This is a genomic window from Lacticaseibacillus porcinae (genome assembly GCF_003946305.1).
GTDB classification, from domain to species: Bacteria; Bacillota; Bacilli; order Lactobacillales; family Lactobacillaceae; genus Lacticaseibacillus; species Lacticaseibacillus porcinae.
The window spans coordinates 57,672-113,354 of sequence record NZ_RHNS01000005.1 but is presented as its reverse complement, the minus strand read 5'-3'; the positions used below and the strand labels follow the sequence as shown (position 1 = coordinate 113,354).

The window sequence follows — 55,683 nt, the reverse complement described above, 5'->3', positions numbered from 1 at the left end:
AACTTCCGCAAAGTTGAGTATGATCGCCAAGCAGAAATTCAACTTGCGCAACAGCGTCATGTGCCATACGCCTCACAATATGCCTTTTTACGTGAGTCAGGATCGACGATCACCCATGATCGTGACTTACTGGCGCAAGTCAACGCCGCGCATGATTATGTCGATCGGGTCGCGAAGTATTATCATAAACAACACTAAGTTCAGAAGCTAAGACAGATTTTTGTCTTAGCTTTTTTGTGGTCAGATGTCAGAGGCCTAGCATGATGGCAGTGGGTTGAAATTGGGACGGAAGCTGGCCGGTGATACGTGGTGAGCTTCTCGTTAGCGGTTTACCGCTTACGAGAAGCCGCAGAGAAAGATCCGACTGGTGACGAGCGTAGCGAGGCATCCAGGCTAGCTTTTTCGAGGACCCTCACCACGTAGCGCCGAGCCAGCTGGAGTCCCAATTTCAACTCACCACCTCCGAAAGATAGTTACAAACAATTAAATGATGTGAATTGCATTAATTTCTGAAAACTTGTTGACAGAATTATGAGAGGAGATTAAGATAATCTCATACTTAATTCATAGGAGGTTGTCAGGATGACAAACGCAATGCAAAATCACAAACAAAATCAAATTCTGGCAACCTTGTTGTTGAGCATCGACGTGTTGATTTAGTCGGTGCCCAGTTTGCATGCTGGCCACCGACGTATCCGGTGGCTAGTTGATGAATTCGACTAGCTGAGGTCTTTTCTAAGACCCTCACTAGTCGAATTTTTTTATTCAAAAATCAGGAGGAATCACATTGGCACATCAAATTGCGATTTTAGCAGGCGATTATATCGGACCAGAGATCATGGCAGCTGCAGAAAAAGTGTTGGCACACACCGCGGAAAAATTTGATTTTGATTATGAAACCAAAGCTTATCCATTTGGCGGTGAAGCCATCGACAAATGCGGTGAACCGTTGCCGCAAAGCACGATCGACGGCGCCAAAAAAGCTGATGCGATTTTACTGGCTGCGATCGGCGGACCGAAGTGGGATGCTGCGCCTAAGCGTCCAGAAGCAGGACTACTTGCGATTCGCCAAGCGTTAGGGTTATATGCCAATATTCGCCCAACGAAGATCAGCCCTAGCCAAGTCGATGATTCACCGATCAAAGCAGACATTGTTCGCGGCACTGATTTTGTCATCGCCCGGGAATTGACGTCAGGCGCCTACTTCGGCGAACCGCGAGAACTGGCTGAAGATCATGCAATCGATACGATGTATTACTCACAAGCAGAAGTCGAACGCATCATGATCACCGGCTTTGACATGGCGATGCAGCGCAAACAACATGTCACCATCGTCGATAAATCCAATGTGTTAGCCACTTCGAAATTCTGGCGAGCAACCGCTGAGCGCATCGCCAAGCGCTACCCAAAAGTGACGGTTGACTACCGGTATATCGATGCCACCACCATGGCGATCATGACGCACCCAAGAGATTTTGATGTGATCATCACCGCCAACTTGTTCGGCGACATTTTATCAGATGAAGCTGCCCAAATCACTGGCTCCATCGGCACGATCCCGTCAATGTCTGCAGGTGCGACTGGTCCGAACTTATATGAACCCATTCACGGATCAGCTCCTGACATTGCCGGCAAAGGCATCGCCGATCCGATCGCGATGGTGAAAAGTGTCGCGATGATGATGCAATATTCCTTTGATCGTGCAGACATCGCTGAAGCCATCGAAAAGGCCTGTGATCAAGTGATCGCAGCTGGCATCACGACCCCAGATCTTGGTGGCACGGCAACCACAGATGAAGTGACTGACGCGATCATCGCGCGTATTTAATAGAAAGAAGACGACTAAAATGACGACCATGTTTGACAAACTTTGGCAAGATCATGTAGTAGCAGGCAAACCAGGCGAACCACAATTGCTTTATATCGACTTACAGTTGATCCATGAAGTGACCTCGCCGCAAGCATTTGAAGGTTTGCGGATGAATCATCGCAAAGTCCGCCGCCCAGATCTCACCTTTGGGACCATGGACCATGATGTCCCCACGGAAAACATTTTTAACATTCAAGATACCATTGCCAAAGCGCAAATCGACACCCTTGAGAAAAACTGCAAAGAATTTGGCATCACGCTTGCTAAAATTGGAGATTCTCGCCAAGGTATCGTTCATGTTGTCGGCCCAGAACGTGGATTGACCCAACCTGGTAAAACCATTGTTTGCGGCGACTCACACACGTCAACGCATGGGGCATTTGGAGCGTTGGCCTTTGGGATCGGCACCAGTGAAGTAGAACATGTGATGGCGACACAAACCATTTGGCAAACCAAACCAAAAGCCATGGGCGTGCATGTCACTGGCAAACTCCCGCACAATGTTTTTCCAAAAGACATCATCATGGGGCTGATCGGGAAATATGGCGTTGCCTTTGGTCAAGGTTACGCGATGGAATTCTTCGGTGACACCATTGATGACATGTCGATGGAAGGGCGCATGACCATTTGCAACATGTGTATCGAAGGTGGTTCTAAAACTGGGATGGTTGCCCCAGATGCCAAAACTTATGATTATGTCGCTGGCCGCGAATATGCACCAAAAGACATGGCCAAGGCGATCGCTTACTGGAAGAAATATAAAACTGATGATATTTCCGACTTTGACAAAGTAATCGAATTTGATGTTTCTGAACTTGCGCCAATGATCACTTGGGGGACTAATCCTGGGATGGCAACCTCTGTGCGTGAACCACTGCCTGCAGTGGAAGATGCTGACGATCAAAAAGCTTACGACTACATCGGCTTACATCCTGGTATGACTGCAAGCGAGATCCCGCTAGATTATATTTTCATCGGGTCATGTACTAACGGCCGTTATGAAGATCTCAAAGTGGCCGCTGAATTCATGAAAGGCAAACACATCGCGCCAAACATCACTGCTTGGGTGGTACCAGGCTCTCGCGCTGTCCGCAATCGTTGTATGGATGAAGGCATCGCTCAAACCTTTATCGACGCAGGATGTGAATGGCGGGAACCAGGATGTTCAGCATGTTTAGCCATGAATCCAGACAAAGTCCCAGCAGGCAAACATTGTGCCTCAACGTCTAACCGTAACTTTGAAGGTCGCCAAGGCGCAGGTGCTCGTACCCACTTAGCGAGCCCGGCGATGGTTGCAGCGGCTGCAGTGGCCGGGCACTTCGTTGATATTTCACAAGCCGTAACGGCATAGGAGGCAAACATGGAAGCATTTACCACAGAAACTAGCAAAGCCATTGTGATCCCCAATGACGACATCGACACAGATATTTTGATCCCCAAACAATTTTTGAAAAATATTTTGCGCACCGGCTTTGGCATCAACGCCTTTTATCCATGGCGTTACCACGAAGACGGCTCACAAGTCGAAGATTTTCCTTTGAACCAAAAAGCCCACCAAGGGGCCACGATTTTGATCACTGGCAACAACTTCGGCTGTGGCTCTAGTCGCGAACACGCGGTATGGGCACTGACAGATTACGGTTTTCGCGCGGTGATCGCCGGTGGGTTCTCAGATATTTTCTTTATGAACGCCACCAAAAATGGCTTGCTGCCGATTATTTTGCCAGAAGCTGATCGGGCGATTTTACGGGAATGCCAAGCCGACGAGGAAGTCACCATTGATTTGGAACAACAAGTGGTGAAATTCCGCGATCATGCGTTTCACTTTGATATCAACGCCACGTGGAAAGAAAAGTTTCTCAAAGGTCAAGATGATATCAGCTTGACGGAACAATATGAAGCTCAAATCAAAGCCTATGAGGCCAAGCGCCCAGTATTTGATTAATTAAAAAGGAGACCGCCTATGCAAGCCACTACTAATCTTGAGCAACAACTCAACTATGCCAAAGAATCCCCATTATTTTATAAAGTGTTTACCTTAGCTGGCATTGGCATTTTCTTAGATGCAGCGGATGTTTATATGGCCAGTGCCATCAACACCGCAATGATGAATGACAAATTTGCCACTGTGCAACAAGGGTCTTATTTCTTATCTGCTGGTTTCTTAGGCTTATTCATCGGCTCACTGCTGGCCGGATATATCGGGGACTTTTATGGTCGCCGTCGCTCTTATCAATTTAACTTGTTACTGTTTGGGGCCTTTACCTTGGTTTCCGCGTTTATGCCGTCGATTCAATGGATGATCGCCTGTCGCTTCATGGCTGCCATTGGCTTAGGGGCAGAGATCGTCACCGGTTATGCGGTGGTTAATGAATTTGCCCCAGTCAATCGCCGCGGCTTTTGGTCAGGGATGATCGCCATTGTCGCCAACGCCGGGGCCCCGATCACCTTATTGGTGGCGACTTTCGCAGTGCCAAACTTAGGTTTTCGTTCAATGTTCATCATTATGGGTGTGGCAGCGATCATTTTATGGTTTGCCCGTCACAACTTCCCAGAATCTCCTCGTTGGTTGATCGCTAAAGGTCGCAACGAAGAAGCGCAAGCAATTATCAACGAATTAAACGTTCGCGGTTCTTATCCGGTCACTGCTAAAAACGAAGATGAACGCCGCGTGAAAGTGTCATTTGGTCGTGGGGTATTCGTTGCTTCTGTTGCTGTTGGTGCGGCACTGCTTTGCCAATATACCTTCACCTCATGGGTGCCAACGCTGCTTGTGCAAAAAGGCATCAGCATTTTCTCTTCCATCGGTTTTTCTGCCGTGATGATGTTAGGCGCGCCAATTGGTGCAACCATTGGGACGGTGTTAGTTGAACGCACTGGTCGCAAGAAGTTGATCGTCACCACCTTCATTTGCACTGCGATCTTAGGCATTGCCTATGCTTATGAAACCACGACTGTTGGCACCATCATCAACGGCTTACTGTTAACGACGACTTTCTATGTTTTGATGGCTTCTGTCATTTCGGTTTACACCAACGAATTGTTTGAAACCAAGTACCGCTTCCGTGGTGCTGGGATCGCTAACGCTGTGGCGAAGTTGTTAAACGTCTTAATGCCAACTGCAGTGGCTTATGCGATCACACAAGTTGCACCAAGCGCGATCTTCTATGGAATTGCTGTAATGGCGTTGATCGCCGCGGCAGTTGTCGGCTTCTTTGGCCCTGAAACCACCGCCAAAGAAATTAAATAGGGTTCCCTTTTTTACAACTTCGATGCGACTAGTGGGCATCGAAGTTTTTTTGTGTGGGAACAATGGCATTGCATCGTTGTCTGTGCGGAGAAAAATAAAATCACTTATCTAATCATAACAATAACCTAACACTTTTAAACGACCATAGGATCATGTTATAATCGCCGTGACGCACGCATTGGTTTGCAAGGCCTGATGTCTTGCGAAAGGATGATTTCCATGAAGATTATTGTGATCGGTGCCACCCATGCCGGGACGTTTGCCGCCCAACAAATTTTGACCAACCACCCGCAAGATCAAGTCGTCGTTTATGAACGCAATGACAATTTATCTTTTTTGTCATGCGGGATCGCACTGTGGGTCGGTGACCATGTGTCAGACCCTAAGAAAATGTTTTATGCCGACCCTGCCACATTGACCAAGCTCGGCGCCGATATGCGCATGCAGCACAATGTGTTAGCCGTGGATGCCGATAGCAAAACTATCACCGTTGAGAACTTACAAACTGGCGAACACTTCACCGATACCTATGATAAATTGGTGTTTACCCCAGGTTCTGCGCCGATCGTGCCACCGATTCCTGGAATCGATGACCCGCGGCTTTACTATTGTAAAGATTATGCAGATGCGCAACGGTTGAAGCAAGTCACACCGACCATCAACTCCGCCGTGGTGATCGGGGCCGGTTACATCGGTGCTGAAATTTCGGAGCAGTTTGCAATAGCCGGCAAGCAAGTGACCTTGATCGATGCACTAGACCGCGCCTTAGCGAAGAACTTCGATCCTGAGATCACCGATCAAATCGAAGCGGCTTATCGTGAGCACGGCACGACTTTGGCATTAGGTCAAAAGGTCCAACAGTTTGAAGGCGGCGATCAAATTACCGTCACCACCGACAAGGGAAAATATACGGCTGACATTGCCGTACTTGCCATTGGGTTTCGCCCGCATACTGAATTATTGCAAGGACAAGTGGACATGTTACCCAATGGTGCGGTGATCACTGATGCCTACATGCAAGCGTCGCGACCAGAGATTTTAGTGGCAGGGGATGCGGCAGCAGTGCATTACAACCCCACCGGCAAACCTGACTATATTCCGTTGGCGACCAATGCGGTGCGCCAAGGCATTTTAGTCGGGGAAAATAGTCATGGACCTAAAACACAATATGCCGGCACCCAAGCGACGAGTGCAGTGGCGCTGTTTGATTACACCATGGCGACCACTGGTTTGACAGTAGCAGGAGGTACGGCGCGCGGTATGCATTTAGTCAGCACCACCATCACTGAAGCTTATCGCCCAGAGTTCATGTTGTCGACCACACCAGTGACGGCGACGTTAGTGTGGGATCCAGTGACGCACAAAATCAAAGGGGCAGCCTTTTTCTCCAAACATGATGTGTCGATGTCTGCGAACTTGGTGTCATTAGCGATTCAAACGCAACAAACCATCGAACAACTCGCCATGCTTGATACCTTCTTCCAACCAAACTTTGATCAACCGATCAACTGGGTGAATAAAGTGGCGATGCAAGCTGTTGAACAAACCAAATAATTCGTGTTTCTTCTATATTAATATCACGCCAAAATAAAAAAGCCCGCGGGCTTTTTTATTTGGTATCACGATCAGGATCACGCATCCACGCTAAGGCGATGGCTTTTTCCCCAATGTGTGTGGTGATGGCAGGACCGAAGAACGACCGACCGATGTTTGCCTGTGGGAACTTGGCTTGGAGTTCAGTTTGCCAAGTATTTGCAAGTTCGGCATTGCCAGCATCGATCACCCAAGCTTTGATCGGGTAATCTGCTTGTTCAAGGGCTTCAGCAAATAGTGTTTCAACACGTGCAGAAGCACGGTTTAACGTGCGGATCTTTTCAAAGACGACGATTTTGTGTTCGTCATCAAACGTTAACAACGGTTTGATGTGCAACATGCTGCCAAGCATTCCGGCAGTATTGGATAAACGGCCGCCGCGCACCAAATGCATCAAATCGTTGACGATGAAATATTCATCAGTCGAAGCGCGCAATTGATCTAAGCGGGCGATGATCTCATCTAAACTGGCCCCAGCTTTTGCCATTTGACCGGCGGTGAGCACCATTTGTCCCATTAGGATCACCGTGATCTGCGAATCATACACCACCACCTGCTGACCTTCAATTTCAGGAGCAGCAGCGGTGATGGTGGCATTAATGCCGGAAATGGTTTTAGACAAGTAAATATTGATCACGGTGTCATAGCCTTCAGCCAGTAAGTCTTTATGAATGGCTAAAACATCAGCAAGTCTCGGCTGTGAGGTATGCGGGAAGTCTGAAGCCGCACGCATTTTAGCAAAGAACTCGTCTGGGGTGATGTCCACGCCTTCTTCAAACGTTTCACCACCAACGATCAATGGGGTGGTAACGATGCGGATCGGCAAGTCTTTGATTTGGTCAGGCGTCAAATAAGCGGTACTGTCGGTAACAATTGCGATCTTACTCATAGCGGACCAACTTTCCATAGAATAACTATAATGGTAAACAAGTCACGCTAGATTTACAATGTACACCGTGAATTAAATCACTTTCGCATTCAAGACGGTTTTAAAATGATTCAACGCCCACGCTTGCCCGCCAGGAGTGAAAGTGGCGATGGCATCTTGATGGATCACCAAAGGGTAGTTTAAGTTGTATGCGTCCACTGCAGTGTGCAGCACACAAATATCTGAGCAGACCCCAGTTAAATGCAGTTCGTCAATGTGGCGCTCGCGCAACCACAGATCCAGTGGTGTCCCAGCAAAACTGGAATAGCGGGTTTTATCAAACAGTTGCACATGGTCGTTGTCAGCGTTTTGCGCGTACCAGTCAGCCACAGCGCCAAATAATTCCCGGCCCCAAGTGTTGCGAACGTTATGCGGTGGGAATAACTTCGCTTCAGGGTGATAAGGGTCATGTGGGGTGTGCACATCAGTCGGCAAGTAAACAAAGTCGCCATTTAATAGGAAGTCTTGCGCTAAGTCTGCGATCGGCTGTTGCAGCACTTGCCCGACAGCACCGCAAGTAAGGGCGCCAAGGTCTGCTACAAAGTCATTGGTGTAATCGATGATCAATAATGCTTTTGTCATAAGAGCCTCCGTGATCGTTGCGAGTTGAGTTGCCTTGAGAATACGCCGTGACAGGGCAAAAGTCAAGACAAGGGTCGTTCATGTGAAGAACGCCACGAAGCCCGTCGTACCGCGGTCACAAGAAAATAAATATTCAGAAAACACTTGCGTCGGTGGGGAGATTTTTGTATACTAGTCAAGTGCTGTGTAATCTAGTTGGGTTACTATGCACTTTTGGTTCACAGTGAATCAAAAAGCGAGGATGTGAGAGGTTGCGACACGCCCGGCCGCTTTGCCACGGCAGCGCGTCGGGAATTCCCACGGAGCTAGTCTACTAAATGATAATGGACGAAGGAGGTAACACAATGGCAAAACAAAAAATTCGTATTCGCCTTAAGGCCTACGAACACCGGATTCTTGATCAATCCGCAGACAAGATCGTTGATACTGCAAAGCGCACTGGCGCACAAATTTCAGGTCCGATCCCGCTGCCAACTGAACGCACCCTTTACACGGTATTGCGTTCCCCACATAAGTACAAGGATTCGCGTGAACAATTCGAAATGCGCACTCATAAGCGTTTGATCGACATTGTTAACCCAACCCCTAAGACAGTTGATGCTTTAATGAAGCTCGACTTGCCAAGCGGCGTTGATATCGAAATCAAGTTATAATTTTAAAGAATTGGAGGTGTACCATGACTCGTAAAGGAATCTTAGGTAAGAAAATTGGCATGACGCAAGTCTTCACTGACAACGGCGAACTTGTTCCCGTAACAGTTGTTGACGTAACCCCAAACGTTGTATTGCAAGTTAAGACTGTTGAATCTGACGGTTACGAAGCAGTGCAATTAGGCTATGGCGACAAACGTGAAGTGCTTAGCAACAAGCCAAGCGTTGGTCATGCCAAAAAAGCTGACACAACCCCTAAGCGCTTCATTAAGGAACTCCGTGATGTAGCGCTTAGCGAATATGAAGTAGGCAAAACCGTCTCCGCAGACGCATTTGCAGCTGGCGACATCGTGGATGTCACTGGTACTTCCAAAGGTCACGGTTATCAAGGTAACATTAAAAAAGATGGTCAGTCTCGCGGCCCTATGGCTCACGGTTCTCGCTACCATCGTCGTCCTGGTTCTCTTGGCGCGATCATCAACAAGGTGTTCAAAGGCAAGAAGTTACCTGGCCGCATGGGTAACCACACCCGTACCATGCAAAATCTGACGGTTGTTTCCGCAGACTTAGAACACAACGTCATCCTCATCAAGGGTAACGTCCCAGGTGCTAACAAGTCTAACGTCATCATCCGTACCGCTGTTAAATCAGCAAAGTAATCCAAGAAGGGAGGAAAATAACTAATGGCTAACGTTACTTTATACAAACAAGACGGCTCAGAAAACGGCACTGTTGATTTAAACGATGCGATCTGGGCAATCGAACCCAACGAAAACGCCGTCTTTGACGCAGTGATCATGCAACGTGCTTCCCTTCGTCAAGGTACTTCTAAGGTTAAGAACCGTCACGAAGTTTCTGGTGGTGGTCGCAAACCATGGCGTCAAAAGGGTACTGGTCGTGCGCGTCAAGGTTCCATCCGTAGCCCACAATGGCGTGGCGGTGGTATCGTCTTTGGCCCACACCCACGTTCATATTCCTACACCATCAACAAGAAGGTTCGTCGCTTGGCGATCAAGTCCGTTCTTTCTCAAAAGGTGTTAGATAACGCATTGGTTGTCGTTGATGCTTTTGCATTCGACGCACCAAAGACTAAGGCATTTGCTCAAAGCTTGGCCGCATTGAAAGTTTCCGAAAAAGCCCTTGTGGTTTTAGATGGTGACGACAACGCCGCTCTTGCAGCTCGCAACTTGCCAAACGTTAAAGTTGTTGCCGCAGACGGGATCAACGTATTAGATGTTGTGAAATACAACAAACTGATCTTGACCCAATCTGCGCTCCAAAAGATTGAGGAGGCGCTCGCATAATGGAAGCACGCGATATTATTTTACGCCCGATCGTGACTGAACAATCCATGGCCGGCATGGACAACAAGAAGTATACCTTCGAAGTTGCCTTGCACACAGAAAAAACTGCTGTGCGCCGTGCCGTTGAAGAAATCTTCGACGTCAAGGTTGCTAGTGTCAACATTGCCAACGTTCGCGGCAAAAAGAAGCGCCAAGGCAACTTCGTGGGTTACACCCGCAAGCGTCGTAAGGCGATCGTTACTTTGACAGCTGATTCTAAAGAAATCAAGTTGTTCGAAGACTAGTTCCAGAAATTCATTTATAGGAGGAAATACTCGTGGCGATTATCAAGTACAAGCCAACGACGAACGGCCGCCGGAACATGTCCGGCTCCGACTTCGCCGAAATCACCAAGAAGCGCCCTGAAAAGACTCTTCTGGAAGATCAAAGTCACACTGCTGGCCGTAACAGCTACGGTCACATCACCGTCCGTCATCGTGGCGGCGGTCACAAACAACATTACCGTGTCATCGACTTCAAGCGTCAAAAAGACGGTATCGTTGCTAAGGTAGTAGCAATCGAATACGATCCAAACCGGACCGCTAACATTGCATTGTTACATTACGAAGATGGGGTCAAGTCCTACATCCTCGCACCTAAAGGCTTAAACGTTGGCGACAAGATCGTTTCTGGTGAAGAAACTGATATCAAAGTCGGTAACGCCTTACCATTAAAGAACATCCCTGATGGGACTACCATTCATAACATTGAATTAAAGCCTGGTAAAGGCGGCCAAATTGCCCGCTCTGCTGGTGCTTCCGCTCAATTGTTAGGTAAGAACGATGATGGCAAATATGTCACTGTGCGTTTGGCTTCTGGCGAAGTGCGCATGATCCTTGCTGTTAACCGTGCTACCATCGGTGCTGTTGGTAACGAACAACACGAATTGATCAACATCGGTAAAGCCGGTCGCAAACGCTGGTTAGGCTTCCGTCCAACAGTTCGTGGTTCTGTCATGAACCCTAACGATCACCCACATGGTGGTGGTGAAGGTAAAGCCCCAATCGGTCGTCCATCTCCATTATCTCCATGGGGTAAGAAGACCTTGGGTAAGAAGACTCGTAACCATAAGGCTAAGTCTGAGAAGTTCATCGTTCGTCATCGTAAGACGAAGTAGTCTGAAACACACCGAATAAAGGAGGTCACATAATGGGTCGCAGTCTTAAAAAAGGACCTTTTGCCGATGCTCATCTGATGAAGAAGATCGAAGCACAGGCAGATAGCGAAAAGAAGCAAGTCATCAAGACTTGGTCTCGCCGTTCCACCATTTTCCCAAGTTTCATCGGTTACACCATCGCCGTATACGATGGTCGTAAACACGTCCCAGTTTTCATTTCTGAAGACATGGTTGGTCACAAGTTAGGCGAATTCGTGCCAACTCGTACTTTCCGTGGGCACGCCGCCGACGATAAGAAAACCAAGGCTCGCTAGAAAGGAGCGCATCATACATGGCTGAAACAATTACTTCTGCTAAAGCTACGGCTAAAACCGTGCGGATCGCTGCTCGCAAGGCTCGCCTGGTCATTGACTTGATCCGCGGTCGCGACGTTGCTGAAGCATTGGCAATTCTTGAATTCACCCCAAACGGTGCGGCTGAAGTCGTTACCAAGGTGCTCAAGTCTGCTATTGCAAACGCAGAACACAACTTTGACTTAGATGCACAAAACTTGTATGTTTCCGAAGCATACGTTAACGAAGGCCCAACCCTCAAGCGGTTCCGTCCTCGTGCCAAAGGTAGTGCATCACCAATCAACAAGCGGACGAGCCACGTTACAGTGGTCGTCTCCGAAAAAGAAGCATAAGGAGGGATAAAGCGTGGGACAAAAGATTAATCCTAAGGGTTTCCGTGTTGGCGTCATTCATGACTGGGAATCTAAGTGGTATGCTGAAAAAGATTTTGCCACATTCTTACACGAAGACATCAAGATCCGGGCTTTTATCAACAAGAAGCTCGCTGATGCCTCCGTTTCTACTATCGAAATCGAACGTGCTGCAAACCGCGTCAACATCTCTATCCACACTGCCAAGCCTGGTATGGTGATCGGTAAGGGTGGCGCTGAAGTTGAAGCTTTGCGCACTGAACTCAACAACTTGACTGGCCGCAAGGTTCACATCAACATTGTTGAAATCAAGAAACCTGACTTGGATGCCCACTTGGTTGGCTTGAGCATTGCTGCTCAACTCGAACAACGTGTTGCATTCCGTCGCGCGATGAAACAAGCAATGCAACGTACGATGCGTTCTGGCGCCAAGGGTATTAAGACCCAAGCTGCTGGCCGTTTGAACGGTGCTGATATTGCTCGTCGCGAACATTACACTGAAGGCACTGTGCCATTGCACACATTGCGTGCCGATATCGACTATGCTTGGGAAGAAGCAACCACGACTTACGGCCAGATCGGCATCAAGACCTGGATCAACCGTGGTGAAATCCTTCCAGACAAGCCAAACCATTCTGCGAAGGGAGGCAAATAATCCATGTTAGTTCCTAAGCGTGTTAAGCATCGTCGCGAATTCCGTGGGAAGATGCGTGGTGCTGCTAAAGGCGGCAAGTATGTTGCCTTCGGCGAATTCGGTTTACAAGCATTGGAATCCTCTTGGATCTCTAACCGCCAAATTGAAGCTGCCCGTGTTGCCATGACCCGTTACATGAAACGTGGTGGGAAGACCTGGATCCGTATTTTCCCACAAAAGTCCTACACTTCTAAAGGTGTCGGCGTACGTATGGGTAATGGTAAAGGGACACCTGATGGCTGGGTTGCAGTCGTAAAACGCGAAAAGGTCATGTTTGAAGTTGCCGGCGTGCCGGAAGAAGTTGCAAGGGAAGCTTTGCGCTTAGCTTCGAACAAACTCCCTGTTCGTACTAAGATCATCACTCGTGAGGAAGCAGGTGCGCAAACTAATGAAGGCTAAAGACATTACCGCATTGTCCACTGCTGAAATGCTCGACAAAGAAAAGCAGTACAAAGAAGAGCTGTTCAACCTGCGCTTCCAACAAGCGACTGGTCAGCTTGAAAACACCGCCCGCTTGAAGCAAGTTCGTAAGAACATTGCGCGTATCAAGACGGTCCTTCGTCAGGCTCAAGACAACAAATAACGGAAAGGAGACATACCATTGGCTGAACGCAATTCTCGTAAAGTCTATCAAGGTACTGTGGTTTCCGACAAGATGGACAAAACTATCACTGTCGAAGTTTCCACGACCAAGACACACCCTGTCTACGGCAAGCGTGTTAAGTATTCGAAGCGTTACTACGCACATGATGAAGATAACGCCGCTCACACTGGCGACGTGGTTCGCATCATGGAAACTCGTCCTTTGTCACGCAACAAGCGTTTCCGTTTATTGAACGTTGTCGAAAAGGCTGTTCGTATTTAATAATCGTATAGTGACGAAAGGAGGACCTACCCCGTGATTCAACAAGAAAGTCGCCTTAAAGTGGCGGATAACTCTGGCGCCCGCGAATTGCTCGTGATCAAGGTACTTGGCGGTTCATTCCGCAAGACCGGTAACATTGGCGATATCGTTGTGGCTACTGTAAAACAAGCTACACCAGGTGGCGTTGTCAAAAAAGCTGATGTTGTGAAGGCTGTTATCGTCCGTACCAAGTCTGGTGCGCGTCGTGCAGACGGTTCTTACATCAAGTTCGATGAAAATGCTGCTGTGATCATCAACGCCGACAAGAGCCCTAAAGGCACTCGTATCTTTGGCCCCGTTGCACGTGAACTGCGTGACGGTGACTTCATGAAGATCGTGTCCTTGGCTCCTGAAGTTCTGTAAGAGGAGGTGCAAGCATGAAAATCAAGACTGGTGATAAGGTACGTGTCATGCGTGGTAAAGACGCTGGCAAAGAAGGTACCGTAACCAAAGTGCTTCTCAAAGCGGACAAAGTGATCGTCGAAGGCGTGAACATTGTCAAGAAGCACCAAAAGCCAAGCAATGCCAACCCTCAAGGCGGCATCGTGGACGTTGAAGCAGCTATCCACGTTTCTAACGTGATGTTGCTGGATCCTGAATCCAACAAGCCAAGCCGTACCGGCGTAGAAATCAAGGACGGCAAAAAAGTGCGCATCGCCAAGAAGTCCGGCGCCGCACTCGAAAAATAACGAAGGGAGGACAATACTGCAATGACGAACCGTTTACAAGAACGCTACAACAAGGAAATCGCCCCTAGCTTGATCGAAAAGTTCAGCTACAAGTCTTCCATGCAAGCACCTAAGATCGAAAAGATCGTGCTGAACATGGGTGTCGGCGATGCGACTCAAAACGCCAAAAACCTTGACGAAGCTGTTGAAGAACTGAAGTTGATCTCCGGTCAACAACCTTTGATCACTAAGGCTAAGAAGTCCATCGCGAACTTCCGCTTGCGTGAAGGCATGCCAATTGGCGCCAAAGTCACTTTGCGTGGCGAACGCATGTATGATTTCTTGGACAAGTTGATCAACGTCTCCTTGCCTCGTGTCCGCGACTTCCATGGTATCTCCGCAAAGTCCTTCGACGGCCGCGGTAACTATACCTTGGGTGTTAAGGAACAACTGATCTTCCCTGAAGTGGATTACGATAAAGTAAACCACGTACGTGGGTTGGATGTTGTCATCGTAACGACCGCGAACACTGATGAAGAAGCTCTCGAATTGCTGACGCAAGTCGGGATGCCATTCGCTAAATAAAGGAGGGTTACACTTGGCTAAGAAGTCAATGATCGTCAAGAACAACCGGCCTGCAAAGTTCGCAGTGCAAGAATACACTCGCTGCCAACGTTGTGGCCGTCCACATTCCGTATATCGTAAATTCAAGCTCTGCCGGATTTGCCTTCGTGAATTAGCCCATGCCGGCCAAATTCCTGGTATGCGCAAGGCTAGCTGGTAAACACTACCAAGTTAAAAGGAGGTTAAATCAATGGTCCTGACCGATCCAATCGCAGATTACTTGACCCGGATCCGTAACGCCAACATGGTGCGTCACGAATCTCTGGTGGTTCCTGCATCTAAGATGAAAAAAGACATTAGCGAGATCCTTAAAGCTGAAGGCTTCATCCGTGACTACGAAGTCATTGAAGACGACAAGCAAGGTATCATTCGCATCTTCCTCAAGTATGGGAAGAACAACGAACGCGTTATCTCTGGTTTGAAGCGTATCTCCAAGCCAGGCTTGCGTTCATACGTTAAAGCTGATGCAGTGCCGAAGGTCTTAAATGGTCTTGGTATTGCCATCATCTCTACATCCGAAGGTGTTATCACCGATAAGGATGCTCGTGCCAAGAACGTCGGCGGCGAAGTGCTCGCTTACGTCTGGTAATACACATTTACAGGAGGTACTACCTTGAGTCGTATTGGTAATAAAGTTATCACTGTTCCTGCTGGCGTTGAAGTCAAGCAAGACGGCGACAACATCACCGTTAAGGGGCCTAAGGGCGAATTAACTCGTACTTTTGTCCCAGAAATCAAGATGAGTCAAGAAGGCAATGAAATTTCTTTCACTCGCCCAGATGACTCTTACAAGGCTTTGCATGGTACCATGCGTGCCAACTTGAACAACATGATCCTCGGTGTGTCCGAAGGGTTCACCAAGAAGTTGAAGTTGGTCGGTGTTGGTTACCGTGCTCAAAAGCAAGGCGCTAAGCTGGTCTTAAACGTCGGTTACTCCCATCCAGTTGAGATGGAAGCACCTAAAGGCGTCGAATTCGATGTTCCTAGCAACACCGAAATCAACATCAGCGGGATCTCCAAGCAAGTTGTTGGTCAATTTGCTGCGGTAGTCCGTGCCGTACGTGCCCCTGAACCTTATAAAGGTAAAGGTATTCGTTACGTCGATGAAGTTGTTCGTCGTAAGGAAGGTAAGACTGGTAAGTAGTTTCTAAGTCAACATTAAGAGGTGAATATTGTGATTTCCAAGCCAGATAAAAACAAAACTCGGCAACGGCGTCACGCACGTGTCCGGGGTAAGATTTCTGGTACGAGCGAACGCCCACGCTTGAACATTTTCCGTTCTAATACAAACATCTACGCGCAATTAATTGATGACGTAGCGGGTGTGACGTTAGCAAGTGCCTCCTCTCTTGATTCAGAAGTAACAGGTACTAAGACTGAACAAGCTGCCAAAGTTGGCGCCTTGGTTGCTCAACGTGCCGTTGCTGCCGGTCATAAAGTCGTCGTCTTTGATCGTGGTGGTTATCTCTACCATGGTCGCGTGCAAGCTTTAGCTGAAGCAGCACGTGAAAACGGCCTCGAATTCTAATACAAAGGAGGATAAACACCACATGGCATCATATATTGATCCATCCCAATTGGACTTAGAAGATCGCGTTGTTGCGATCAACCGGGTCACCAAAGTTGTTAAAGGTGGTCGTCGTCTGCGTTTTGCAGCCATTGCGATCGTCGGTGACAAGCATGGTCACGTTGGCTTCGGTACTGGTAAAGCTCAAGAAGTTCCAGAAGCTATCCGCAAAGCGGTTGATGACGCGCAAAAGAACTTGATCGAAGTGCCTATCGTTGGCACCACGATCCCGCATGAAGTGATCGGTCACTTCGGCGCCGGCAAGGTTTTGCTTAAGCCTGCTGTTGAAGGTTCTGGGGTCGCAGCCGGCGGCGCCGTCCGTGCCGTTATGGAACTTGCAGGTATCAGCGATGTTACCTCCAAGTCCCTTGGCCGCAACACGCCAATCAACATGATCCGCGCCACTGTCGAAGGTCTCAAGCAATTGAAGACTGTCGAAATGGTCGCTGACTTGCGCGGCGTCTCTGCATCTCACTTGAAAGACTAGGAGGACACATTATGGCTCAATTGAAAATTACGTTGACTCGTAGTGCCGTACACCGCCTGCCTAAGCAACGCAAAATCGTCAAGGAACTCGGCCTTGGCCGCATCTCCAGCTCTGTTATCAAACCTGATAACGCCGCTACTCGTGGTGCGATCTTCCAGATCTCTCATCTGGTATCCGTAGAAGAAATCAAAGACTAAAAATCATCACAAGGAGGTGCCAAGCATGAAGTTGCATGAATTACAAGCCCCTGCAGGTTCCCGCCAACACGGTAAGCGTCTTGGCCGTGGGACTTCTAGCGGCCAAGGTAAAACCGCTGGTAAAGGTCAAAAGGGCCAATTGGCGCGTCAAGGCGGCAAGACTCGTTTGGGTTTTGAAGGTGGCCAAATGCCATTGTTCCGTCGTATGCCAAAACGCGGTTTCAACAACATCAACCGCAAAGTTTATGCTGTAGTCAACATCAACGACTTGAACCGTTTTGAAGACGGCCAAGAAATCACCAACACCGTGTTGGTTGAAGCCGGCTTAGTTAAAAACGAAAAAGACGGTATCAAGTTGCTGGCTAACGGCAAGTTGGAGAAGAAGTTAAACGTCAAAGTTGACAAATTCTCCGCAGCTGCTCAAGCAGCAATCGAAGCAGCAGGCGGTTCTATTGAGGTGATCTAATGCTGAAAACCCTCAAAAACGCGCTCAAGGTCAAAGAGATCCGTAACAAGATCTTGTTCACCTTAGGCGTTTTGCTGGTTTATCGGTTAGGCGCGCAGATCTCGGTTCCTGGCGTTGATGCGAAGGCTTTGACCACCATCAGCGCAACCGGCCTGATTCCACTGCTGGATACAGTCAGTGGGGGCGGGTTGTCGAACTACTCGATTTTCTCGATGGGGGTTTCACCATACATCACGGCTCAAATCGTTATCCAATTGCTCCAAATGGATATCGTGCCGAAGTTTGTTGAATGGAGCAAACAAGGGGAAGTCGGGCGGCGCAAGCTGAACCAAGTGACGCGTTACTTGACCATTTTCCTCGGGTTCTTCCAAGCCATTGGGATTACTGCTGGCTTCCAGCAGTTAAGCTCACTTGGCTTAGTCAAGAATCCGACGATTCAGACTTATGTCACTATCGGTATCATCCTGACTGGCGGTACGATGCTGCTGACTTGGATGGGTGAACAGATCACAGACAAAGGCGTCGGCAACGGCGTGTCCATGATCATTTTTGCCGGGATCATTGCGCGGTTACCTAGCGGGATCCAAGAACTTTGGCAAGACAACATCACCAATAACAATGACAAATTAACTGGGGCTTTGTTCTTAGTTGCGTTACTTGTGATCGTGTTGATCGTTGTCGCCTTCGTCACTTGGGTACAACAAGCTAACCGTAAGATCCCGATCCAATACACGCGCCGGGTGACGGCAGCGGGGAGTAATTCTTACTTGCCGTTGAAAGTCAACGTTGCTGGGGTTATCCCAGTGATCTTTGCCAGTTCCTTCATTGTGACGCCACAAACCATTTTAATGGCTTTTCAGGCAAACCACTCTGAAGATACCTGGTATCAGGTCATGACCAACATCTTCAGCATGCAAAAGCCTGCTGGGATCGCGGTGTACACCGTCTTGATCGTCTTGTTCACGTTCTTCTATGCTTTTGTTCAGGTCAACCCTGAAAAAGTAGCGGAGAACTTGACCAAGCAAGGAAGTTACATTCCTGGCGTTTGGCCAGGTAAAGAGACTGAAAAGTATTTGTCTGGTCTCTTGATGCGACTGTCCACAGTCGGTGCATTGTTCTTAGGGGTCATCGCCTTGTTGCCACAATTGGCATCAATGCTTTGGAACCTGCCACAATCCATCGGGCTGGGCGGGACTAGCTTGTTGATCGTCGTCATGACGGCCATTGAATTAGTTCGACAGTTGAATGGGTTGCTGATGAAGCGCGAATATGTCGGCTTCATCCAAGGCGACCTGATCAAAGACTAACCAGAGCAACACTGCGCGCACTTAGGCGCAACTAGAAGGCGGGTTGGTGGTTGACGGTCTTCGTCAGCCGCCGACACGACTTCTAGGCAGCGCCGTTTCGCAGTTTTGCTCGACGATAGACGATAATGGTAGCGGGAATATGGCCATCCGGCTAACTTCCCTCTGCCGATCAACGGAGGCAAATCCAATGAATCTCATTTTAATGGGACTTCCTGGTGCTGGTAAAGGCACTCAAGCAGAGCGCATCGTGCAAGCTTATCCGATCGCTCACATTTCCACAGGTGACATGTTCCGCGCAGCTATGGCTGCTGGTACCGAACTTGGCCAAAAAGCCAAAGCCTTTATGGATGCTGGTTCCCTCGTCCCAGACGAAGTAACTGTTGGTATCGTGAAGGAACGCTTAGCTGAGCCCGATACTGATGCTGGTTACATGCTCGACGGTTTCCCACGTACGATCGCGCAAGCAGAAGCGTTGGAAACTTTGACAGCAGACATCAACAAACCTGTTGATGCTGTGATCAATATCGATGTTGCCCCTGAGAAGTTGGTCGAACGCTTGTCTGGTCGCTACATTTGTAAGAACTGTGGCGCTACTTATCACAAAGTTTACAACCCAACTAAGGTTGAAGGCACTTGTGATGTCTGCGGTGGCCACGAATTCTTCCAACGTGACGACGACAAGCCGGCAACGGTTAAAAACCGCCTCAAAGTAAACATCGAAATGAACACACCATTGCTGGACTTCTACAAGCAGCGCAATCTCTTGTACACCGTCAATGGTGACCAAGATATCGACTTGGTTTTCGCCGAAATCAAAAAGATCCTGGCCGCAGTTGCAAAGTAGATGACTTCGTCTTTTGCACGATCCGGTCTGGTCATCGCATAAATTATGTGGTACAATATCGCGGTATGTGCGGTGAGTGCCCTAGGCCTCACCCTTTTCGCACGTTGTGTTCCAGAATTTTAGGAGGAATTATTTAGTGGCAAAAGACGATGTAATTGAAATTCAAGGCACCGTGGTGGATACTTTACCCAACGCGATGTTTAAAGTCGAACTTGAAAACGGCGCGACCATTTTGGCGCATGTCTCTGGGAAAATCCGGATGCACTACATCCGCATTCTGCCTGGGGATCGCGTGACGGTTGAATTATCGCCATACGACTTGACCAAAGGCCGCATCACTTACCGTTTCAAGTAATTGCCAGCAGTTAGTGAGCTCACGAATCCTTAGAGGAGGCTATTTACAATGAAAGTACGTCCATCCGTTAAAAAGATGTGCGAGCACTGCAAAGTCGTACGCCGCAAAGGCCGCGTCATGATCATTTGCTCTGCAAACCCGAAACACAAGCAACGCCAAGGTTAATCTAAACTACTAAATTAGGAGGTGTCCATCGTATGGTTCGTATCGCAGGTGTCGACTTACCACGTGGTAAGCAAATCGTAATCGCCTTGACCTATATCTTCGGTATTGGCAAGACCACCGCACAAAAGATCCTGGCTGAAGCCGGCGTTCCAGAAAACGTCCGCCAAGAAGACCTCACCCCAGATCAAGAAGACAAGATCCGCGCAGCTGTTGACAAAGTCAAGGTTGAAGGCGATCTTCGTCGTGAAGTCAACTTAAACATCAAACGTCTGATGGAAATCGGTTCCTATCGTGGGATCCGTCATCGTCGTGGCTTGCCTGTTCGCGGTCAAAACACCAAGAACAACGCACGCACCCGCAAAGGTAAGAAAACTACCATTGCCGGTAAAAAGAAATAATTAGGTAAAGGAGGAATACATCCCGATGGCAGCACGTAAAACAACTCGTAAGCGTCGAGTTCGTAAGAACGTTGAATCTGGTGTGGCTCATATCCACTCAACTTTCAACAACACGCTCGTCATGATCACCGACCCTCGCGGTAACGCGATTGCTTGGTCTTCTGCAGGCGCACTTGGTTTCAAGGGCTCCCGTAAGTCTACGCCTTTCGCAGCCCAAATGGCCGCTGAAGCCGCAGCGAAGGAATCCATGGAACATGGCATGAAGTCCGTTGAAGTCTCTGTTAAGGGCCCAGGTTCCGGCCGTGAAGCTGCGATCCGTTCCCTTCAAGCGACTGGCCTTGAAGTGACCGCGATCCGCGACGTCACCCCAGTGCCACATAACGGCTCTCGTCCTCCAAAGCGTCGTCGTGTTTAATTGTTACCCTGCGGCCTTGTTATGGCCGGGTAAACAAAACTTCACTTCTCGTTTTGAAAGGGGTACAGACTTAGATGATCGAATTTGAAAAGCCAAACATCACCAAAGTTGACGAAAGCACCAACTACGGTAAGTTTGTCGTAGAACCGCTTGAACGCGGCTATGGCACCACACTGGGCAATTCGCTACGGCGGATCCTTTTGTCCTCTTTGCCTGGGGCAGCCGTCAGCAACATCCAAATCGATGGGGTGCTCCATGAGTTCTCCACGATCGATGGTGTGCTGGAAGACGTGACCCAAATCATCTTAAACATCAAAAAGCTTGCTTTGAAGATGAACACAGATGAAGACAAGACGGTCGAAATCGACGTAGCAGGACCTGCCACCGTTACGGCTGCAGACATCGTCTCTGATAGTGATGTCGAGGTGCTCAATCCTGAGCAGTACATTTGTACGGTTGCAGAAGGGGGTCGCTTCCACGTCCGGATGACGGTCAAAACTGGCCGCGGGTATGTGGCAGCTGATCAAAATAAAGTCGATGACATGCCAATCGGGGTTTTGCCGATCGACTCGATTTTCACCCCAATCAGTCGGGTCAACTATCAAGTCGAAAGCACCCGGGTTGGCCGGCGTAACGACTTCGACAAGCTGACGTTGGATGTTTGGACCAATGGTTCGATCAATCCGCGTGAAGCGATCAGCTTAGCTGCGAAGATCCTCACCGAGCATCTGGATATTTTCGTCAACTTGACGGATGAAGCCAAGAACGCTGAAATCATGGTTGAAAAGGAAGAAACACACAAGGAAAAGATGCTTGAGATGACCATCGAAGAGCTCGACTTGTCTGTTCGTTCTTACAACTGCTTGAAGCGCGCTGGTATCAACACCGTGCAAGAGCTGACCAACAAAACAGAAGCCGATATGATGAAGGTCCGCAACTTAGGTCGTAAGTCACTTGAGGAAGTTAAGAACAAGCTTAGCGACCTTGGCTTAGGCCTGCGCACCGAAGACTAATCTGTAAAAAGGAGGCAAAACACTCATGAGTTACCGTAAATTAGGCCGGACTAGCTCCCAACGTAAAGCTTTGCTTCGCGATCTCACCACGGATCTTTTGATCCATGAACGGATCACGACGACTGAAGCTCGCGCTAAGGAAGTTCGCTCCACCGCTGAAAAGATGATCACGCTTGGTAAGCGCGGCGACTTGCACGCTCGTCGTCAAGCCGCAGCATTCTTGCGCAACGAGATCGCTGATGTTAAAGAAGATGGCGACACGGTTGTGGTTCAATCTGCATTGCAGAAATTGTTCGCAGACGTTGCCCCTCGCTACGCAGAACGCAATGGTGGTTACACCCGCATTCTGAAGACTGCTCCTCGCCGCGGCGATGCAGCCCCAATGGTTATTTTGGAATTAGTTTAATTCTAACCAGCGCGGAATCGAGCGCTTTTAGCAACGAGTGTAAGGCGGAATGACAAGGTGCGGCGCAGCCGTGCCGCAGGCGTTTCGACGTACACGCAGTTGCGTTGCTCGATGTAGCGCGACGAATAATCATTAACATTAAGTGATTCGCCGGCAACGGTGATCACCTTTTCAAAACCGTTGTGACCCTCGCGGCCGCAACACTTTGGTCATTTGATCGATGGAGCGTTTGAGATGGTGGCTATCCCATGTGTGATAGCTTAGTCTAGCTTGCGAGCACCAGGTAACTGGTGTCTCCATCATTAAATGATTTTTTTTGTACATAAAATTAAGCGGTGAGCCTTTGAGGCTGACCGCTTTTTGATTTATCGTCATCGTTAAAGTACATCTCTGATTAACATACCAGACTTTAATTCTGGACGCCCTTGAGTAACTAGCGCAGTATTGCATGACACATATGGCAGTTTATGGTCGTATGAAGTGTTGACTTTAGTCGGTTGCTTCTACGGCATAGAGTTAATGTCGGCTCTTGGGGATACTGTACACCACTGTGGTAAATGTCACTGTTAGTGTGAACGAATAGTGTGGTATGATATGACAGTGTCAACCACCCGCGAATGAATTCGCAGGCTTGTAAGAGCCTCAGTCCTCTTAACCTCTGAGGCGATTACAATTTATTTGGATAGTCTGAGACAAAGGCCACTATGCGTGCTGACTAGTCGCTTCCAAGTCAGGAGTTACCCGAACTTACGAGGCAGGTTGCCGCGCCCCGAACAGTTTAAACTGTTACTTTATTCAAGATATTAATGGCTGCGTTGTGATCACGCATATGCTTAGTCTGGCAATGTGGACACGTCCAAACGCGATTTTTCAAAGTTAATTTGCGCGTTCCGCCACGACCCATCACAAATCCACAAGTGTGGCAGGTTTGTGTGGTCATCTTAGGATCGACTTTGGTAAATGCTTTTCCGTAGAGTTTGGCTTTGTAGGCAAGGTCTTCAAATAAGATCCCCCAGCCAACATCTTGGATACGTTGAGACAAGGCGTGATTTTTAAGCAGGTTCTTTCCTTGCAACTTTTCGGCCACAACGAGATCGTGGTTCTTGATCAATGCCGTGGAGACATAATGCAGGAAATTGTGACGTTGATTATAGACGCGGCGTTGAAGTGCTGCGACGACCTTGCGTTGTTTTTGATAGTTCTTAGCAGTTCGTAATGGTCGGTGTTCTTTCTTAGCGCGAGAGGCACGTTTACCTAATTTGCGTTGTGCTTTTTGAAGTTGTTTCTGCTGTTTCTGATAGAAGCGCGGATTCTCGACGACGTCACCAAATGAATCAGTGTAAAGATTTTCAACGTTGACGTCGATGCCAACCTTGGAATCCGTCTTTGGTAGTTCTTCTTTGAAGGCTTGATCTGATCCTAAGGTCAACGAAATTGAGTAACGACCGACTGCATCCATCTTCACAGTTGCACTACCAATTTCAATATCGATTCGATGCATCATCCAATCTGGAATTTTAGTCACTCGAATTTGACCGACTTTGGGAATTCTCAAGTGGTTTTGATCAACGATTCGAATATTATTGTTTGTTTTCAAAGTTGAGTAGCGCTGGCTGTCTGATTTTTTGTGAAACTTTGGAATACCGGCGGAATGGACTTTTCGAAACATGTTCCAACTGGCATGGTAGAAGTTCAACGTTGCGTATAACATCGTTGAATCGATGCGTTTGTTCTTATCCAACCACTTAAAGCGCTGTTTCAAACGTGTTGGATTATAAAGTTGGTTACCGATGACTTTCAATCTTGCCGCAACAGATTTCAGCGCGAGGTCAAACCACTCAGGATTCCTCGAACCTGCTTGATTTTGAATTAAACTTTTCTCTAAGCGTCGCAAGTTCCAACCTTCGCGTCCAAGGGCGACGAACTCATTGTAAACAAACCGAGCCGCATCAGAATTTTGTTTGATAGTTTTCTTTTGAGCAGAACTCGGATATGCGATGAGTTTGATTCCGAAGTGATACTTAAGTTTGGCAAAATGGGGTCTCTTGTCATCTTCGTCTGATTTAGGCTTCATGTATTGTCACCTCCTAATATCAGAAGAATAACAAACGCACGTTCGAAAATCAATCCAATAAGTGAAACGTTGTTAAAAATAATAATTCAATAAAATTAACTCTAAATATTCAAGACCGACAGATAACTGCTTCAGCAATGAATCAGGTTGAGTTACTTGGTAGAAAATGTATAAAAGCACGGAAGGGGCGTTGACGCTTGGCAAACGCGATCGACATTTCACATCTCAAATATTCATATCCAGAAGCGACCAAACCGGCGTTAAATGACGTCTCGTTTGTTGTGCCTGCAGGTGAATGGTGGGCGATCATCGGCCATAACGGTAGCGGGAAGTCGACGCTAGCAAAAAACATCAACGGCTTGCTGGCACCTGAATCAGGTTCAGTGACGGTTGCTGGAATGCCGTTAACGGAACAAACCGTGTGGGATATTCGCGCAAAAGTCGGCATCGTTTTTCAAAATCCCGATAATCAATTTGTCGGCGCGACGGTTGCCGATGACGTGGCCTTTGGCTTAGAGAATCGCGCTGTACCGCGTGATGAAATGCTCACTCGTGTGCATGACGCCTTAGTGGCGGTTAATATGCAAGACTTTGCGACCCGTGAGCCGGCACGGCTTTCTGGTGGTCAAAAGCAACGGGTGGCCATTGCCGGTATCGTTGCGCAACGCCCAGACATTATTATTTTAGATGAAGCGACATCAATGCTTGATCCTGCTGGACGATTAGAGATCATCGATTTGATCAAGCAGCTTCGTCAACAACAATCGCTGACAGTGCTGTCGATCACCCATGATATTGACGAAGCGGCAGGGGCTGATCACGTGTTGTTGTTAGACGACGGGCAAGTCAAAGAAATCGGGACCCCTGCTGAAATTTTCCAACATGGGGAAGCCTTGTTACAATTAGGCTTAGATGTCCCATATCCCGAGAAATTGAAAAATGCGTTAGCCAAGCGTGGTGTCCACATGCCCGCTGGGTATTTAGATGAGGAAGGACTGGCAAAGGCGCTTTGGACATTACATTCGACCATGTAAGTTTTACCTATCAAGCAGGCACGCCTTTTGCTGGCGACGGCCTCAAAGATATTTCGACTACGATCAAAGGCGGTGATTACACTGCCATCATCGGCCACACCGGCTCCGGGAAGTCGACGTTGCTACAACACCTCAACGCGTTGCTGAAGCCGACGAGCGGCACGGTGACGATCGGTGATCGTGAAATTACCCCTGAAACTAACAATAAGAACTTAAAACCTTTGCGTCAAAAAGTCGGCATGGTGTTCCAGTTTGCGGAAAATCAATTATTTGAACAAACTGTTGAACGCGATATCGCCTTTGGCCCGATGAACTTTGGGGTTCCAGAAAAAGATGCGAAGGCGTTAGCGGCCCAAATGGTGAAACTTGTGGGCTTGCCTGACGATATTTTGCAACAGTCACCATTTGACTTGTCCGGCGGGCAAATGCGGCGCGTCGCCATTGCCGGTGTGCTTGCCATGCAACCAGAGATCTTAGTGTTAGACGAACCAACTGCAGGGTTAGATCCGGCGGGACGTTTGGAAATGATGACCATGTTCAAAAAGTTGCATGATGAACAAGGCTTGACCATTGTCTTAGTGACTCACCAAATGGATGATGTGGCAGATTATGCTGATCGGGTGTTGGTGATGGAACATGGGGCATTAGTTCGCCAAGGCACACCTCGGGAGATTTTTGCTGATCCTGATTGGTTGCGGCAAAAGCAACTTGGGTTACCGAAAACCACTGCTTTTGCTGAACGGCTGCAAAAACTCGGCTTCACCTTCGATCAAATGCCATTAACGGCATCTGAACTAGCTGATGACTTAATGCCTCAAATTGGAGGTGGCGACCGTGGATAAATTAATTTTAGGCCGCTACATTCCTGGCGACTCGATGGTCCATCGCTTGGATCCGCGGACGAAGTTGATGGCGAGTTTTTATTACATTGCGATTATTTTCCTCGCGAATAACTGGCAAAGCTACTTGTTGATGTTTGTCGCCACGATGGTGATGATCATGTTATCGAAAGTGAAGCTCAGTTTCTTCTTGCGCGGCGTGCGCCCGATGATTTGGTTGATCATGTTCACCGTCGCCTTGCAGATCTTCTTTACCAAAGGTGGCCACACTTATTGGTCTTGGGGGTGGCTGGCGATCACGCAATTTGGGTTGACCAATGGGGCGTTTATCTTTATGCGCTTCGTGTTGATCATTTTCATTTCGACGCTGTTGACCTTAACCACGCAACCATTGTCGTTAGCTGACGCAGTGGAATCGCTGTTGAAACCTTTGCGAGTGATCCATGTGCCAGTCACAGAATTAGCGTTGGTGTTGCAAATTGCGTTGCGGTTTGTGCCGACGTTGATGGATCAAACCACCAAGATCATGAATGCGCAACGTGCGCGTGGGGTGGATTTTGGGACTGGGAATTTGTTCCAGCAAATGAAAGCAGTGGTCCCATTGTTGATCCCGTTGTTTGTCGACAGCTTCGGGATCGCCGAAGACTTGGCCACAGCAATGGATGCCCGTGGGTACCAAGGTGGTGACAACCGCACGAAATATCGGGTGCTACAATACCACCGCTCAGATGCCACTGCGGCGATTGTGATGGTCGCCTTAACTGGTTTGTTAGTCTTTTTGAGAGCATAGAGAAGCTGGCTGAGAAGCCGGCTTTTATTTAGGAGTAGAGATGACGCATTACAAATTAACGCTAGCATATGATGGCACCAACTTTGCTGGCTATCAAATTCAGCCACATCAGCGCACAGTTCAAGGTGTTTTACAAAAAGCTTTAGGGAAAATGGCCAAAGTCGAGTCGATTCATATCGATGGTTCCGGTCGCACAGATTCAGGAGTGCACGCCTTAGGGCAAGTTGTGAGTTTTGATTTTCCCATCGAGATCCCAGAACAAGCAATGTTGCGGGCGATGAATTCGCTGATGCCGTTAGATATTGAGATCTTGAAAGCGGAGTTTGCGCCTGATGACTTTCATGCGCGTTATTCTGCTCAAGGCAAACGCTACATGTATCGCGTGGCGCGCGGGCGCTTCACTGATCCATTCAACCGCCTATACACGGGGCATTGGCCATATCCGCTCGACTTGTCAAAAGTTGAAATCGCGTTAAATGACGTGGTCGGCACGCATGACTTTACCAGCTTTGCGGCTAGTGGCGGGGTGATCGTCGATAAAGTCCGGACGATTTATGAAGCGACGGTGCGCGATGATCCTGAACATAACGAAGTGGTGTTTGAATTTTACGGGAATGGGTTCTTATACAATATGGTGCGCATCTTAGTCGCGACGTTGTTAGAAATTGGCAGCGGTCGCCGTGATGTCCATGATTTCTTGCGTTTGTATGAAGTCAAGGATCGCCAGCAAGCCCGTGGCACTGCGCCAGCTTCTGGGTTATATCTCAAAGAAGTGTATTATTAAATTAGTGGTGGATGCGAAGCGAAGACGTAAAGGAGTCGAAGCGAGTCAGCGATAGGAGTCAGTCGTTTGAAGAAGCAACATATTTGGTTGATGGTATTCGGGGTATTTTTGATCGGGGCGAATTTACGACTACCGATCACGATGATGCCGCCATTGTTAAATACGTTAAGTGCCAGTGGTATTTTACCGAAAAGTTTAGCCGGCTTGGTGACATCGATTCCTTTGGCGATGTTTGCCATCATGTCGCCGGTGATCGGTAAACTCGGCGGCAAATACGGCCCTGGGCGAGTGTTGACTTTTGCAGCCGCGGCTTTGGTGTTAGGGGCAGGCTTGCGCTTGATCCCCAATGCGTGGGGCTTGTTGATCGGCACAGCGTTTGCAGGACTGGGGATCACTGGCGGCAATGTGTTGTTGCCAGCACTGATCAAAAGTGAATTCCCACATCGCATTGCAGTGATGACCACCATGTACACGACGGCTATGGGGCTAGTCGCAAGCATTGGGACTGGGACCAGTGGGTTGTTGGCCAAGCAAGTCGGGCCGACGACCACAATGGCGACCTTTGGTGCTGTCAGCGTCGTCGCGTTAGTAGTTTGGCTTGGGGTGTTGCCACAACTGCAAAATCATCGATCGTCAACTGTTGTGCCAAACGCAAAAGTCAGCTTAACGCGGGAACGTTTAGCCTGGTTGATCGCCTTATTCTTCGGTTTACAAAGTGTGTTGTATTATTCACTGTTAACCTGGTTACCATCGATTTGGCAAAATGCTGGCTTTGATGCCGTGACTGCAGGGACATTAGCAACGATTTTTCAGTTATTCGGATTGCCATTGAACATGCTGACGCCGATGTTAGCAGAGCGTGAACACGGCTTAACAACGGTAGTATTGATCGCTGCTGGCGGCTTTGTGATCGGCTTAGTCGGTGTGTTAGTCGGACCTTCCGTATTCTGGTTGCAAGCATTGATGGCGATCATCATGGGTGCTGGTAGTGGCGCGGCGTTTTCAATTTGTATCGTGTTCTTTCAAAAAAAGACCCAAACCGCTGTGGGTACTGCCAGTTTGTCAGGAATGGCACAATCAGGTGGCTATATTCTCGCCGCGATCGGCCCAGTGAGTTTCTCTTGGCTTGCGCAAGTGATCGCTTGGCCAGGGGTTGTAGCAGTGTGCTTAGGTTTAAGCTTGTTGATGGGGATGATCGGCTTGATCATTGCTAAGCGGCCAGCAATGGTGGCCTAGACGGGTCCGATAGAATTGGTGAAAAAGGGGTGAAAGTCCCCTTGCTTTTCAACACTTGTCAAAGACTTTTTCATTGACGAAGCCGCGAATTTGCGCTATAGTAGCAATTGGTATTGTTTGCCCCACGATAAGCCCCGGAAACTTAACGTGTCAAACACTCACTGAACAATTTTTGGAGGAAACAAATCGTGCGTACAACATTCATGGCTAAGCCAGGCGAAATTGAACACAAATGGTATGTCGTCGACGCAACGGACATCAGCTTAGGCCGTTTGTCCTCAGTTGTTGCCAGCATCTTGCGTGGCAAATACAAGCCGACCTTTACCCCTAACGTTGACACTGGCGATAACGTCATTGTGATCAACGCTTCCAAGTTGAAGTTAACTGGCAAAAAAGCCTCTGACAAGATCTACTACCGTCACAGCCAACATCCAGGTGGTTTGAAGCATGAAGTCGCTGGCGACTTGCTGAAGAACAACCCTGCTCGTTTGGTTGAATACTCCGTTAAGAAGATGTTGCCAACCAAGAACACTCTTGGTCATCAACAATTCTTGAAGCTTCATGTGTATGCAGGGGAAGATCATTCTCATGCTGCTCAAAAGCCTGAAGTACTCGACATCACGAACTTAATCTAAGGAGGATACAACTGTGGCTCAAGTATCTTACAGCGGCACTGGTCGCCGCAAAAACTCTGTTGCCCGCGTACGCTTAGTACCTGGCACTGGTAAAATCACGATGAACGGCAAAGACGTTCACGACTATTTACCATATGAACACTTGATCTTGGACATGACCCAACCTTTCAGCATGACTGAAACCACTGGTCAATATGATGTCCTTGTTAACGTCAACGGCGGCGGCTACACTGGCCAAGCCGGTGCAACTCGTCACGGTATCGCCCGTGCGTTGCTCACTGTTGACCCAGACTTCCGTGGTGCTTTGAAGCGCGGCGGCATGCTCACTCGTGACCCTCGTATGAAGGAACGTAAGAAGCCAGGTCTCAAGAAGGCTCGTAAGGCTAGTCAATTCTCAAAGCGTTAATCCATTCGATTATCGCCCAAGAAATGCCGGTGCAACGGCGTTTCTGCGAATTTCTTTTACAAAAGTGGTTGCGCGGATTTCCGCTCAATCACTTTTTTTCTCCTACAAATTGGTCCGATTTTGGGCCGATTTTTTTTTGCTCGTAATTGTTAATCAAATTGGTCGGTGAGTTTTTACGTTGCGTTGGGCGTGTTCATGACAAATGTGATGCCTTTTCTTTGGCTTCTGCCTTGGCACGCGCTTCCGCAATTCGTTTAGCAAACATGTTGTTGGTCGTGAGGTTGACGATATCCGGCGTGTTAACGTAGATGCGAGTCGTCGCCACGTCGGTATGCGTTAGAGCCGCAGAAATTGCTTCCATAGTAGCACCTCCTTCTAATGCCAAAGTTGAATATGTGTGGCGCAATTTATGGGGATAGGCATGTTTTAGCGATGGATGTCGCTTCCCTATGGAGTTTAGACGGTAATTCAAAAAATCGGCATGTAGCGGCTGATTCATGTGCCCCCGGTTGTCTGTATAGGTGAAGACAAACTGTTCGCCGTCTAACTTCGTGATGCCTACTGAGGCTAATTGATCAGCTTGATGCTCCTTCCATTTTTTTAGTAATGCGATGATGAAATCCGGCAACTGAATTTTGGTTTGCTTGTGTCCTTTTGTGGGACCAAGTTCCTTATGCTTGTTTAGGGCATTCATGACATAGATATATCCATTCTCTAGGTCAACATAGCGCCAACGCAACCCATAAGATTCGCTTTTACGATCGCCAAGATTCAATGTTAGCACGAAAAGTAGATATTCTTCTTCTGAAAGTTTTCCAGATTCGAGGTCGGTTCTTGCAGCATCAATCCAAGCAATCAATTCATCGGCAGTCAGAGCTTCACCTTCAGCAACACGCTTATCATGAAGCCGCTTTTTCTTTGGTGAATTGACAAAACGCAAAATTTTAGCAATCCGGTTAACTTCGATGAAGTCTGCTGCTTCAGCTACATCAAAAAGTTGACCGACGTAACTTTTGATGGTTCTGATATTAGCGTATTGCTCTCCTAAGATTGCCAATTCTTCCATGACAATCTGGTTATGCTCATTGAGATAGGTCAGTGAGTACTTTCCGAATAGAGGGAGCAAGTGAAGCCGGAAAATGTTCTTGGTTTGGTCAACTGTTGCTTTAGTTGGAATTGTTCGAATACGCCCGCTACCACCAGCTTCATAGAGTGGAAGCCAAAGTGTTTCATAAAAATCTTTGAATGAGATCTCTCCTTTGAGTGACATAACGCGATCAGTTCCGGTTTGTGTCACGGTTTCAATTTTTGTTTGTATCTCCCTTTCTAGGCGTTGCGCCTCTGCCTTGGTTGGAACGGTCTTGCGAAAGCGTGATTCTCCGTTCGCGAGAATTTCGCGTACGTTTTTTGGGAAAAACACTTCAACGCGGTAGTTACCAGCCTTTGTTTCGTGAATAGTCATATCATTTACCTCCTACAGTCAGTTGTACGACGATAGAACGTAAGAAAACTACGAGGTCATCATACCATCTACCGATTGAAGTTGCATAGTTGTCGATTTTTGCCTGTGGATAAGTTGTGCATAAGTTCTTAGGATTTGTTGAGATGCTCTGACATCTTGTGCATCCACTTGTCAATTTCGACTCGATCTAGACGGATAGTTCCACCTATAACAATCTGCGGTAGTCCGAGCTTGATCCAAATAGTTAGCGTGTTGAATGCAATCCCTAAATATTCGCAAGCTTCTTTTTTTGAAAGGTAGCGAACATTTACCAGCATGTCAGCGCGCACCCGCTTGGTCTCCATTAGAATCATTTGGTAGATTTCTTCGCGAAGCTTAGTGAGCTGCTCATCCGCTAATACCACTGATAGTATGTTTTGATTTGATACTTCCATGAATTAGTACCTCCTGGTATACGGTCTATTTCTGCGCTTGTAGACCCTCTCATAGGTACAGTCGAAATTTTTGGTGAAAATGGGACAGCCCTGCTGATTTTTTTCAGTAGGGCTTTTTTTCGTGGCTGATGAGACCGTGTTATTCGGTATGAGGTAGCAAATAATAAATATTTTTGAATTCGATGTCCCATATTCATGTTTTTTTTCGACTGTAATTGGTGAAGGGGGAAAGTACTATTACAGGAGGCAAGATATGAGGACCGAATTAGAGGTTTCAAGGATATTCGTTCAGTTTATTACGAGCGGTGTGCGCCACATGCGAATCGATTCATACCGTAAACGAAATATGCAAGCCAAAACGATACCGATTTACCCAATGGAACTCCAATTGATGGATCAATTACGACTTCGTCAACCAGCACGGCTGCTTGAGACGGTTCCAATCAATCAGATTCCGCATCTCGAAGATTATATTGTGAACGATAGGCTATCAGATGCTATTGCACGATTAAATGACGAGGAAAAATTCGTTATCTATTGTAAGACTGTTGAGACCATGACGGATGCCGAAATTGGAAGCTTGTTAGGCCGTAGTCGGTCGGCAATTAGTAAACTGCGGCACCGGTTATATCAAAAACTGCTGAAAGTTTATCAAGACGATGCTGATGGGGGTAACTAATGAAGCAAGCACGTAATCTTGTTCCTACCATTCGGAAGGCTCAGTCAGGTGATCCAATAGCAATGAAAAAGCTGATGAAGGATTTTAAGCCGTTGATCGAGTACAATGCCCGGTATGGACGAGCTCATATTGATGAAGACGAATCCCAAAGCTTGTACTTATTGGTTTTCATCATGATTCAAGCTTTTGATTTGGACCTTTATTTAAACGGTGGAGGTCATTAGCCGTTAAATATGCAAACTGCCAATACATATATATCTACGATAGTGGCGTGAACCCTTCCCCCGTACTAGCGCCATCCGGTCCGGTACCGGGCAAGTAGGTATTGTGAACGAGGAGGTAATAATGGGCAACAACACACGTTTTGATCGACGGAAATTTCATGAACGTCGAGTATCTCGATTCTCGATGACGGACATGATGCAGCAGGGAATATTTGTTGAAGATAGTCTAGGTCGAGAGTGGATCAACAACGATAATGGTTATTTCACGTTACAGGCATTCCCTGAGGCAAACAAACTGGTAATCCTGTCATTGGGTGAAATATATCGCAAAGCAAGGATCGTTCTTGATGGGCATCGGCGGATCATTGCAAGACGACGCAAGTCAGATGACCGACTTGATCGCATTGCATTTGTCCCTAAGTGAGGTGCTGAAGATGGCAGTTAACCTTAATCCCCATCGGAAAGTCCCAGAGTGGGAAGTAAAGCTATGGGTATTGGAAGCCCGCTACGGCACAATAGTCAAGGCGCCGGATGACGATCCTGACTACCTTGCTTTGCGCGAAGCAGTGGCTAAGATGTTTTCGACTAACCGTATTCGTTGATTTTAGCCGACCTAGGTTGAAGTTAGCGCGTCAAATTTGGCTAGCCATCCACGTCACGGGTGCCACCAACTTTACGGAGTTGGTGGTAGTCGTGAGTGTACGACGGATCGTCGTGCACAGTCATGTTCTTTGAAATCTGAATAGCACAAGAACCTAGCCCGCCACGTGCCATACCGTTGCGGTTGCTGCCAAAGGAATAAACCAACGCATAGGCAGTGCTAGAAGCCCAAACGGGAAGCAGTATGGCACATTGCTCGGGGAACTATTGCCATAGTTGGCTAACACGTTGGAGCGTGTTGGTGCAAGACGTGATGGAACTGCCCCAGGTCGTCGGCTAACCTGATGCCGTCTACCTTCCTTGTGATAGAGGTGAACAGGACGTGTGCGTTGGAAAATGATGGTGTGGTCGTAGGAACGCCGAGAAGATTGGTAGAGCAGGGTTCGATTCCTTGCTACCACATATTGGAATAAGGTAACGTCACCAAGCGTGAATAACCAGACTGAGTGACGTCACCTTGATCGGATGTCGTGAAGCGATTGCATGATTAGCGGATGGAGGGACATAATGGTCGTTAGTAAGGACAAATTTCGGCGTCAGTTTACGCTAACGCCGACTACTGCCAACGAGATCCAAATGATTTGTCATTCGACCGGTGAGACCTCTTCAGAAATGGTGCGCCGCCTGATCGAGTGTGAAGCGATGTTGATCCAGCGTGGTTTTGTAACTCATGTAGCTGGCCGGAGGTGAAAACATGCGTGAAGCAATAATTCAGCGAATGACAAGATGGACTGTGTTTGGTGTAATTCTTGATGATGCACTGTTTTTCGAGAATATTGTATTGTTTGTTTTTGGGCACACATCATGGCTGCTGGGAATGCTGGTCGTTGGGATCCTCTTTGTGGGAACCGTAGTATTGGCGACCATTACGATCCTGTTGGACTCGTCAACCAAGGCAGAGAGGATAGACAAGGAGAATCAGTAAAGATGCAAGATGAAAATTTAGCAACAGTAGATAGTGCTTTTGAGTTCGATGCGTTAGCTCAAGCGATGATTGGCTCACTTTCCGCAGATAAGACGCGGGATTTTAGTGATCCATATTGGTTGAATGCAGCACACCAGGCATACACCGCAGTGCTCGCTACTCTGCAAAAGAATCAGGAGGAAGTCTCACTTGAAGATGTGAACCGTGACTTGATTTACTTGCTGCGAGACGATCGACGAGATACGCGTCAACGGATGCTTGCACCGCTAAGTGACGAGACTGCTAAGCAAGCATGTATTCTTGCATCGGGGATTGTCGCATGGCACTTAGCCAAATTGTAGTCGTCTAAACAACTTGGTGGAGCGGATTTTTTCATGCGCAATGAAACAGACTCCAGATTGATCGGCGGAAAACGATCGCGCAGAGTCTCACTCCTCAGGATTGTTATCGTCCTAACTATGGCGGTGACGTGTTGCCCATGGTGCGCGGAAGGGTTCGATTCCCTTCGACAGCATACCAGCAGTGATGCTGGTAGTTTTGTTCTCTGTCAGAGCTTGCCTTAGTTCTGCCTTGGCAATTTCAGTCCCCCTGTTGTTGTCGCTGACCTTGACCACAAATCAAGGTCGGTCATGTTGCTTCCGGTGACGCTGAGGTTTTCAGCAAGTAAGGGTTCGACTCCTTTTGGCGACGTTTATCACTGAATCTGTGGGTGATAAAGGTGAAAAAGTTATCCACAAGTCAGCTAATCCGTTGCGGCACAAGGAATTGCGCGTTCGTGACAAGCTGGTAGGCGTGGCGTATTCTTTAATTGTTAAAGCGGGAGCGATGAATGGACGGGAGGATGACAATGAAGAAAATCGCGGCTACATTCACCATAGTGTTGACAAGTGTTTCGATATTGTCGCTTGCTGGTTGTGGATCAGGGGCTAAATCCAGTCAAACTCAGACTCAAGTGACAGCAATCTCAAAGAGTCAAAGAGCAAACTCTCATACAGCTGACAAAGACAAGGCTGGTTCAAGCAAGAAGCGCGGTAATGGATCAGATGAATCTAAGGCGAGCACTGAGAGCGGCAAGCGGGCAAAATCTAAGACTGATGTCAAACATGGATCGCTGATTGGCAGTGGGTCAAAAGCTTCGGGCAAGTCGAAGTCTATGACTAGCAGTTCTACTGGAAAAGTGGTTTCAACCAAGCGTTCTTCCAGTGCTAAAGGGTCCTCTAAAACAGAAGTTGTTATAGGGACCAAGCCGACTGCTTCTGCAAGCACAGCAGGCAGGGTTAATTCGTCTGGCCATACGACAACATCTGCGAAGGCGATAACGCCAGCGCAGAATCAGGTCGTCAGTTCACCGGCGAAGAACACACCCACTGCTTCGAGTGCGAGTCACACTACCGCGCCGGTTACAAAACCAACGACTAGTTCATCGCCGACGACGACAAACACTAAGCCCGTAACCCCACCGGTGGCAGTTCACGCTACGGAGCGCGTTGGCGCTGGTGGCTTATTTAAGACGTTTGAAGCGGTACGCTCTGCTGAAGTCGCGGCGGTAATGGCGAGCGAAACGTATGATGAGGGACACGTATTTTCGGTGTATATGAGCGACGGCTCGATAGAATGGTCATGGGAACCAACCACGCTCGGCGGTTAACAAGAAACTTATTTAATGTGCATATTGCACGATTATTGGCGACTAGGAATTCTTCTGGTCGTCCTTTTTTGTCTTGGAGGTGAAAGTTATCGCTCAACATAGCAAGATGAAGCAACATCGCTGGAAAGTATGGTTGACTCTAGTCATATGTGTGGCTGGCGTTGTGGCTGGCCTTTGGTTGGCCGCAGGATCAACCGTACAAGAGATAATCGATTCGCATCAAGCGGAGACTACCGCCAAAACGTTTAAGAAAACGATGCATACATCGAATTCAAAGGGTCACAGGTTACCTGAAAATGTCGTCAGTGTGCCTTCAGTAGGTATCTACCAGCCGGTCTATGCAACACCGAGTGGCCTGAACTATGGGGTCTATGGTAGTGGCAATGTGAACAACAATTTCATTATTGCCGGCCATTCCAGCTACGTCTCCGGAGTCTGGTTCAGTAATCTCTTCAAGCTCAGGACATCATCTGGCTATGTTGTTCATGATGGTGCACCATACCGTCCCAGTGACTACAAAGGCGACAAGGGTGCTGGCGGTTTGGTGTATCTCTACACACATGAGGCGAAGTACACCTATCGAGCGGATAAAGCGTATACCGTGAAAGCAACTGACACAACGGTGACCGCTCAAGGAGACGTTGGAGAACCAAGGCAATTACACCTATATACGTGTCCATATATGAAGGATAAACATCCGACGATTCGTTATGTCGTCCAAGCACAGTTGATCAAAGTTCAGTTAACCAAGTCTGGGGTTCGTGATCATGTTCAGACACAGTTGACAGTCAAGTAAGTTAGGAGGATCTGAATGCGAAGGATTCGAGCTGAACCCCAGGGTTGCTGACTCTCGAAATCGACAACTCACGAGGAGGAATTTTTATGCACAATGTGTTGTGCAAGCGCCCACGTCTAAAAACGTTGGCGCTTATTTTTATGGGTTTGATTGCTTTTGTTGCGACCCTTGGGTTCTCCAACGTGCACACCACACACGCTGCCTCCGTTTGGATCAATTCAGGAGCTGCGGATCTGGCGACATCGTCTAAATGGAAGACTGCTAGTGGGACATCTATTACTGAGGACGGTTGGTGGTGTAAGCGTGATGGGTCGGCGAATGGCACGGTATTATTTTGTGTCCAACTCGGCGCGCCTTTAAACAACAACCTGAACACAGGCTTTGCGGCCACGACAGTAACTGATGCGCAGCATAAGCATATTTCAGAGATCGCTTATTACGGCTACTATGCGCAAAGCCACACGTATACAAACGAAATGTTTACGCAGTGGGCTATCTGGCAGTATCTGGGCGACACTTATGTTAGCTCGTCACTGACCTCACAGTACAACGCTTGGAAGGCTAACGTGAACGCCAAGGTTGCGGCATACGACAAAGCACCATCGTTTAATAACACAACCGTCAATATTGATGCTGGGACTACCAAGACTTTGAATGATACCAATGACACGTTGAGCACATACGCCTCAACGGCAACGTCCACACCAGCGGGACTCAAAGCGTCCATCTCTGGAAATACGCTTAATATTACCGCTGCCAATAATGCGGTGGTATCTGGTGGCGCCATCAAGTTCGCTGATAATATTGCAGCCACATATGAAGGGGCTGCTTTGCTGTATTCACGCCCTGGGTTTCAATCAGTGATCTTGCCAAAGATTGACCCAACGTTTAAAAAGTTCACGGTCAAAGTGAACGTTAATCATTATGGAACGGTCAAATTGACCAAGCAAGATGCTGAAACCGGAACAGCACAAAACGGCGCGACCTTTGCCGGTGCCACGTTCAAACTGACGGATACCAAAACTGGCGCCACAGAAACCTTGACCACAGATGCGTCGGGGACTGCGGTGAGTGGCAAGCACGCGATTGGTGACGGCTACAGCATCGTTGAAACCAAAGCACCAGCTGGCTACAAGTTGAATACCACGCCGGTAACCGGAACGTTCAAACATGTTAGTGGCGATACCACTTACAGTGCAGCCTCGGTGCAGACTGCCGCAACCATTAAGGATAGCTATATTTACCACGCTCGCATCAAAGTCAACAAACAAGATAGTCTGACTGGTACTAAGCCTGAGAATGGTAATACGTTTGCCGGGGCAGTCTTCAAATTGACGGATACCACAACGGGAGTCTCTGAAACGTTGACGACTGACAGTAAAGGTATCGCAGTGTCTAGTGCCAATTTTGCGGTTGGTGATACGTACACCTTAGTTGAGACGACTGCGCCCAAGGGCTATCAACTCAATAGTGCTGTCGTTTCTGGAACATTCACTCGGACCAAAGAAGATGGCTATGCCAATACCAACGCACTCACAGTTAAAGACAAGGTAATCCCTGATCAGATCTCGATTCATAAGACCGATGAATCGGGCAAAGATCTTGCTGGGATCAAATTCAAGATTTCTGACACCAAGGCTGACTTGATGGCAGGGAAGTTCTTGAAGTTGGCTGCGGATGGGAAGACCGTCGTTTTTCCTAATCAATCAGGCTATTCGGACAGCTTACAAGACTACGTAGCGACGACGGATGCCAAGGGGATCGCGACCTGGTCTAACATTGTGAAGCCTGCTTCCAAGACTGATCGGACTTACTACTTCGATGAAATATCGACTGACAAGGATCATCAACTGCTGACTAAGGGGAGCGCAATCTCGGCTGGCGACACTGGTGCGAACAACACATACACGGTCGTCAACCAATCCAAAATCAAGTTGCCGAACACAGGTTCACAAGACGCTGCAAAATTAGCAGTCGTTTTGATCGTTGCAGTGCTTGGTGCTTCTGCTGTTGGGGTCTCACTAGTGATCAACAAGAAAAAGGGGAACAACTAAATGAATCAAGTGAAGAAAGTAAAGCATCTACGGTTAGCCTTCACCGTTTGTGGTGTGGCTTTGGCCTTGGGGGCCGGGAGTGCTTTTGTGATCAATGCCACGAACAGCTCGACGGTACATGCTGCGGAAGTGCAACTCGACGCCAATAGTGACTTCGCTCGGCTGGCACCGACCACCGTCAACTACACCGTGCATAAAGGTATGACTCTGCTGGGGAAGACACAAGCCTCAGTGGTTGATGATGGCAATGCTCAGTCATGGAATAACGATACGACCGACTTTGATCCGGCCAAATACGGGAAGGTTGGCTATACGGCTTACGATATCACCAACACGATTGAATCCGGCGACATGACCGATGCAGGACTAAAGATGATTGGCGATGACATTGCTAAGGATCCAACCGGAAATTATTACATTAAGAATGCTCAGACGAAGACGGCTGAACAGTTCATCACTACTGGTTCGACTACAACCTTTAAGAATCTTGCTGCCAGCGATGACAACAGTGAGCATCATGTGTGGGCAATCATTGAAACCACTCACCCCAAAGGACTCGTTACTCAGCTCTCGCAGCCAATCATCGTCGCCTTGCCACTGACGAATACGGCGGGGACAGCATGGCAAACCGAATCCAATGGGTATCCTAAGAACATCGTGCAACAATTGAAATTTACGTTGACCAAGCATGGCGATAGCCCTTCTGGGGACGGCAAGACCAGCTACTTACCGAGGATCCCATTCCAACTGTACACAGGAAAGCCGGGTCCTGGCAAAGCGACCGGTACAGTCGTTAAGACAGACGCCAATGGTGCGTTGACGGTCAGTGGTTTGGTTCGAGGCGACTACTACTTTGTCGAGGAATCATCGTCAGACGTTGCGGATATTAATAGCGATAGCGACGCCACCTACTTGCTTGGCGCAAACGCCCGCAACGACAGTGCCAACAAACTGACCTTTAGTATCGGTGAAGACGGCGTGGATCCAAGTACGCTTCACGCGGACGTAATGAACTACCATGCCCCAGACATGCAAAAGACTTTAGAAGATGATCACAATTCCTTTACCGAAGGGACGCTAGCGGACTTCAAGACCGCGATTCATATTCCAAACGATATTGATGGTGGCACCGGTAGTGAAATTGCGGGCCAATCATATATCACGGAGCCGTATGGGGTCTTTGAGGGGACTGATACCGCCGATGCAGGGTTGACCTGGAATCGTGCGGAAGCGAACTTCAAGGCGACTATTGATATTAATAGCAATGGCAAGGTCGATGATGGTGACGTGACCTTAAAAGAAGGCACCGATTATACCTTGACTGATCTTGCCGATGGTCGAGGCTACAAGATCCAATTCATCGTCAACAACGGAAAGGTGTCCGATACTGTGGCTAAGTATCAAGGTGGCGAAATCAATCTCACCTACTCGGAAGTGATCAACAACGATGCGGTGATCGACTCTGCTTTGTACAATACGTTTGATCTTGGCTATCAGAATCATCCACTCAATGTCGGAAAGCAACATACCCGTCACATCAAGCACAAGGTTCCAGTTTACACGTATGGCGCGCGGTTCACGAAGCAGTCTTCGGGCCTCTTTGGAACCGGGATCGCGCGCACGCCGCTTGAAGGCGCACAGTTTGTTGTCCAAAATGCGGATGGTAAGTTCTTCAATGGCTTTAAAGACGGTGCTGACGATGATGCGATTGCAGAAGCTCAGTGGGTTGATAAGGCCGCTGACGTCACAGCAGGGATTTTGACTTCTAACAAGGACGGGAACTTTGCCATCAAGGGCTTGATCGCCGGTAATTACGTGCTCCAAGAAGTGAAGGCGCCAACTGGTTATGAACTCAATAATCACAGCCAGAAATTCGTCGTTGGCCCGAACACATACACAAACACGGTTTATGTTGCCAGCGACGATGTCAAGCCGACCTTGCCAAATACAGGGTCCAATGAATTCAAGGCGATGGTCGCCATTAGCGTTGTCGTCATCGCTGGGGTTGCGGCGGTTAGTGTCTACGAGGTCAAGAAGCATAAGGTGGCCTAGCATATGCCAAATAGACAACCAAAGACAATATTGGAAACGGCGGCGAAGTCAAAATCGTACCACAATCGCAGACGGCGTCGTGGTGCGCTGATCTTGTTTGTGGCTTGTCTAGTCGTCGTGGTGAGCGCAATTGGGTACTACGGATACACGCAATTTGAAACTTATCGCCAACAACAGATTGATATCAATAGCCTAGACCATCAAGGCACAGTGATCGAGCGGCAGGCCCAAAAGCAAACTCGCGGGACGACCAGTGCCATCAACTTGCAGGATCAGCAGTTGAAGACCATTGGCGCGGTCATGATCCCCAAAATCGCCTTACGCTTGCCGATTTTTTCCAATTCTTCTGATGCGGCATTGGAGATTGGTGCGGGTTGGTTGCCGGCTTCATCGCCTTTAGGTGGCGGTGCTGGAACGCATGCGGTTATTGATGGTCATTCGGGCAAGGCCAAGCCTTTGTTTACTTGGATCTCTGATCTGAGAAACGGTGACAAGATTTATCTCAAGGCTGGTAAGAAGATGCTAGAGTATCAAGTCATCAATCGCGTCAAGCAAGGCGATGGCGTGTACGCGCCGACTTATGTCAAAGACTTGACGCCGAAGCCTGGACAAGATTTATTGACGTTGATCACTTGTTATCCGTTGCTTCAAAACAAGCAACGACTACACGTTACGGCTAAGCGAGTCCCTTATGACGGTCAGCAAAAGCAGGTCTCATATTGGGCCTACTTGATGAATTATCGACTTGAGTTGATTGTGGCGATTATCTTATTGGTGATTCCGCTGGTGGCGTTCATCATCACAAAATGGAGAAAGAAGGGAAACAATGCAACTAAGTAAGCAAAGCGTCGTCTCGGCGCTATTGATTTGTGGCGTCGCGCTGAGTATGGGCTCAAGTGCGACCGTGTTCGCATCGACTGATACTGGTGTCGCAGCGGTCAATAGTTCAAGCGTTGCAAATAACGAGTCTTCTGAGGCGGGTAGCGATGAAGCAAATGTGATCACCCAAGATTCTGAATCAGACGCAAATAGTTCAAAAACCGAAGCGGTAATGGCGACTAAAGTACCATTAACCCCTGCTGAATCAGAACAAGCCGTGAAACAAGTGATCGAGATCCACCAAGTAACCCCGATCGAGGGTGCGGCGGACAAAGACCTTGCCAACACGCTTAACGCGGGTGTCAACGGATCGACGTGGAAAGTTTATGATGTGACACCCCGATTTGATGAATTGGTGAAAGCTCAAAAGGTTGATACCAAAGATACGGATGCCCTAGCTCAGATTCAGTTGACGTTGAGTGCTGAAGCGGGCAAAGCTGATGGCTATCAAATTGTGACTAGCGGTGTGACGAAAACTGTCAACGGCGAGCCTGGGGTCTTGGATGTCCAAGTTACCGTGCCGGCTCACAGCTACAAGGCGTACACGTTCGTTAATACGTCTGCGCCGAGTCGTGTTGATCAAGCTGCTAGCTTTACCTTAATCTTGCCAGTGGCTGACGATGATGGGAATTTCCCAACAAAACAAGTGATCGAGCCTAAGTCCGGAGTTACGCCCAAGCCGGTGACGACTACTAAGTTACAACAAACTGGCCACACGTTGAACGAAGGGACGACTGCGGCAGGCATGAGCCTAGCAGCGTTAGGCGCTATTGGCGCCGGAGTTGTGGTCAAGAAACGCAAAACTGAATAAGGATTAGTTGCTGAGCTTGTCGCTTAGCCTGATCTAGTGGAGAGAAAGTCGCAATTTTTGGACTTTCTCTTTTTTTATGTTGTCGTCGATGCCGTCGGGCAACTGATGCGGAGGTTTAACTCCTTCGGACAACATTGGCCAAGAGGTCAAAAAACAACGAGTCACCGGAAAACAATCAATCAGTGGCGCGTCAATGAATAGCCAAAATAGGAGGTAGCTATGGCAGTAAATAAAAGTGATTTGAGTCGTGCACGCAAGCTTGCGACGACGGTCTTAAAGCTCAATAGTGTTGATCCGGATCAGTGGTTATACGACCAGTATCAAGCGGTGATTGATGAAAACACCGAAATCATCGTGAAAGCATTAGGACAAGTTGCGAAGAACCCGCTTGCCGCAAACCCATTGAGTGGGAGTGGCGTTGTTGTAGAAGGGAGTCAACAACATGAGTAAGGTCACCACAATTCTGCAATACATTATTACCGCAATTGGGACGATTGCAGGGCTTTATGCAACCGTCAAGCTTGGTATCTACGGCATGGCGCACATGGAGAAGAACCCGCAAAAGGTTGAACAAGCCCGTGACGGTTTGAAAAACGTTGCGATTGGCTTGCTGATCACGATCGCAGCGGCGGCCATCGTATCCTGGCTGAAAGCGGCTTAAAAGGAAGGTGAGTACCGTGCTTTCTGTGAGTTTTCAAGGCGCACGTAAATTGCGCCGAGTGCTGAAGTCTAAGTCGCATCGGTATTCGCTAAACGCAGCTCAACGTTTGCTTAATGAGGCCGAACAGTATGCGGTCGATCATCAACTCAGTGAGTCGATTGTGATGGTGATTCATGGTGATGATGGCGAAAGTGTCTTTGTCGATCAGCTTGAGTTTGGAAAGCACCTTTCCTACATCAATAACTTGATTGCCGTGGTTCAACACACATTGTCGTCGGAGCTTTTCGCTGATTACCCGGCAGCCGATAAGAAAACATTCTTGGATCGGCTTGGTCAACAGCTACAAACTGAGAATAAGATTCAACTGACCGCCGATGCCACACCTGCGTTGAAACAAGAAGTACATCCTGAGGAGTCTTTGAGTGATTCAACGCAACTCGATGATCACTCAACCCAAAAGCAGGACTTTAAGGAGCGCATTGAAGAACCCGATCCGGCGCTGACAAAGGCTGAACCGGAATCAATTAGTGTACGGGAGAGAATCGAAAATTTCATAGACCCAGCTCCCACAAAAGCACCAGTCGTCAAGCCGGACCCAAGCGAAGCAAAGCCGCAACGTGTACCCAGTGAGCGTAACTGGCGACCAAGCGCAACGGTCATCCGACGGTGTTTCATGGTCGTGGGTGTATTGGTGGCTTGTTTCACCCTTTTTGTGGTCGGCCATAGTGTGCTGAGTAGCGCGAATCAACCGCCGACGTACTCGGAATTGATTGGCAAGAAGGAATATCTGGCCGCTGCCAAAGCATATCCGAATAAGCGGGCTGATATTGAGAGCAAGTTGGCATCTGTTGGCAGTGAAAAGACCTTGAAGAAGTTTGTTACGGCCTACCCGTCAAACGAGGGTAAGTTTGATCTGGCCTTTAAGCAAGCCAAGTATGCTCAAGTCGTTGATCTGTCTACTCAAGCAAAGATGACCACGCTTCGGAAGACAATGTTAGCCATCGCCTATGTGAAAACGAATCAACTTGATCAAGCCGCCATACTAAATGCGGATCTGAATAGCTCCAAGCTTACACTGGCAATCGCACTGGGATATGTCCATGCCGCACGCTTTGATGAGGCAACAGCACTCAACAAGACGCTGAACAATAAGTCCTTGGCGAAGGTCATCGAAACTGGTCGCATCTATCAGCAAGCAATTGAAAAGTATCAACATGACGCCAATGACAAGAAGAAATCCGCTGCTGAACGTAAGAGTGCAGCCACAAATATCCAGGCGTTTACACATCAGTTACAAACATTAGGAGAGTGATATAAATGGAACCTGAACAACAGGAGAATGAAGAGAAGCGCCGCAAGTGGCCACTAATCTTATTGTTCTCGGCGGTTGTGCTAGGTGGCGGCGGTTTGTTTGCGTACAATATTGCCAGCAATCAAGGCAGTTCGACCCCGGGTAAGATCCAAGTGCCGATCAAGACGCACACGAAAAAGAAAAGTTCACCTGACTCATTGATCGACTCAGCGACCAGGTCTTCCAAGCAAGAAAAGCAGTCGAAGCCTGCGGACGACCTAGTGGACTCTCTGTTGGGTGGCGACAGTGAGACGAGTGCTGCCGATGAAATTTTAAAAGCTATCATCAACCCAGCTGGCGCGGTGACCAACGCGGTTACCTCAGATACTACTAAGGAGTTTGTCGCCTTGGCGGCGAAGGCTTTAGCTGAAGATGATGACGATAAGGGAGAAAAGAGTGCCGATAAGACGACGGTTGCTGATGCTAAAACTAATGACGCTATTTTGACACCGCTTGATAACGTCATCGGAAATACCACTGACGATCAGTCTAACTTAGACAATACACTTGTGTTACCAAGGAATGGGGGAACGACCACCGGCTCAGAAACTACCGGCACAAATACTGGTGGCTCAGATACCGGTGGCAACTCCGTCCAAACGACACCGGTTAAAGTAGATTATGCTCCCGTGATCTTGGCTTTGGGATCAATGAAGTTCCATGCCCATCAAGGTAGTATCAATTATCTTAGTGGTGTGTTTGCGCGTGACGTTGAAGATGGAAATTTGATCAATGATGTTCACGTCGATACTTCAGGCGTTGACTCGAACACCCCTGGGACCTATTGGGTCAACTACTCAGTTACTGATAGTGCAGGCCACACGACTACCGTCAAGCGCGAAGCGGTGATCTATAATGACGCACCAGTGCTTGACGTGCCTCATGCTAAGACGTCGGTCGAAGTTGGCACCACGTTTAATGCGATGAGCGGCGTTTTGGCACGGGACTTTCAAGATGGCGACCTTTCAGATCGAGTGGCCGTCAGTGGCAGCGTCGATACGTCAAAGCCCGGCATCTATGACTTGATCTACCAGATTGCAGACAGCAACGGCGCGACTGCAATAGTCAAGCGGGAGGTCACCGTGTATGCCGATAAGCCAATGTTAGATGTTAGTAAGATCCCGTCTACAGTCAAGTTGGGTGAACCTGTACAGGTTCACGACGTTTCGGCAAGTAGCAAGTATGGCGACGTCAGCATTACGCTTGTCGGTGGTGTTGACTCCAATACTCCAGGCCCGTACAGGCTTACCTACACTGTTACCGACAAATTCGGGCAACAGACGACCGCAAGCACCACCGTTACCGTGCAAACCTCAGATACCCCAACGCCCCGTGATCCCGCCAAAGGGTCTGAGTCTTCCGCTTCGGCGGTTGACTCAGGCTCTACGGCGATTTCTCCAGCCGCTATGAAGTGATATGAATTTACGATTAAGCAGCGTCCCTAATGAGGCGCTATTTTCATTAGGAGGAAAAGTACATTATGCAGATGCAAAATACGATTTCGTTCATGGGCACCGTTGTCTCACAAGCGAAAGTCAGCGAAAGCAAAAATCGTAAGTATGTGCAGATTTATATGCAGAATACGCGTCACTACAATGACGGCAACATCCATACGGACTCAGCGCCAGTGCAATTTTCAGGAGGTTTAGCCGAACAGTTCCTTGAAGAAATCAACAATGGTCATTTAGGCCAAGGCACCGTTGTTTTGATCAACGGCTGCTGGTCGTCCAATTCTTACCAAACGGATGATGGCAACGCACGCACCAGCTATCGGATTCAAGCGTTTGATTACTACATCTTGGCGGATGGTGCAGATGAAGCGCCTGTTCCTCGTCAGGCGCAACAACGTAGTGCCCAATCACGCCAAGAAACACAAGCTCAGCAGCCGCCAGTGCCAGATTTAAGCTTCGGACGGTCTCCTTACGATGATCCGTATCGGTCACGGGGCTAGGAGACAGTTATGGAAGACTTGATTATTTTGGAGTCGGTGATTGGACCGCAAATCACCGGCATGGACTGTGAGACTGGGGATCATGTGATTACCGTGGTAACACGGGAACGCGCATGGGAGCTGCAAGCCATGCTTGATGACGCTGATGATCGGTTGCAACAAACTGTCACTGATGATGAGTCGGATGAAGACTTTACGCCAGTGCTGACGAAGTCTGAATTTTTCCGGAAGGAGGTTTAGCTATGGCTCAAAAGAAATATCCCAAGAAAAGTCCAGAGGAATTGCAAAAAGAGATCAAGGATTTGATGACCAATGCCATTCCGCAGATTCGGATGGATTCGATGTCGCCTAAGGATCGCTTAGAGTTTCTGAACTTTATGGCCACCCAATACAACTACTCGGTCCGCAATACTGCTTTGATCCGCTCGCAGTACGAAGATGCCTTATACGTCGCGCCATACAAGACATGGTCGGATAAAGGGCTACATGTCAAACGTGGTGAGCATGGTCTCAAGATTTTGGTGCCAGTGTCGTACAAACGGTATTTGGATGATGAAGCTAAAGCCTTTGTGTCCTACTCCAAGCTTAGTGCGGTTACGAAAGAAAAGGTAGCCGCCAAGGATCCCAGTGTGCCGACGCAATCAGGGACGTACTTCAGGTTGGGCAGCGTTTTTGACATTACTCAGACCAACGCTAAAGCCGCAGACTACCCCAAGATTTTTCCCAATCGGCCTTTCGAGTTTCCCGACGAACATCCAGAAGCCATTAATCGACTGATTGCGGCATTGCGTGACGAAGCCAGTCAACTTGGCGCGCCAGTAACAAACTCCACAACGACTCGCTTTCCAACGGTCACTGGCAAGCTTGGTGCAGCCAAAGGTGCCGCAATCAGCACACCAGATGGCCAACCTGTCGAGATTTTTATGAAGCAGGGGCTGGGCAAGGAGGAGTACGCGGCAACACTGGTTCACGAGATTGCTCATGTTCGGCTGCATAACTCTGAGAGTAAAGACGTGTCAAAATTCTGGGATACTCACGATGTACTGGGCGAAACCTATCGCGGGATCAAAGAGTTGCAAGCGGAGATGACCAGCTATGTTGTCTGCAAGTCCATGGGGATCAACACCTTTGAAAGAGCAAAACCGTATATTGCTGGTTGGACCGATCAATTCACAGCGGTTGATGGCACGCCTGAGCAGCAACAAGCAGCAATCATGAATGACATTCAGCGTGGCGCTCACGCCATCATCAATGACGTTTCGGCATCTATGGAAAAGTCTCAGGATCAACACCAAGAACAAAATCAAGGACCAGAGCAGGCACAGCCAATCCAGCGGGAAAGCAAACCTGTAAAGGTTAAGCAATCCGTTCAAGCGACGATGGGGCGGTGATCTTGATGAAAGCCATAAAGACTGTTACTGCGCTTTCTGCGGGCACCTTGAGCAATCGGGTCAGTGATACATTATATGAACTTGAGTCCGCAGGTATGGACGTCTTAGGCCTGGTCTCAGCAGGGAACCTGGTGCATACGGTCGTCATTACTTACGATGATAATCAATCGTGGGACGCACGCGTGGCAGCATACAATCGGCGCCACAATAAGATCCATAAGGTGACTCAGTTAGTATGTGTCTTTATTCTCCTGGTCGCAGCCATCTGGATCGCATCGAATCAGAAGGGAGAATTGCCAGTTGGCCAGCCATATCAAGTGATTGCGACGATCGCACTGCTGGCCGCCGGCATGGCCTTCGTCGATCTAATCAGCGTCATGCTGAAGCTCAGCGTTACGAATCTCGCATTGTACCTGATTGGCAGTTACGTTGGTGGCGGCCTTCTTCAGCGGATTATGCCAGGGCTAAAGGGCTGGCTGAGCTTGATTATTGCCGTTGCGACAGTGACCACGCTGGTTTTTGGTATCCAAGAAGGGATTGCGGACGTGCAGGACGCCTGGCATCGCATTCGTCTTAAGAAGACTCAACGCCGGTAGAAGTTATCAATGCAGTATATGTGCGCTAGAAATTCTGGTAGAATGTATTTTGGTGAGGAAAGGCCGGACGGTGGCTAGCTGCTTTCGAAAGAAGGGAGTGATGCCTATGAGCCTTTGTTGTAGTCATTGCTCTGAAAGGAGCAAGCATGAGTGTCTATCAGACGCTTTCCTTGATGATCGCCTTTGCGGTGTTAATCGTGGAAATCATGAAAAACGACAACAAAAAATAACCGTCCTGCTTCCCGGCGATGACGGTTATTGAAAAGTAACTTGATTTAGCTGGCTACCGGAGAGATCCGGCCTTGCCTACACCGGCGGCGCTGAATAAGTGTCGTCGGTGTTTTACTACAGCTACATTATAGCGCACTCACGATCAGTGCGGCAATATCTATCCACGGTTTTGAGTTAGAACTTTTCTTGAGCAGTCAGACAGTCCCTTTGTCTGGCTGCTTTTTTCGTGAAATTAATTAAAAAGAGGTGATTGGTTCGATGAATACGCCATTTAAACAATGGAAGAAAATTCTTGCCGATCCTAAGATGATTGCGACTGTTGGTGTACTCAGCTTCTTAGCCGTATACATGTTCGCTAACCTGGTGACGCACGTCATCTATTATTTCGGAACGATGGCACATAGCCTGATTAAGGCAGGGCCTAAGAATATCGGCAACGCGCAGTTGATGCACTTTCCTTGGCGGCAAGTATTCAGCCTGAAAAGTCTATTTGTGCCACTGACGACGCCGGCGCTTTTGTTGATCCCTTTGGCGATAGCGTTGTTGTTTTGGCTGTGGAAAGTGCCGATGAAGCTTTATCAGATGCGGATCGCCTACCGTGACATTAACACTGGATCAATGGGGACCGCACGCTTTGCAGAACCGGAAGAACTAGCGACAGAAAGTGTGGCGATTCCGCTTGACGATAGTTTGTATGAAGGGTATCCGGGGACACCGCAACTGCATATTCCTCTGGATCAGGCCGATGCGTTGTCTTTGACGATTCCAAAGACCTACACCATGAAGCCTGCGCAAGCGGCAATCGGGTTTGATGCGATTGCCGCACGTAAGCAGCGCGAAGGTGTTGAACTCGTTGAAAATAACCGAGATTCCCAACCTGAGCATGGGTATGACCTGGTTGACCGTAACAAGACCAACACCGCGGCAGTCGCGGGGACGCAATCAGGGAAGACTCAAGCTTTCACTTATCCTAAGTTGGATCTGATCATGCGCGCAATGATCAAAGAATCGGTGATCGTAACCGATCTGAAGGCGGATATGGTCAAGAACACGAAAGCTGAGTTTGAGCATCATGGCTGGGACGTGAAGATCCTAAATTTGATCACGCCAGAGTATTCGATGGGCTACAACCCACTAGAATTGGTCAAAATCGCTTACTGGAAACAAGATTATGATGAGGCCCAGCGCCTGTGCAACACACTCAGTTATTCGATCTTCCACAACGATCAAAACCATTCGGATCCGATGTGGGAGGAAGCGTCGATTGCGTTGTGTAATGCCTTGATTTTAGCAGTTTGCCGAGTCTGTTATAAGGCGGACACACCAGAACGGGTCACGATGTATACCGTTTCTGTCATGCTCAATGAGCTGGGGACTAATCCTGATGAAAACGGAACCACGGCGTTAGATAAGTTCTTTAGCAGCTTGGCGATCAATGATCCGGCCAAGCTGCAATATGGCACGATTACCTTCTCTCAAGGGATTACCCGATCTGGGATTTACACCGGTGCCATGGCGAAGCTGAAGAACTTCACCTTGAATTCAATTGCGCGGCTGACGTCGCATAGTGATATGGATATCGCTCAATTGGCGACTGGTGAGAAGCCGATCGCCTTGTTTATCTGCTATCCAGACTATGACGACTCCAATTATATGATCGTCTCTACATTCCTGTCGCAGATTTCCTATGTCCTGTCGAAGTTGGCCACGATGTCTAGGGATTCTGCCTTACCGCGGCGGGTCCTGAACCTCTATGAGGAAGTTTCCAACATTCCAGCGATTTACGGCCTATCGCGATCAATGAACGTCGGGCTGCAGCGAGGTATCTTGTATGACCTGGTCTTTCAATCGATTCCGCAACTGCAAGACAAGTACGGCGAACGCGGCGCCGAAGCAATCCTTGATGCCTGTGGTAATAAGCTTTGTATCCTCCCTGAAGGCAAACATGATCCTGAGTATTTTGCATCGTTGTTAGGTAAGAAGACCATCATCGCGCCGTCGCGGCATGGCGATCCGCTGAGTTTGGATAAGTCCTACGGCGAAAGCGAGCAGGCGCGGGACTTAATGACCGCTGAAGAACTACGTCAGATGCGTAAGGGTGAGTGGGTTTTGATCCGCGCCAAGCAGCGCCAGGATCTTAAGGGCCAAAACGTCACGGCGTGGCCCGTATTTGCAGACTCGACCAAAGGTTACGGCATGCCGTTTGCCTATGAGTATCTGGGTGATCGTTTCAATCATCCGCAGACTTTTGAACAGTTGAATGGCAATAAGCGCTCAATTCATGCCGATCTTGATTTGAGTGAGCTTGTCATCAATCGTGAGGAGTTTGGCTTGGCACCAGAAGTTGAAGGGGCGAAGAACTCTAAAAAGCCGACCAAGAAGGAAGCTGAACCTAAGGAGTTTTATGTTCATACATCAGAAAATTTGGAACTCAAAGTCACACAGCAGTCTGATGGCACTCGCAACATCGATGTTGTGAAGGCTGCACCGCATAAAAAGACAGTTGTAGACCCGTTTGCAGGCCTTAAGTCTGCATCAAAAGGAAAGGAGCGTAGCACTGTGAACCCTAATGTTACTAGCGAAATTAAAGAGGATCTTCGATCAATCGAAGAAGCTTTCACGAAGGGCCAGCTTGAGATGCTACACAGCATTGTGGAGCACCACATGCCCATTGATCGGCAAATGATTTTTATGTCATATGAAACAGTCGGCGAGATGAAGGTGTTTTTGATCAAAAATCGGGATCTATTGCCGGAAGCGTATCGACAACTGAAGCCTCTGTTTCAGATCAAGGAAGAAGAACTGCAGGTGAAATTAATTGAATAACACATCAATCAATAGGGGCTACAACCCTCTGGAACCAATTAGGGTTGCCTATTGGAACAAGAATTATGATGAAGCGCTGCAACGTTGTCACGCGCTGAGCTACTCTATTTTCCACCAGGATTTTCGACCGAATCCACTGTGGGAAGAAGCGGCAATCTCGCTTTGTAACGCCTTAATTTTGGAGGTGTGTCGGGCGTGTTACGCAGCGAAGACTCCTGAGCTTGTGACGATGCATACCGTTTCAGACATGCTCTGCGAATTGGGATCCTATTCCGATGAAAGCGGGGCCACCGCCTTGGACAAGCTTTTCGGCGACTTGGCAACCGATGACCTTGCAAGACGTCAATATGAGAATATCACGGTCACACAAGGACCCGTTCGATTGATTGTCTACACCACAACGCTGGCAGGGTTGCAGGCCTTTGGACGAGGTGATGCTGATCTAGCAACTTCAGTGCAACCGGATAGGATCAAAAATGTTGAAATGTGACTGCGTTGCGCTTGTTATTCAAGCGGCTGCCAAAAGAATCGTAGGTGAAATTAATTGAGTGACACACAAATTATCGCAGTCCTAAGAGCCTATGCAGACTACCTGCATGTCACCAACTTTGTTTCTGATGGGTTGCGATGGATCGGATACATGATCATCTATGGCCTCACCACAATCGTCAATGGACTTTCTAGTATCTTTGCATACATGTACAAGTTACTAGACTTCTGGGGCTATGCACCATTTCAAAGATTTCTCAAGACGTATGATCCTGTTATCTGGGCTTTAGCCACGATTGGACTGCTCTGGGCAGGCCTGATGATGATGCACAATAAGCGCGTGGATTATCACGAGAAAGGCAATAACTTTTTGGTGGCGGTGCTACTGTTCTTTGGATTGACATTTCTCATGACCCAAGGGACGAAGCTGATCACTGATGGTGCGGAACAGGCCATGGTGAATACGCCATCCGCTGTGTCTATCTATCAAGGCAATATCACCGACGTCTACATGTTAGATAAGGCCGGTTGGAAGACGAGCGGTGGTAAGGCAAAGCTACCCAGAACTACTAACCAAATCAAGAATATGGAAGACATCAAACTGTTAAGTATCAACGAAAAAGTTGATACGGGCGGCTGGTTTGGCGGTTCTAAGGCTAGCGACGACGGGACTAAGATTCTGTCTAAGCAGCTGTCTATGAACGCTGACGGTAAATGGGAACTGCACAACATGCAAGGGGCTTTCAAGATCGATGATAACTACTATCGATACTCCTGGCATCCGTGGATCCTAGCCGCGAACCTTCTATTATATTTGATCACGGTAGCAATCGTTATTTTTAAACTGGTCAAAATCATTATGGAAATCAACTTCATTGGGTTATTAGCTCAGGGTGCTGCCCTCACTGACTTTGACTCCGGCAAGCGCAACCGCCAGATAATTGCCAAGCTCCGCGATTCGTTTGTGGTCGCATTTCTACTGTGTGTAATTCTACAGTTCTATGCGCAGTTTTTGAGCTTTATCACACAGGCGGGTGTTGGCGGCGTCGCGCGCGTCTTTGCGATGATCGGCGCCTTCCTATTTGTGCTCGACGGCCCGAATATCATCCAGTCAGTCTTTGGCATCGATGCTGGACTATCTTCGATGGCACAAACCATGACCAACGTTATGCTTTTGGCGCGTGGTGCTGGTAATACGACCAAATCTGCGTTGAATGCAACCAAGAAGCTTGGTGGTGCGGCAAAAGGGCTCGCTGGTAAAGGGCTAGTTGCGGGGTCAGCACTCGCCGGTTTTGGCGCTGGTTTGACCAAGAAACCGGAATTACCGGGCGACAAGCTGAATGGTGGCGCACCGGTGGGTATGGCGGCTAAGAAGCCAGAACTTGATCCAACGAAAGCTGAAGGATCCGATCAAAAACAAGCTACTAGCGGCCCAGCTACAGCTACTCAGACCAACGGCGTTCCAACGAGTGCATCCTCAACAGCCACTGCGCAACCAAATGTTAGCGATAAGGGTCAGGCAGCACCAATCTCGGATACTGCTGCTGACAACGGTAATAATCCCGCTAACGCCGGTTTAGAAGCCAGTGACGGTTCGCTTGGTACAGGGGCAAACGGGAATGGTACTGAAGAACCAGCCATGTCAGCACCTGATTTGCCAGCACAAGCGGACATCGGGGCAGGTAGCGTTAGCTCCTTGGGTGGGTTGGGCACAACGGCCGATCCGACTAGTGGTGACGCTACGGCGCCACAGTTGCAACAAGACGTTGCCAATACCGATGTTGGACTCGGGAACGGACAAGATTACTCCGCGCCCGATGTTGCGGCGCCAGAAATGCCACAGGCTGCTAAGGATTTAGTTGGTAGCAAGCTTCAACCGGCCCAAGTTGGCCAAGCGTCCCAGCTTGGCACGAACGCTGGATCAGCGCCATCGTTAGGTACATCAGCCGCACGACAAGCGCTCGGTTATGGGGTGAGTCCTGCACACACTGTGCCAGACATGAGCAGTGATGAAGCTGTTCCAGTCGGTGCCGCTGGTATTCCTCAAGGGAGTCAAACCGCGATGTCAGGTGCGGCCGCACAACCAAGCTTGGGTGGCACTCAGTCGCAACCGACTCAACAGCGGCCACAGACACTTGGTGGAGGGCACACCACTACTAGTTACGAGGTCCCACATGTTTCCACACAATCCATGCCGCGCGCAACGGCTAGTGCAGTTCAGGCTGGACAAACGGCGATTTTGAATGATCAACATGCCGCCTTAGACGCACAACATCAATTTGATACGACGGCTAACCAAACGCTTGGCACAGTGATTTCCAATCGACTGACCGACGTCAATATCGGGGCGCACCAGACCCTGGCTAAGTCACCGACCGTTACGGCAGTACGGCGGGCATATCGTGTTGGTCAGACCACCGGCCAAGGCTTGCGTCAAGGCAAAAATCTGAAATAGGAGGCGATTAGATGTATCACAATATCCAGTTTTCAAAAAAGATGATGATGAAGGCACAGTATTCAAAGAACCTCACGATTGCAGATTTCATCGTGATCTTGGTAGCATCGGGGATCTCCTGGCTGCTATTCACTCGTTTTGTCTCACCGTTTCTACAAGCCCTAGCTCCAATTGAAACAGCGGCAATCACGTATTTGATGCTGTCGCCATCTAGTGTTTACGACAAGAAAAATTACCAGGTACTGATGCAGATCGTCCGTAAATCGCGTCGGACGTACCATGCGATCCAACGGCCAGTCTACCAATTCCACGAGGAGAAAGAAGGTGCTCGCCATGGCCGGATTTAATGCGCTCGATCGACGCAAGGAACGTGACCAGCGGACTAAGACTGATGAACGTAAGCAGCGCGGAAAGATCACTGCAATCTTGCCGATCGTCGGTATTAGCAAGCAAGGCTATATCATTCTCAAGAGTGGCCTGTCTACTTACTACGCCGACGTCATGAAGCCTGAAAAGCATGACTTAGACCGACTGACTCTGCAAGAGGCTGATGCGATTGAGAATGGTTCATGGCGGTTTATGCGGCAGTACACGCATTCGGTCAAAGAAATCTTCTTGAACTTTCCAGAAAACAACGACGTGCAGCAGCAATATTTCCGGCACTTGATCAAGACCACTACCGACCCATTCCGGGTTGAGCAGTTGGAAAAGGAGCTTTACAACCTCCAATACCTTGAGCAGCATTATCGCAAGTTGTCCAGTTG

The 55,683-nt window shown here is 48.4% G+C and carries 72 protein-coding genes (2 of these 72 running past the window's edge); 67 read left to right on the top strand and 5 right to left on the bottom strand.

Going from position 1 to position 55,683, the window contains the following annotated elements:
* The 6 genes from EKM92_RS06595 to EKM92_RS06570 all read left to right on the top strand — a co-directional run.
* Positions 1–198 carry the end of a metallophosphoesterase family protein gene (locus EKM92_RS06595; protein WP_125709092.1) on the top strand. The gene continues 642 nt to the left of window position 1, outside the view, so the window shows 198 of its 840 coding nt (coding positions 643–840); its start codon lies off the left edge, out of view; its stop codon occupies positions 196–198.
* Between the two features lie 583 nt (positions 199–781).
* A complete protein-coding gene (gene leuB / locus EKM92_RS06590; protein WP_125709090.1) occupies positions 782–1,828 on the top strand; it encodes a 3-isopropylmalate dehydrogenase in 1,047 nt (348 codons plus the stop codon).
* 19 nt (positions 1,829–1,847) lie between these two features.
* Entirely contained in the window at positions 1,848–3,221 is a 1,374-nt protein-coding gene (gene leuC, locus EKM92_RS06585) for a 3-isopropylmalate dehydratase large subunit (protein WP_125709088.1), read from the top strand.
* A gap of 9 nt (positions 3,222–3,230) precedes the next feature.
* On the top strand, positions 3,231–3,815 hold the full coding sequence (gene leuD / locus EKM92_RS06580; RefSeq protein ID WP_125709087.1) for a 3-isopropylmalate dehydratase small subunit: 585 nt from the start codon (positions 3,231–3,233) through the stop codon (positions 3,813–3,815).
* An 18-nt stretch (positions 3,816–3,833) separates the two neighbouring features.
* The gene (locus EKM92_RS06575) at positions 3,834–5,120 is read left to right on the top strand and encodes an MFS transporter (RefSeq protein WP_125709085.1); all 1,287 of its coding nucleotides are present in this window, start codon (positions 3,834–3,836) and stop codon (positions 5,118–5,120) included.
* Positions 5,121–5,339: 219 nt separating this feature from the next.
* Positions 5,340–6,674 (top strand): FAD-dependent oxidoreductase, encoded by a 1,335-nt coding sequence (locus EKM92_RS06570; RefSeq protein ID WP_125709083.1) that lies wholly within the window; start codon positions 5,340–5,342, stop codon positions 6,672–6,674.
* 55 nt (positions 6,675–6,729) lie between these two features.
* Here the strand turns inward: EKM92_RS06570 and EKM92_RS06565 are convergent, their stop codons facing one another.
* Both EKM92_RS06565 and EKM92_RS06560 read right to left on the bottom strand, forming a co-directional pair.
* Positions 6,730–7,602, bottom strand: a complete 873-nt coding sequence (locus EKM92_RS06565) for a DegV family protein (RefSeq protein ID WP_125709081.1) — start codon at positions 7,600–7,602, stop codon at positions 6,730–6,732.
* 72 nt (positions 7,603–7,674) lie between these two features.
* Positions 7,675–8,223: a cysteine hydrolase family protein gene (locus EKM92_RS06560; RefSeq protein WP_125709079.1), complete on the bottom strand. Its 549-nt coding sequence runs from the start codon at positions 8,221–8,223 to the stop codon at positions 7,675–7,677.
* 344 nt (positions 8,224–8,567) lie between these two features.
* Here EKM92_RS06560 and rpsJ point away from each other — a divergent pair, with 344 nt between their 5' ends.
* The 29 genes from rpsJ to rplQ all read left to right on the top strand — a co-directional run bounded on the left by rpsJ (position 8,568) and on the right by rplQ (position 22,546).
* A complete protein-coding gene (rpsJ, locus tag EKM92_RS06555) occupies positions 8,568–8,876 on the top strand; it encodes a 30S ribosomal protein S10 (protein ID WP_054717647.1) in 309 nt (102 codons plus the stop codon).
* Positions 8,877–8,899: 23 nt separating this feature from the next.
* Complete coding sequence (rplC, locus tag EKM92_RS06550) at positions 8,900–9,532, top strand: 50S ribosomal protein L3 (protein WP_125709077.1); 633 nt, start codon at positions 8,900–8,902, stop codon at positions 9,530–9,532.
* A gap of 24 nt (positions 9,533–9,556) precedes the next feature.
* Positions 9,557–10,177, top strand: coding sequence for a 50S ribosomal protein L4 (rplD, locus tag EKM92_RS06545; RefSeq protein ID WP_056963724.1), 621 nt, complete (start codon positions 9,557–9,559; stop codon positions 10,175–10,177).
* A complete protein-coding gene (gene rplW, locus EKM92_RS06540; RefSeq protein WP_056963722.1) occupies positions 10,177–10,461 on the top strand; it encodes a 50S ribosomal protein L23 in 285 nt (94 codons plus the stop codon). Before rplD ends, rplW begins: the two co-directional genes overlap by 1 nt.
* Before the next feature lie 32 nt (positions 10,462–10,493).
* Positions 10,494–11,333 carry a 50S ribosomal protein L2 gene (gene rplB, locus EKM92_RS06535; RefSeq protein ID WP_125709075.1) on the top strand — a complete coding sequence of 280 codons (840 nt, stop codon included), beginning with the start codon at positions 10,494–10,496 and terminating at the stop codon, positions 11,331–11,333.
* A gap of 32 nt (positions 11,334–11,365) precedes the next feature.
* Complete coding sequence (gene rpsS, locus EKM92_RS06530; protein WP_125709073.1) at positions 11,366–11,647, top strand: 30S ribosomal protein S19; 282 nt, start codon at positions 11,366–11,368, stop codon at positions 11,645–11,647.
* 17 nt (positions 11,648–11,664) lie between these two features.
* Positions 11,665–12,018: a 50S ribosomal protein L22 gene (gene rplV, locus EKM92_RS06525; RefSeq protein ID WP_054717659.1), complete on the top strand. Its 354-nt coding sequence runs from the start codon at positions 11,665–11,667 to the stop codon at positions 12,016–12,018.
* A 13-nt stretch (positions 12,019–12,031) separates the two neighbouring features.
* Entirely contained in the window at positions 12,032–12,691 is a 660-nt protein-coding gene (gene rpsC, locus EKM92_RS06520) for a 30S ribosomal protein S3 (RefSeq protein WP_125709071.1), read from the top strand.
* 3 nt (positions 12,692–12,694) lie between these two features.
* Positions 12,695–13,129, top strand: coding sequence for a 50S ribosomal protein L16 (rplP, locus tag EKM92_RS06515; protein ID WP_125709070.1), 435 nt, complete (start codon positions 12,695–12,697; stop codon positions 13,127–13,129).
* Entirely contained in the window at positions 13,119–13,313 is a 195-nt protein-coding gene (gene rpmC / locus EKM92_RS06510; protein ID WP_054717668.1) for a 50S ribosomal protein L29, read from the top strand. The genes rplP and rpmC overlap by 11 nt, the downstream gene beginning before the upstream one ends.
* Before the next feature lie 18 nt (positions 13,314–13,331).
* Positions 13,332–13,595 carry a 30S ribosomal protein S17 gene (gene rpsQ / locus EKM92_RS06505; protein WP_054717670.1) on the top strand — a complete coding sequence of 88 codons (264 nt, stop codon included), beginning with the start codon at positions 13,332–13,334 and terminating at the stop codon, positions 13,593–13,595.
* Positions 13,596–13,628: 33 nt separating this feature from the next.
* The gene (gene rplN / locus EKM92_RS06500) at positions 13,629–13,997 is read left to right on the top strand and encodes a 50S ribosomal protein L14 (RefSeq protein ID WP_054717673.1); all 369 of its coding nucleotides are present in this window, start codon (positions 13,629–13,631) and stop codon (positions 13,995–13,997) included.
* Positions 13,998–14,011: 14 nt separating this feature from the next.
* Entirely contained in the window at positions 14,012–14,323 is a 312-nt protein-coding gene (gene rplX / locus EKM92_RS06495; protein WP_054717676.1) for a 50S ribosomal protein L24, read from the top strand.
* Between the two features lie 21 nt (positions 14,324–14,344).
* Complete coding sequence (gene rplE, locus EKM92_RS06490) at positions 14,345–14,887, top strand: 50S ribosomal protein L5 (protein WP_125709068.1); 543 nt, start codon at positions 14,345–14,347, stop codon at positions 14,885–14,887.
* A 13-nt stretch (positions 14,888–14,900) separates the two neighbouring features.
* A complete protein-coding gene (locus EKM92_RS06485; RefSeq protein WP_054717680.1) occupies positions 14,901–15,086 on the top strand; it encodes a type Z 30S ribosomal protein S14 in 186 nt (61 codons plus the stop codon).
* 30 nt (positions 15,087–15,116) lie between these two features.
* On the top strand, positions 15,117–15,515 hold the full coding sequence (gene rpsH, locus EKM92_RS06480; RefSeq protein WP_054717683.1) for a 30S ribosomal protein S8: 399 nt from the start codon (positions 15,117–15,119) through the stop codon (positions 15,513–15,515).
* Positions 15,516–15,539: 24 nt separating this feature from the next.
* The gene (gene rplF / locus EKM92_RS06475) at positions 15,540–16,070 is read left to right on the top strand and encodes a 50S ribosomal protein L6 (protein WP_125709066.1); all 531 of its coding nucleotides are present in this window, start codon (positions 15,540–15,542) and stop codon (positions 16,068–16,070) included.
* A 30-nt stretch (positions 16,071–16,100) separates the two neighbouring features.
* Positions 16,101–16,454 (top strand): 50S ribosomal protein L18, encoded by a 354-nt coding sequence (gene rplR, locus EKM92_RS06470; protein ID WP_125709064.1) that lies wholly within the window; start codon positions 16,101–16,103, stop codon positions 16,452–16,454.
* Between the two features lie 22 nt (positions 16,455–16,476).
* Positions 16,477–16,980 (top strand): 30S ribosomal protein S5, encoded by a 504-nt coding sequence (rpsE, locus tag EKM92_RS06465; RefSeq protein WP_054717691.1) that lies wholly within the window; start codon positions 16,477–16,479, stop codon positions 16,978–16,980.
* 11 nt (positions 16,981–16,991) lie between these two features.
* Entirely contained in the window at positions 16,992–17,177 is a 186-nt protein-coding gene (gene rpmD / locus EKM92_RS06460; protein ID WP_054717694.1) for a 50S ribosomal protein L30, read from the top strand.
* 25 nt (positions 17,178–17,202) lie between these two features.
* The gene (gene rplO / locus EKM92_RS06455; protein ID WP_125709062.1) at positions 17,203–17,643 is read left to right on the top strand and encodes a 50S ribosomal protein L15; all 441 of its coding nucleotides are present in this window, start codon (positions 17,203–17,205) and stop codon (positions 17,641–17,643) included.
* Entirely contained in the window at positions 17,643–18,950 is a 1,308-nt protein-coding gene (secY, locus tag EKM92_RS06450) for a preprotein translocase subunit SecY (RefSeq protein ID WP_125709060.1), read from the top strand. The genes rplO and secY overlap by 1 nt, the downstream gene beginning before the upstream one ends.
* A gap of 187 nt (positions 18,951–19,137) precedes the next feature.
* Entirely contained in the window at positions 19,138–19,794 is a 657-nt protein-coding gene (locus tag EKM92_RS06445; protein ID WP_125709058.1) for an adenylate kinase, read from the top strand.
* A gap of 136 nt (positions 19,795–19,930) precedes the next feature.
* Positions 19,931–20,149 carry a translation initiation factor IF-1 gene (gene infA / locus EKM92_RS06440; RefSeq protein ID WP_054717703.1) on the top strand — a complete coding sequence of 73 codons (219 nt, stop codon included), beginning with the start codon at positions 19,931–19,933 and terminating at the stop codon, positions 20,147–20,149.
* A gap of 48 nt (positions 20,150–20,197) precedes the next feature.
* The gene (rpmJ, locus tag EKM92_RS06435; RefSeq protein ID WP_003567518.1) at positions 20,198–20,314 is read left to right on the top strand and encodes a 50S ribosomal protein L36; all 117 of its coding nucleotides are present in this window, start codon (positions 20,198–20,200) and stop codon (positions 20,312–20,314) included.
* 32 nt (positions 20,315–20,346) lie between these two features.
* Positions 20,347–20,712 (top strand): 30S ribosomal protein S13, encoded by a 366-nt coding sequence (rpsM, locus tag EKM92_RS06430; RefSeq protein ID WP_054717706.1) that lies wholly within the window; start codon positions 20,347–20,349, stop codon positions 20,710–20,712.
* 25 nt (positions 20,713–20,737) lie between these two features.
* Positions 20,738–21,127 carry a 30S ribosomal protein S11 gene (gene rpsK, locus EKM92_RS06425; RefSeq protein ID WP_054717709.1) on the top strand — a complete coding sequence of 130 codons (390 nt, stop codon included), beginning with the start codon at positions 20,738–20,740 and terminating at the stop codon, positions 21,125–21,127.
* Positions 21,128–21,201: 74 nt separating this feature from the next.
* The gene (locus EKM92_RS06420; RefSeq protein WP_054717712.1) at positions 21,202–22,140 is read left to right on the top strand and encodes a DNA-directed RNA polymerase subunit alpha; all 939 of its coding nucleotides are present in this window, start codon (positions 21,202–21,204) and stop codon (positions 22,138–22,140) included.
* Between the two features lie 25 nt (positions 22,141–22,165).
* Positions 22,166–22,546: a 50S ribosomal protein L17 gene (rplQ, locus tag EKM92_RS06415; RefSeq protein ID WP_125709056.1), complete on the top strand. Its 381-nt coding sequence runs from the start codon at positions 22,166–22,168 to the stop codon at positions 22,544–22,546.
* A 778-nt stretch (positions 22,547–23,324) separates the two neighbouring features.
* Here rplQ and EKM92_RS06410 read toward each other — a convergent pair.
* Entirely contained in the window at positions 23,325–24,620 is a 1,296-nt protein-coding gene (locus EKM92_RS06410) for an RNA-guided endonuclease InsQ/TnpB family protein (RefSeq protein ID WP_125709054.1), read from the bottom strand.
* A gap of 197 nt (positions 24,621–24,817) precedes the next feature.
* Here EKM92_RS06410 and EKM92_RS06405 point away from each other — a divergent pair, with 197 nt between their 5' ends.
* The 7 genes from EKM92_RS06405 (at position 24,818) to rpsI (ending at position 30,344) form a co-directional block, all read left to right on the top strand.
* Positions 24,818–25,654, top strand: a complete 837-nt coding sequence (locus EKM92_RS06405) for an energy-coupling factor ABC transporter ATP-binding protein (protein ID WP_125709052.1) — start codon at positions 24,818–24,820, stop codon at positions 25,652–25,654.
* A complete protein-coding gene (locus tag EKM92_RS06400) occupies positions 25,630–26,496 on the top strand; it encodes an energy-coupling factor ABC transporter ATP-binding protein (protein ID WP_125709050.1) in 867 nt (288 codons plus the stop codon). Before EKM92_RS06405 ends, EKM92_RS06400 begins: the two co-directional genes overlap by 25 nt.
* A complete protein-coding gene (locus EKM92_RS06395) occupies positions 26,489–27,283 on the top strand; it encodes an energy-coupling factor transporter transmembrane component T family protein (RefSeq protein ID WP_125709048.1) in 795 nt (264 codons plus the stop codon). The genes EKM92_RS06400 and EKM92_RS06395 overlap by 8 nt, the downstream gene beginning before the upstream one ends.
* 40 nt (positions 27,284–27,323) lie before the next feature.
* Positions 27,324–28,067 carry a tRNA pseudouridine(38-40) synthase TruA gene (gene truA, locus EKM92_RS06390; protein ID WP_125709046.1) on the top strand — a complete coding sequence of 248 codons (744 nt, stop codon included), beginning with the start codon at positions 27,324–27,326 and terminating at the stop codon, positions 28,065–28,067.
* Positions 28,068–28,133: 66 nt separating this feature from the next.
* Positions 28,134–29,303 carry an MFS transporter gene (locus EKM92_RS06385; protein WP_225420733.1) on the top strand — a complete coding sequence of 390 codons (1,170 nt, stop codon included), beginning with the start codon at positions 28,134–28,136 and terminating at the stop codon, positions 29,301–29,303.
* 188 nt (positions 29,304–29,491) lie between these two features.
* Positions 29,492–29,938, top strand: coding sequence for a 50S ribosomal protein L13 (rplM, locus tag EKM92_RS06380; protein ID WP_125709044.1), 447 nt, complete (start codon positions 29,492–29,494; stop codon positions 29,936–29,938).
* Between the two features lie 13 nt (positions 29,939–29,951).
* Entirely contained in the window at positions 29,952–30,344 is a 393-nt protein-coding gene (rpsI, locus tag EKM92_RS06375) for a 30S ribosomal protein S9 (RefSeq protein ID WP_125709042.1), read from the top strand.
* Between the two features lie 193 nt (positions 30,345–30,537).
* Here rpsI and EKM92_RS06370 read toward each other — a convergent pair whose 3' ends face one another.
* Positions 30,538–31,806: a site-specific integrase gene (locus EKM92_RS06370; protein WP_125709040.1), complete on the bottom strand. Its 1,269-nt coding sequence runs from the start codon at positions 31,804–31,806 to the stop codon at positions 30,538–30,540.
* Positions 31,807–31,934: 128 nt separating this feature from the next.
* Positions 31,935–32,240 carry a helix-turn-helix domain-containing protein gene (locus EKM92_RS06365; RefSeq protein WP_125709038.1) on the bottom strand — a complete coding sequence of 102 codons (306 nt, stop codon included), beginning with the start codon at positions 32,238–32,240 and terminating at the stop codon, positions 31,935–31,937.
* 253 nt (positions 32,241–32,493) lie between these two features.
* Between EKM92_RS06365 and EKM92_RS06360 the strand changes: the two genes are divergently transcribed.
* From EKM92_RS06360 to EKM92_RS06245, 25 genes are all read left to right on the top strand, one after another.
* Complete coding sequence (locus EKM92_RS06360; protein ID WP_125709036.1) at positions 32,494–32,919, top strand: sigma-70 family RNA polymerase sigma factor; 426 nt, start codon at positions 32,494–32,496, stop codon at positions 32,917–32,919.
* Entirely contained in the window at positions 32,919–33,143 is a 225-nt protein-coding gene (locus EKM92_RS06355) for a helix-turn-helix domain-containing protein (RefSeq protein WP_003663026.1), read from the top strand. The genes EKM92_RS06360 and EKM92_RS06355 overlap by 1 nt, the downstream gene beginning before the upstream one ends.
* 121 nt (positions 33,144–33,264) lie before the next feature.
* Positions 33,265–33,567 (top strand): hypothetical protein, encoded by a 303-nt coding sequence (locus EKM92_RS06350; RefSeq protein ID WP_125709034.1) that lies wholly within the window; start codon positions 33,265–33,267, stop codon positions 33,565–33,567.
* A gap of 930 nt (positions 33,568–34,497) precedes the next feature.
* Positions 34,498–34,728 carry a hypothetical protein gene (locus EKM92_RS06345; RefSeq protein WP_125709032.1) on the top strand — a complete coding sequence of 77 codons (231 nt, stop codon included), beginning with the start codon at positions 34,498–34,500 and terminating at the stop codon, positions 34,726–34,728.
* A 2-nt stretch (positions 34,729–34,730) separates the two neighbouring features.
* On the top strand, positions 34,731–35,069 hold the full coding sequence (locus EKM92_RS06340) for a hypothetical protein (protein ID WP_125709030.1): 339 nt from the start codon (positions 34,731–34,733) through the stop codon (positions 35,067–35,069).
* Positions 35,070–35,575: 506 nt separating this feature from the next.
* Complete coding sequence (locus tag EKM92_RS06335) at positions 35,576–36,376, top strand: hypothetical protein (protein WP_125709028.1); 801 nt, start codon at positions 35,576–35,578, stop codon at positions 36,374–36,376.
* A gap of 106 nt (positions 36,377–36,482) precedes the next feature.
* On the top strand, positions 36,483–37,172 hold the full coding sequence (locus EKM92_RS06330) for a sortase (RefSeq protein ID WP_225420732.1): 690 nt from the start codon (positions 36,483–36,485) through the stop codon (positions 37,170–37,172).
* Between the two features lie 86 nt (positions 37,173–37,258).
* Complete coding sequence (locus EKM92_RS06325; RefSeq protein ID WP_125709026.1) at positions 37,259–39,226, top strand: thioester domain-containing protein; 1,968 nt, start codon at positions 37,259–37,261, stop codon at positions 39,224–39,226.
* Complete coding sequence (locus EKM92_RS06320; RefSeq protein ID WP_125709024.1) at positions 39,227–41,278, top strand: SpaA isopeptide-forming pilin-related protein; 2,052 nt, start codon at positions 39,227–39,229, stop codon at positions 41,276–41,278.
* Between the two features lie 3 nt (positions 41,279–41,281).
* The gene (locus EKM92_RS06315) at positions 41,282–42,118 is read left to right on the top strand and encodes a class C sortase (RefSeq protein WP_125709022.1); all 837 of its coding nucleotides are present in this window, start codon (positions 41,282–41,284) and stop codon (positions 42,116–42,118) included.
* Positions 42,105–42,968, top strand: coding sequence for a pilin N-terminal domain-containing protein (locus tag EKM92_RS06310; RefSeq protein WP_125709020.1), 864 nt, complete (start codon positions 42,105–42,107; stop codon positions 42,966–42,968). Before EKM92_RS06315 ends, EKM92_RS06310 begins: the two co-directional genes overlap by 14 nt.
* 219 nt (positions 42,969–43,187) lie before the next feature.
* Complete coding sequence (locus EKM92_RS06305; protein WP_125709018.1) at positions 43,188–43,418, top strand: hypothetical protein; 231 nt, start codon at positions 43,188–43,190, stop codon at positions 43,416–43,418.
* Positions 43,411–43,629, top strand: a complete 219-nt coding sequence (locus EKM92_RS06300) for a pilin (protein ID WP_054715233.1) — start codon at positions 43,411–43,413, stop codon at positions 43,627–43,629. The genes EKM92_RS06305 and EKM92_RS06300 overlap by 8 nt, the downstream gene beginning before the upstream one ends.
* Before the next feature lie 16 nt (positions 43,630–43,645).
* A complete protein-coding gene (locus tag EKM92_RS06295; RefSeq protein WP_125709016.1) occupies positions 43,646–44,941 on the top strand; it encodes a hypothetical protein in 1,296 nt (431 codons plus the stop codon).
* Positions 44,942–44,946: 5 nt separating this feature from the next.
* Positions 44,947–46,395, top strand: a complete 1,449-nt coding sequence (locus EKM92_RS06290) for an immunoglobulin-like domain-containing protein (protein ID WP_125709014.1) — start codon at positions 44,947–44,949, stop codon at positions 46,393–46,395.
* 65 nt (positions 46,396–46,460) lie between these two features.
* Positions 46,461–46,931: a single-stranded DNA-binding protein gene (locus tag EKM92_RS06285; RefSeq protein WP_125709012.1), complete on the top strand. Its 471-nt coding sequence runs from the start codon at positions 46,461–46,463 to the stop codon at positions 46,929–46,931.
* 9 nt (positions 46,932–46,940) lie between these two features.
* Complete coding sequence (locus EKM92_RS06280; RefSeq protein ID WP_125709010.1) at positions 46,941–47,171, top strand: hypothetical protein; 231 nt, start codon at positions 46,941–46,943, stop codon at positions 47,169–47,171.
* Positions 47,172–47,173: 2 nt separating this feature from the next.
* Positions 47,174–48,322, top strand: a complete 1,149-nt coding sequence (locus EKM92_RS06275) for an ArdC family protein (protein WP_125709009.1) — start codon at positions 47,174–47,176, stop codon at positions 48,320–48,322.
* 5 nt (positions 48,323–48,327) lie between these two features.
* On the top strand, positions 48,328–48,918 hold the full coding sequence (locus tag EKM92_RS06270; RefSeq protein ID WP_125709206.1) for a hypothetical protein: 591 nt from the start codon (positions 48,328–48,330) through the stop codon (positions 48,916–48,918).
* 146 nt (positions 48,919–49,064) lie between these two features.
* The gene (locus EKM92_RS13735) at positions 49,065–49,148 is read left to right on the top strand and encodes a putative holin-like toxin (RefSeq protein WP_225420736.1); all 84 of its coding nucleotides are present in this window, start codon (positions 49,065–49,067) and stop codon (positions 49,146–49,148) included.
* A 259-nt stretch (positions 49,149–49,407) separates the two neighbouring features.
* Positions 49,408–51,975 (top strand): VirD4-like conjugal transfer protein, CD1115 family, encoded by a 2,568-nt coding sequence (locus EKM92_RS06265; RefSeq protein WP_125709007.1) that lies wholly within the window; start codon positions 49,408–49,410, stop codon positions 51,973–51,975.
* Complete coding sequence (locus tag EKM92_RS06260; protein ID WP_125709005.1) at positions 51,968–52,465, top strand: type IV secretory system conjugative DNA transfer family protein; 498 nt, start codon at positions 51,968–51,970, stop codon at positions 52,463–52,465. The genes EKM92_RS06265 and EKM92_RS06260 overlap by 8 nt, the downstream gene beginning before the upstream one ends.
* A gap of 54 nt (positions 52,466–52,519) precedes the next feature.
* Positions 52,520–54,919, top strand: coding sequence for a pLS20_p028 family conjugation system transmembrane protein (locus EKM92_RS06255; protein ID WP_225420731.1), 2,400 nt, complete (start codon positions 52,520–52,522; stop codon positions 54,917–54,919).
* A gap of 11 nt (positions 54,920–54,930) precedes the next feature.
* Positions 54,931–55,266, top strand: coding sequence for a hypothetical protein (locus tag EKM92_RS06250; RefSeq protein ID WP_125709003.1), 336 nt, complete (start codon positions 54,931–54,933; stop codon positions 55,264–55,266).
* Positions 55,253–55,683, top strand: partial view of a hypothetical protein gene (locus tag EKM92_RS06245; protein WP_125709001.1) — the 5' portion only. The gene runs 166 nt beyond the window's last position; only the first 431 of its 597 coding nucleotides appear in the window; it begins with the start codon at positions 55,253–55,255; its stop codon lies beyond the right edge, outside the window. The genes EKM92_RS06250 and EKM92_RS06245 overlap by 14 nt, the downstream gene beginning before the upstream one ends.

What these genes read in the sequence shown, in the direction of transcription:
- leuC (WP_125709088.1), top strand. Translation starts at nt 1,848, where the DNA reads ATGACGACCATGTTTGACAAACTTTGGCAAGATCATGTAGTAGCAGGC.
- leuD (WP_125709087.1), top strand. Translation starts at nt 3,231, where the DNA reads ATGGAAGCATTTACCACAGAAACTAGCAAAGCCATTGTGATCCCCAAT.
- EKM92_RS06575 (WP_125709085.1), top strand. Translation starts at nt 3,834, where the DNA reads ATGCAAGCCACTACTAATCTTGAGCAACAACTCAACTATGCCAAAGAA.
- EKM92_RS06570 (WP_125709083.1), top strand. Translation starts at nt 5,340, where the DNA reads ATGAAGATTATTGTGATCGGTGCCACCCATGCCGGGACGTTTGCCGCC.
- EKM92_RS06565 (WP_125709081.1), bottom strand. Translation starts at nt 7,602, where the DNA reads ATGAGTAAGATCGCAATTGTTACCGACAGTACCGCTTATTTGACGCCT.
- EKM92_RS06560 (WP_125709079.1), bottom strand. Translation starts at nt 8,223, where the DNA reads ATGACAAAAGCATTATTGATCATCGATTACACCAATGACTTTGTAGCA.
- rpsJ (WP_054717647.1), top strand. Translation starts at nt 8,568, where the DNA reads ATGGCAAAACAAAAAATTCGTATTCGCCTTAAGGCCTACGAACACCGG.
- rplC (WP_125709077.1), top strand. Translation starts at nt 8,900, where the DNA reads ATGACTCGTAAAGGAATCTTAGGTAAGAAAATTGGCATGACGCAAGTC.
- rplD (WP_056963724.1), top strand. Translation starts at nt 9,557, where the DNA reads ATGGCTAACGTTACTTTATACAAACAAGACGGCTCAGAAAACGGCACT.
- rplW (WP_056963722.1), top strand. Translation starts at nt 10,177, where the DNA reads ATGGAAGCACGCGATATTATTTTACGCCCGATCGTGACTGAACAATCC.
- rpsS (WP_125709073.1), top strand. Translation starts at nt 11,366, where the DNA reads ATGGGTCGCAGTCTTAAAAAAGGACCTTTTGCCGATGCTCATCTGATG.
- rplV (WP_054717659.1), top strand. Translation starts at nt 11,665, where the DNA reads ATGGCTGAAACAATTACTTCTGCTAAAGCTACGGCTAAAACCGTGCGG.
- rplP (WP_125709070.1), top strand. Translation starts at nt 12,695, where the DNA reads ATGTTAGTTCCTAAGCGTGTTAAGCATCGTCGCGAATTCCGTGGGAAG.
- rpmC (WP_054717668.1), top strand. Translation starts at nt 13,119, where the DNA reads ATGAAGGCTAAAGACATTACCGCATTGTCCACTGCTGAAATGCTCGAC.
- rplX (WP_054717676.1), top strand. Translation starts at nt 14,012, where the DNA reads ATGAAAATCAAGACTGGTGATAAGGTACGTGTCATGCGTGGTAAAGAC.
- rplE (WP_125709068.1), top strand. Translation starts at nt 14,345, where the DNA reads ATGACGAACCGTTTACAAGAACGCTACAACAAGGAAATCGCCCCTAGC.
- rpsH (WP_054717683.1), top strand. Translation starts at nt 15,117, where the DNA reads ATGGTCCTGACCGATCCAATCGCAGATTACTTGACCCGGATCCGTAAC.
- rpsE (WP_054717691.1), top strand. Translation starts at nt 16,477, where the DNA reads ATGGCATCATATATTGATCCATCCCAATTGGACTTAGAAGATCGCGTT.
- rpmD (WP_054717694.1), top strand. Translation starts at nt 16,992, where the DNA reads ATGGCTCAATTGAAAATTACGTTGACTCGTAGTGCCGTACACCGCCTG.
- rplO (WP_125709062.1), top strand. Translation starts at nt 17,203, where the DNA reads ATGAAGTTGCATGAATTACAAGCCCCTGCAGGTTCCCGCCAACACGGT.
- secY (WP_125709060.1), top strand. Translation starts at nt 17,643, where the DNA reads ATGCTGAAAACCCTCAAAAACGCGCTCAAGGTCAAAGAGATCCGTAAC.
- EKM92_RS06445 (WP_125709058.1), top strand. Translation starts at nt 19,138, where the DNA reads ATGAATCTCATTTTAATGGGACTTCCTGGTGCTGGTAAAGGCACTCAA.
- rpmJ (WP_003567518.1), top strand. Translation starts at nt 20,198, where the DNA reads ATGAAAGTACGTCCATCCGTTAAAAAGATGTGCGAGCACTGCAAAGTC.
- rpsM (WP_054717706.1), top strand. Translation starts at nt 20,347, where the DNA reads ATGGTTCGTATCGCAGGTGTCGACTTACCACGTGGTAAGCAAATCGTA.
- rpsK (WP_054717709.1), top strand. Translation starts at nt 20,738, where the DNA reads ATGGCAGCACGTAAAACAACTCGTAAGCGTCGAGTTCGTAAGAACGTT.
- EKM92_RS06420 (WP_054717712.1), top strand. Translation starts at nt 21,202, where the DNA reads ATGATCGAATTTGAAAAGCCAAACATCACCAAAGTTGACGAAAGCACC.
- rplQ (WP_125709056.1), top strand. Translation starts at nt 22,166, where the DNA reads ATGAGTTACCGTAAATTAGGCCGGACTAGCTCCCAACGTAAAGCTTTG.
- EKM92_RS06410 (WP_125709054.1), bottom strand. Translation starts at nt 24,620, where the DNA reads ATGAAGCCTAAATCAGACGAAGATGACAAGAGACCCCATTTTGCCAAA.
- truA (WP_125709046.1), top strand. Translation starts at nt 27,324, where the DNA reads ATGACGCATTACAAATTAACGCTAGCATATGATGGCACCAACTTTGCT.
- EKM92_RS06370 (WP_125709040.1), bottom strand. Translation starts at nt 31,806, where the DNA reads ATGACTATTCACGAAACAAAGGCTGGTAACTACCGCGTTGAAGTGTTT.
- EKM92_RS06365 (WP_125709038.1), bottom strand. Translation starts at nt 32,240, where the DNA reads ATGGAAGTATCAAATCAAAACATACTATCAGTGGTATTAGCGGATGAG.
- EKM92_RS06360 (WP_125709036.1), top strand. Translation starts at nt 32,494, where the DNA reads ATGAGGACCGAATTAGAGGTTTCAAGGATATTCGTTCAGTTTATTACG.
- EKM92_RS06355 (WP_003663026.1), top strand. Translation starts at nt 32,919, where the DNA reads ATGAAGCAAGCACGTAATCTTGTTCCTACCATTCGGAAGGCTCAGTCA.
- EKM92_RS06350 (WP_125709034.1), top strand. Translation starts at nt 33,265, where the DNA reads ATGGGCAACAACACACGTTTTGATCGACGGAAATTTCATGAACGTCGA.
- EKM92_RS06345 (WP_125709032.1), top strand. Translation starts at nt 34,498, where the DNA reads ATGCGTGAAGCAATAATTCAGCGAATGACAAGATGGACTGTGTTTGGT.
- EKM92_RS06340 (WP_125709030.1), top strand. Translation starts at nt 34,731, where the DNA reads ATGCAAGATGAAAATTTAGCAACAGTAGATAGTGCTTTTGAGTTCGAT.
- EKM92_RS06335 (WP_125709028.1), top strand. Translation starts at nt 35,576, where the DNA reads ATGAAGAAAATCGCGGCTACATTCACCATAGTGTTGACAAGTGTTTCG.
- EKM92_RS06330 (WP_225420732.1), top strand. Translation starts at nt 36,483, where the DNA reads ATGAAGCAACATCGCTGGAAAGTATGGTTGACTCTAGTCATATGTGTG.
- EKM92_RS06325 (WP_125709026.1), top strand. Translation starts at nt 37,259, where the DNA reads ATGCACAATGTGTTGTGCAAGCGCCCACGTCTAAAAACGTTGGCGCTT.
- EKM92_RS06320 (WP_125709024.1), top strand. Translation starts at nt 39,227, where the DNA reads ATGAATCAAGTGAAGAAAGTAAAGCATCTACGGTTAGCCTTCACCGTT.
- EKM92_RS06315 (WP_125709022.1), top strand. Translation starts at nt 41,282, where the DNA reads ATGCCAAATAGACAACCAAAGACAATATTGGAAACGGCGGCGAAGTCA.
- EKM92_RS06310 (WP_125709020.1), top strand. Translation starts at nt 42,105, where the DNA reads ATGCAACTAAGTAAGCAAAGCGTCGTCTCGGCGCTATTGATTTGTGGC.
- EKM92_RS06305 (WP_125709018.1), top strand. Translation starts at nt 43,188, where the DNA reads ATGGCAGTAAATAAAAGTGATTTGAGTCGTGCACGCAAGCTTGCGACG.
- EKM92_RS06300 (WP_054715233.1), top strand. Translation starts at nt 43,411, where the DNA reads ATGAGTAAGGTCACCACAATTCTGCAATACATTATTACCGCAATTGGG.
- EKM92_RS06290 (WP_125709014.1), top strand. Translation starts at nt 44,947, where the DNA reads ATGGAACCTGAACAACAGGAGAATGAAGAGAAGCGCCGCAAGTGGCCA.
- EKM92_RS06285 (WP_125709012.1), top strand. Translation starts at nt 46,461, where the DNA reads ATGCAGATGCAAAATACGATTTCGTTCATGGGCACCGTTGTCTCACAA.
- EKM92_RS06280 (WP_125709010.1), top strand. Translation starts at nt 46,941, where the DNA reads ATGGAAGACTTGATTATTTTGGAGTCGGTGATTGGACCGCAAATCACC.
- EKM92_RS06275 (WP_125709009.1), top strand. Translation starts at nt 47,174, where the DNA reads ATGGCTCAAAAGAAATATCCCAAGAAAAGTCCAGAGGAATTGCAAAAA.
- EKM92_RS06270 (WP_125709206.1), top strand. Translation starts at nt 48,328, where the DNA reads ATGAAAGCCATAAAGACTGTTACTGCGCTTTCTGCGGGCACCTTGAGC.
- EKM92_RS13735 (WP_225420736.1), top strand. Translation starts at nt 49,065, where the DNA reads ATGAGTGTCTATCAGACGCTTTCCTTGATGATCGCCTTTGCGGTGTTA.
- EKM92_RS06265 (WP_125709007.1), top strand. Translation starts at nt 49,408, where the DNA reads ATGAATACGCCATTTAAACAATGGAAGAAAATTCTTGCCGATCCTAAG.
- EKM92_RS06250 (WP_125709003.1), top strand. Translation starts at nt 54,931, where the DNA reads ATGTATCACAATATCCAGTTTTCAAAAAAGATGATGATGAAGGCACAG.